49 protein-coding genes and 1 pseudogene (2 of these 50 cut by a window edge) are annotated in these 57,671 nt (G+C 58.2%); 32 read left to right on the top strand and 18 right to left on the bottom strand.

Annotation, left to right across the window (positions count from 1 at the left end; all coding sequences use genetic code 11):
* From rodZ to NWP14_RS14985, 8 genes are all read left to right on the top strand, one after another.
* Positions 1-166: the end of a cytoskeleton protein RodZ gene (gene rodZ / locus NWP14_RS15020; protein ID WP_346430901.1), read on the top strand. The gene continues 824 nt to the left of window position 1, outside the view; only the last 166 of its 990 coding nucleotides appear in the window; the start codon falls outside the window, past its left edge; the stop codon is at positions 164-166.
* Between the two features lie 26 nt (positions 167-192).
* Positions 193-1,314, top strand: a complete 1,122-nt coding sequence (gene ispG, locus NWP14_RS15015; protein WP_095100309.1) for a flavodoxin-dependent (E)-4-hydroxy-3-methylbut-2-enyl-diphosphate synthase — start codon at positions 193-195, stop codon at positions 1,312-1,314.
* 91 nt (positions 1,315-1,405) lie between these two features.
* Positions 1,406-2,680, top strand: coding sequence for a histidine--tRNA ligase (gene hisS / locus NWP14_RS15010; protein ID WP_095100312.1), 1,275 nt, complete (start codon positions 1,406-1,408; stop codon positions 2,678-2,680).
* Positions 2,681-2,714: 34 nt separating this feature from the next.
* On the top strand, positions 2,715-3,335 hold the full coding sequence (locus NWP14_RS15005; RefSeq protein WP_095100315.1) for a YfgM family protein: 621 nt from the start codon (positions 2,715-2,717) through the stop codon (positions 3,333-3,335).
* Positions 3,336-3,345: 10 nt separating this feature from the next.
* A complete protein-coding gene (gene bamB / locus NWP14_RS15000) occupies positions 3,346-4,524 on the top strand; it encodes an outer membrane protein assembly factor BamB (protein ID WP_041146707.1) in 1,179 nt (392 codons plus the stop codon).
* A 114-nt stretch (positions 4,525-4,638) separates the two neighbouring features.
* Positions 4,639-6,117, top strand: a complete 1,479-nt coding sequence (gene der, locus NWP14_RS14995) for a ribosome biogenesis GTPase Der (protein ID WP_346430904.1) — start codon at positions 4,639-4,641, stop codon at positions 6,115-6,117.
* 134 nt (positions 6,118-6,251) lie between these two features.
* The gene (locus NWP14_RS14990) at positions 6,252-7,343 is read left to right on the top strand and encodes a Gfo/Idh/MocA family oxidoreductase (protein WP_375215586.1); all 1,092 of its coding nucleotides are present in this window, start codon (positions 6,252-6,254) and stop codon (positions 7,341-7,343) included.
* A gap of 49 nt (positions 7,344-7,392) precedes the next feature.
* Positions 7,393-7,617: a zinc ribbon domain-containing protein gene (locus NWP14_RS14985; RefSeq protein WP_375215585.1), complete on the top strand. Its 225-nt coding sequence runs from the start codon at positions 7,393-7,395 to the stop codon at positions 7,615-7,617.
* Here the strand turns inward: NWP14_RS14985 and xseA are convergent, their stop codons facing one another.
* Positions 7,618-8,988 (bottom strand): exodeoxyribonuclease VII large subunit, encoded by a 1,371-nt coding sequence (xseA, locus tag NWP14_RS14980; RefSeq protein ID WP_375215584.1) that lies wholly within the window; start codon positions 8,986-8,988, stop codon positions 7,618-7,620.
* A 158-nt stretch (positions 8,989-9,146) separates the two neighbouring features.
* Here xseA and guaB point away from each other — a divergent pair, with 158 nt between their 5' ends.
* Complete coding sequence (guaB, locus tag NWP14_RS14975) at positions 9,147-10,613, top strand: IMP dehydrogenase (protein ID WP_095100328.1); 1,467 nt, start codon at positions 9,147-9,149, stop codon at positions 10,611-10,613.
* Positions 10,614-10,678: 65 nt separating this feature from the next.
* The gene (gene guaA / locus NWP14_RS14970) at positions 10,679-12,256 is read left to right on the top strand and encodes a glutamine-hydrolyzing GMP synthase (protein ID WP_095100330.1); all 1,578 of its coding nucleotides are present in this window, start codon (positions 10,679-10,681) and stop codon (positions 12,254-12,256) included.
* An 81-nt stretch (positions 12,257-12,337) separates the two neighbouring features.
* On the opposite strand, the gene NWP14_RS14965 is transcribed toward guaA, so the two are convergent.
* Positions 12,338-13,243, bottom strand: a complete 906-nt coding sequence (locus tag NWP14_RS14965) for an AraC family transcriptional regulator (protein ID WP_095100332.1) — start codon at positions 13,241-13,243, stop codon at positions 12,338-12,340.
* 97 nt (positions 13,244-13,340) lie between these two features.
* Between NWP14_RS14965 and NWP14_RS14960 the strand changes: the two genes are divergently transcribed.
* Entirely contained in the window at positions 13,341-14,120 is a 780-nt protein-coding gene (locus NWP14_RS14960; protein WP_375215583.1) for an SDR family oxidoreductase, read from the top strand.
* A 122-nt stretch (positions 14,121-14,242) separates the two neighbouring features.
* Here NWP14_RS14960 and NWP14_RS14955 read toward each other — a convergent pair whose 3' ends face one another.
* Positions 14,243-14,833: a TetR/AcrR family transcriptional regulator gene (locus NWP14_RS14955; RefSeq protein WP_375215582.1), complete on the bottom strand. Its 591-nt coding sequence runs from the start codon at positions 14,831-14,833 to the stop codon at positions 14,243-14,245.
* A 112-nt stretch (positions 14,834-14,945) separates the two neighbouring features.
* Here NWP14_RS14955 and NWP14_RS14950 point away from each other — a divergent pair, with 112 nt between their 5' ends.
* Together NWP14_RS14950 and NWP14_RS14945 are read left to right on the top strand one after the other, a co-directional pair.
* Positions 14,946-15,713 carry an SDR family oxidoreductase gene (locus tag NWP14_RS14950; RefSeq protein WP_375215581.1) on the top strand — a complete coding sequence of 256 codons (768 nt, stop codon included), beginning with the start codon at positions 14,946-14,948 and terminating at the stop codon, positions 15,711-15,713.
* A gap of 42 nt (positions 15,714-15,755) precedes the next feature.
* Complete coding sequence (locus tag NWP14_RS14945; RefSeq protein WP_346430924.1) at positions 15,756-16,511, top strand: SDR family oxidoreductase; 756 nt, start codon at positions 15,756-15,758, stop codon at positions 16,509-16,511.
* 1 nt (position 16,512) lies between these two features.
* Here NWP14_RS14945 and NWP14_RS14940 read toward each other — a convergent pair whose 3' ends face one another.
* On the bottom strand, positions 16,513-17,709 hold the full coding sequence (locus NWP14_RS14940) for an MFS transporter (protein WP_375215580.1): 1,197 nt from the start codon (positions 17,707-17,709) through the stop codon (positions 16,513-16,515).
* Positions 17,710-17,807: 98 nt separating this feature from the next.
* Here NWP14_RS14940 and NWP14_RS14935 point away from each other — a divergent pair, with 98 nt between their 5' ends.
* Positions 17,808-18,695 (top strand): LysR family transcriptional regulator, encoded by an 888-nt coding sequence (locus NWP14_RS14935; RefSeq protein WP_375215579.1) that lies wholly within the window; start codon positions 17,808-17,810, stop codon positions 18,693-18,695.
* A 45-nt stretch (positions 18,696-18,740) separates the two neighbouring features.
* Here the strand turns inward: NWP14_RS14935 and NWP14_RS14930 are convergent, their stop codons facing one another.
* On the bottom strand, positions 18,741-18,932 hold the full coding sequence (locus NWP14_RS14930) for a YfgG family protein (RefSeq protein WP_071844960.1): 192 nt from the start codon (positions 18,930-18,932) through the stop codon (positions 18,741-18,743).
* Positions 18,933-19,285: 353 nt separating this feature from the next.
* On the opposite strand from NWP14_RS14930, the gene NWP14_RS14925 reads away from it, so the two are divergent.
* On the top strand, positions 19,286-21,523 hold the full coding sequence (locus NWP14_RS14925) for an EAL domain-containing protein (protein ID WP_375215578.1): 2,238 nt from the start codon (positions 19,286-19,288) through the stop codon (positions 21,521-21,523).
* 41 nt (positions 21,524-21,564) lie between these two features.
* On the opposite strand, the gene ppx is transcribed toward NWP14_RS14925, so the two are convergent.
* The 4 genes from ppx to purM all read right to left on the bottom strand — a co-directional run bounded on the left by ppx (position 21,565) and on the right by purM (position 27,122).
* Entirely contained in the window at positions 21,565-23,097 is a 1,533-nt protein-coding gene (ppx, locus tag NWP14_RS14920) for an exopolyphosphatase (protein ID WP_375215577.1), read from the bottom strand.
* A gap of 3 nt (positions 23,098-23,100) precedes the next feature.
* Positions 23,101-25,161, bottom strand: coding sequence for a polyphosphate kinase 1 (ppk1, locus tag NWP14_RS14915; protein ID WP_095100346.1), 2,061 nt, complete (start codon positions 25,159-25,161; stop codon positions 23,101-23,103).
* Positions 25,162-25,446: 285 nt separating this feature from the next.
* The gene (purN, locus tag NWP14_RS14910) at positions 25,447-26,088 is read right to left on the bottom strand and encodes a phosphoribosylglycinamide formyltransferase (protein ID WP_095100348.1); all 642 of its coding nucleotides are present in this window, start codon (positions 26,086-26,088) and stop codon (positions 25,447-25,449) included.
* The gene (gene purM / locus NWP14_RS14905; protein ID WP_095100350.1) at positions 26,085-27,122 is read right to left on the bottom strand and encodes a phosphoribosylformylglycinamidine cyclo-ligase; all 1,038 of its coding nucleotides are present in this window, start codon (positions 27,120-27,122) and stop codon (positions 26,085-26,087) included. Before purM ends, purN begins: the two co-directional genes overlap by 4 nt.
* A gap of 264 nt (positions 27,123-27,386) precedes the next feature.
* Here purM and bglK point away from each other — a divergent pair, with 264 nt between their 5' ends.
* From bglK to NWP14_RS14880, 5 genes are all read left to right on the top strand, one after another.
* Positions 27,387-28,280 carry a beta-glucoside kinase BglK gene (gene bglK, locus NWP14_RS14900; RefSeq protein ID WP_095100352.1) on the top strand — a complete coding sequence of 298 codons (894 nt, stop codon included), beginning with the start codon at positions 27,387-27,389 and terminating at the stop codon, positions 28,278-28,280.
* A gap of 10 nt (positions 28,281-28,290) precedes the next feature.
* The gene (locus NWP14_RS14895) at positions 28,291-29,721 is read left to right on the top strand and encodes a 6-phospho-beta-glucosidase (protein ID WP_375215576.1); all 1,431 of its coding nucleotides are present in this window, start codon (positions 28,291-28,293) and stop codon (positions 29,719-29,721) included.
* Positions 29,722-29,903: 182 nt separating this feature from the next.
* Positions 29,904-30,530 (top strand): uracil phosphoribosyltransferase, encoded by a 627-nt coding sequence (gene upp / locus NWP14_RS14890; protein ID WP_095101327.1) that lies wholly within the window; start codon positions 29,904-29,906, stop codon positions 30,528-30,530.
* 96 nt (positions 30,531-30,626) lie between these two features.
* Complete coding sequence (gene uraA / locus NWP14_RS14885; protein WP_346430930.1) at positions 30,627-31,925, top strand: uracil permease; 1,299 nt, start codon at positions 30,627-30,629, stop codon at positions 31,923-31,925.
* Between the two features lie 94 nt (positions 31,926-32,019).
* Positions 32,020-32,721 carry a DnaA inactivator Hda gene (locus NWP14_RS14880; RefSeq protein ID WP_217698328.1) on the top strand — a complete coding sequence of 234 codons (702 nt, stop codon included), beginning with the start codon at positions 32,020-32,022 and terminating at the stop codon, positions 32,719-32,721.
* Positions 32,722-32,766: 45 nt separating this feature from the next.
* Here NWP14_RS14880 and arsC read toward each other — a convergent pair whose 3' ends face one another.
* Together arsC and bepA are read right to left on the bottom strand one after the other, a co-directional pair.
* Positions 32,767-33,126, bottom strand: coding sequence for an arsenate reductase (glutaredoxin) (gene arsC, locus NWP14_RS14875; RefSeq protein WP_041146684.1), 360 nt, complete (start codon positions 33,124-33,126; stop codon positions 32,767-32,769).
* Positions 33,127-33,135: 9 nt separating this feature from the next.
* Positions 33,136-34,599, bottom strand: a complete 1,464-nt coding sequence (gene bepA / locus NWP14_RS14870) for a beta-barrel assembly-enhancing protease (protein WP_095100358.1) — start codon at positions 34,597-34,599, stop codon at positions 33,136-33,138.
* A 225-nt stretch (positions 34,600-34,824) separates the two neighbouring features.
* Here bepA and NWP14_RS14865 point away from each other — a divergent pair, with 225 nt between their 5' ends.
* A complete protein-coding gene (locus NWP14_RS14865) occupies positions 34,825-35,892 on the top strand; it encodes an AI-2E family transporter (protein ID WP_375215575.1) in 1,068 nt (355 codons plus the stop codon).
* Between the two features lie 80 nt (positions 35,893-35,972).
* On the opposite strand, the gene bcp is transcribed toward NWP14_RS14865, so the two are convergent.
* Together bcp and NWP14_RS14855 are read right to left on the bottom strand one after the other, a co-directional pair.
* Positions 35,973-36,443 carry a thioredoxin-dependent thiol peroxidase gene (gene bcp / locus NWP14_RS14860; RefSeq protein ID WP_041146681.1) on the bottom strand — a complete coding sequence of 157 codons (471 nt, stop codon included), beginning with the start codon at positions 36,441-36,443 and terminating at the stop codon, positions 35,973-35,975.
* Between the two features lie 3 nt (positions 36,444-36,446).
* A complete protein-coding gene (locus tag NWP14_RS14855) occupies positions 36,447-37,016 on the bottom strand; it encodes a glycine cleavage system transcriptional repressor (protein ID WP_346432076.1) in 570 nt (189 codons plus the stop codon).
* A gap of 153 nt (positions 37,017-37,169) precedes the next feature.
* On the opposite strand from NWP14_RS14855, the gene dapA reads away from it, so the two are divergent.
* From dapA to ypfH, 6 genes are all read left to right on the top strand, one after another.
* Positions 37,170-38,048 carry a 4-hydroxy-tetrahydrodipicolinate synthase gene (dapA, locus tag NWP14_RS14850; protein WP_095100364.1) on the top strand — a complete coding sequence of 293 codons (879 nt, stop codon included), beginning with the start codon at positions 37,170-37,172 and terminating at the stop codon, positions 38,046-38,048.
* Between the two features lie 16 nt (positions 38,049-38,064).
* The gene (bamC, locus tag NWP14_RS14845; RefSeq protein WP_095100366.1) at positions 38,065-39,099 is read left to right on the top strand and encodes an outer membrane protein assembly factor BamC; all 1,035 of its coding nucleotides are present in this window, start codon (positions 38,065-38,067) and stop codon (positions 39,097-39,099) included.
* Positions 39,100-39,208: 109 nt separating this feature from the next.
* A complete protein-coding gene (purC, locus tag NWP14_RS14840) occupies positions 39,209-39,922 on the top strand; it encodes a phosphoribosylaminoimidazolesuccinocarboxamide synthase (protein ID WP_095100368.1) in 714 nt (237 codons plus the stop codon).
* 121 nt (positions 39,923-40,043) lie between these two features.
* Positions 40,044-40,916 carry a neutral zinc metallopeptidase gene (locus NWP14_RS14835; protein WP_095100370.1) on the top strand — a complete coding sequence of 291 codons (873 nt, stop codon included), beginning with the start codon at positions 40,044-40,046 and terminating at the stop codon, positions 40,914-40,916.
* Positions 40,917-40,928: 12 nt separating this feature from the next.
* Positions 40,929-42,929: a tRNA(Met) cytidine acetyltransferase TmcA gene (locus tag NWP14_RS14830; protein WP_375215574.1), complete on the top strand. Its 2,001-nt coding sequence runs from the start codon at positions 40,929-40,931 to the stop codon at positions 42,927-42,929.
* Positions 42,930-43,005: 76 nt separating this feature from the next.
* On the top strand, positions 43,006-43,704 hold the full coding sequence (ypfH, locus tag NWP14_RS14825) for an esterase (RefSeq protein WP_346430932.1): 699 nt from the start codon (positions 43,006-43,008) through the stop codon (positions 43,702-43,704).
* A 94-nt stretch (positions 43,705-43,798) separates the two neighbouring features.
* Here ypfH and NWP14_RS14820 read toward each other — a convergent pair whose 3' ends face one another.
* Genes NWP14_RS14820 through NWP14_RS14810 form a run of 3 tightly spaced genes read right to left on the bottom strand, consistent with a single transcriptional unit; the run spans position 43,799 to position 45,537 of the window.
* Positions 43,799-43,999, bottom strand: coding sequence for a YpfN family protein (locus NWP14_RS14820; protein ID WP_095100377.1), 201 nt, complete (start codon positions 43,997-43,999; stop codon positions 43,799-43,801).
* A gap of 50 nt (positions 44,000-44,049) precedes the next feature.
* Positions 44,050-45,177 carry a succinyl-diaminopimelate desuccinylase gene (dapE, locus tag NWP14_RS14815; RefSeq protein ID WP_375215573.1) on the bottom strand — a complete coding sequence of 376 codons (1,128 nt, stop codon included), beginning with the start codon at positions 45,175-45,177 and terminating at the stop codon, positions 44,050-44,052.
* A 3-nt stretch (positions 45,178-45,180) separates the two neighbouring features.
* Positions 45,181-45,537 carry an ArsC family reductase gene (locus NWP14_RS14810; RefSeq protein WP_346430933.1) on the bottom strand — a complete coding sequence of 119 codons (357 nt, stop codon included), beginning with the start codon at positions 45,535-45,537 and terminating at the stop codon, positions 45,181-45,183.
* A gap of 473 nt (positions 45,538-46,010) precedes the next feature.
* Here NWP14_RS14810 and ypfM point away from each other — a divergent pair, with 473 nt between their 5' ends.
* Positions 46,011-46,070: a protein YpfM gene (gene ypfM, locus NWP14_RS14805; protein ID WP_100181659.1), complete on the top strand. Its 60-nt coding sequence runs from the start codon at positions 46,011-46,013 to the stop codon at positions 46,068-46,070.
* A gap of 135 nt (positions 46,071-46,205) precedes the next feature.
* On the opposite strand, the gene acrD is transcribed toward ypfM, so the two are convergent.
* Positions 46,206-49,319 carry a multidrug efflux RND transporter permease AcrD gene (acrD, locus tag NWP14_RS14800; protein ID WP_375215572.1) on the bottom strand — a complete coding sequence of 1,038 codons (3,114 nt, stop codon included), beginning with the start codon at positions 49,317-49,319 and terminating at the stop codon, positions 46,206-46,208.
* 411 nt (positions 49,320-49,730) lie between these two features.
* Between acrD and aegA the strand changes: the two genes are divergently transcribed.
* The 3 genes and pseudogenes from aegA (at position 49,731) to NWP14_RS14785 (ending at position 53,481) form a co-directional block, all read left to right on the top strand.
* Positions 49,731-51,713 (top strand): formate-dependent uric acid utilization protein AegA, encoded by a 1,983-nt coding sequence (gene aegA / locus NWP14_RS14795; RefSeq protein ID WP_375215571.1) that lies wholly within the window; start codon positions 49,731-49,733, stop codon positions 51,711-51,713.
* 57 nt (positions 51,714-51,770) lie between these two features.
* Positions 51,771-52,368: pseudogene (nudK, locus tag NWP14_RS14790) on the top strand (GDP-mannose pyrophosphatase NudK).
* Positions 52,369-52,434: 66 nt separating this feature from the next.
* A complete protein-coding gene (locus NWP14_RS14785; RefSeq protein ID WP_346430935.1) occupies positions 52,435-53,481 on the top strand; it encodes a DUF1176 domain-containing protein in 1,047 nt (348 codons plus the stop codon).
* Here the strand turns inward: NWP14_RS14785 and tkt are convergent.
* Positions 53,471-55,465 carry a transketolase gene (tkt, locus tag NWP14_RS14780; RefSeq protein WP_375215570.1) on the bottom strand — a complete coding sequence of 665 codons (1,995 nt, stop codon included), beginning with the start codon at positions 55,463-55,465 and terminating at the stop codon, positions 53,471-53,473. The two genes, NWP14_RS14785 and tkt, sit on opposite strands and share 11 nt — an antisense overlap.
* A gap of 287 nt (positions 55,466-55,752) precedes the next feature.
* On the opposite strand from tkt, the gene maeB reads away from it, so the two are divergent.
* A protein-coding gene (gene maeB, locus NWP14_RS14775) for an NADP-dependent oxaloacetate-decarboxylating malate dehydrogenase (RefSeq protein ID WP_375215569.1) crosses the window boundary here: on the top strand, positions 55,753-57,671 show its 5' portion. Its footprint extends 361 nt past the window's final position; only the first 1,919 of its 2,280 coding nucleotides appear in the window; the start codon lies at positions 55,753-55,755; its stop codon lies off the right edge, out of view.

Below are 57,671 nucleotides of genomic sequence, written 5' to 3'. Positions count from 1 at the left end.
CGGTAACCTGAATTTAAGCGGCCAGGCACCTTATAAGCTGAAAATCGGTGCGCCGGCTGCGGTACAGATTCAGTATCTGGGTAAACCAGTCGATTTGAGTCGTTTTATCAGAACTAACCAGGTTGCGCGTCTGACCCTTAATGCCGAAACATCACCGGCGCAGTAACAGACGGGTAACGCGGGAGATTTTTCATGCATAACCAGGCTCCGATTCAACGTAGAAAATCGAAACGAATTTACGTTGGGAATGTGCCGATTGGCGATGGCGCCCCCATCGCCGTCCAGTCGATGACCAATACGCGCACCACTGATGTGGCCGCGACCGTAAATCAAATCAAAGCACTAGAGCGCGTTGGCGCGGACATCGTCCGCGTCTCCGTTCCGACGATGGATGCGGCGGAAGCGTTCAGGCTTATCAAACAGCAGGTCAACGTACCGCTGGTCGCCGATATTCACTTTGACTACCGTATCGCCCTGAAAGTGGCGGAGTACGGGGTGGATTGTCTGCGTATTAACCCGGGAAACATCGGCAACGAAGAGCGTATTCGCATGGTTGTTGACTGCGCCCGTGATAAAAATATTCCTATCCGTATCGGCGTTAACGCCGGTTCGCTGGAAAAAGATCTGCAGGAAAAGTACGGCGAGCCTACGCCGCAGGCGCTGCTGGAATCAGCCATGCGCCACGTCGATCATCTCGATCGTCTGAACTTCGATCAGTTCAAGGTCAGCGTAAAGGCGTCGGATGTTTTCCTGGCGGTGGAATCCTATCGCCTGCTGGCGAAACAGATCGATCAGCCCCTGCATCTTGGGATCACCGAAGCCGGCGGCGCCCGTAGCGGCGCGGTAAAATCGGCGATCGGCCTCGGCCTGCTGCTTAACGAAGGGATCGGCGATACGCTGCGCATTTCGCTGGCGGCGGATCCGCTTGAAGAGATCAAGGTTGGCTTCGATATCCTGAAGTCTCTGCGCATTCGCGCCCGCGGGATCAACTTCATCGCCTGCCCGACCTGTTCGCGTCAGGAGTTTGACGTGATCGGGACCGTCAACGCGCTGGAGCAGCGGCTGGAAGATATCATTACCCCGATGGATATTTCGATCATCGGCTGCGTGGTTAATGGCCCAGGCGAAGCGCTGGTTTCGACGCTCGGCGTCACCGGCGGCAATAAGAAGAGCGGCCTGTATGAAGACGGCGTGCGTAGAGACCGGCTGGATAACGACGATATGATCGATCAGCTGGAAGCGCGTATCCGTGCGAAAGCCTCGATGCTTGATGAAGCGCGCCGTATTGACGTCCAGCAGGTTGAAGAGAAATAATCCGGGGCAGCGTAAGACTTCCCGTGTATGATTGGACCCGCGGGCGCAACGCGCCGGGGTTCATTTTTGTATATATATAAAGAGAATAAACGTGGCAAAGAACATTCAAGCCATCCGTGGCATGAACGATTATCTGCCGGGCGAGACCGCTCTCTGGCAGCGCATTGAAGGCTCACTGAAACAGGTGCTCGGTAGCTACGGTTACAGCGAAATTCGGTTGCCGATTGTAGAGCAGACCCCGTTATTCAAACGCGCGATCGGCGAAGTGACCGACGTGGTTGAAAAAGAGATGTATACCTTTGAGGACCGCAATGGCGATAGCCTGACGCTGCGTCCGGAAGGGACTGCGGGCTGCGTACGTGCCGGCATCGAGCATGGTCTTCTGTACAATCAAGAACAGCGTCTGTGGTACGTCGGGCCGATGTTCCGTCATGAGCGTCCGCAAAAAGGCCGCTATCGCCAGTTCCATCAGATGGGGGTTGAGGTCTTTGGTCTGCAGGGGCCGGATATCGACGCCGAGCTGATTATGCTGACCGCCCGCTGGTGGCGCGAGCTGGGGATCTCTGAGCACGTTGCGCTGGAGCTGAACTCCATCGGTTCGCTGGAAGCGCGCGCCAGCTATCGCGATGCGCTGGTCGCCTATCTTGAGCAGTTTAAAGATAAGCTCGACGAAGACTGCAAACGCCGCATGTACACTAACCCGCTGCGCGTTCTGGACTCTAAGAACCCGGAAGTGCAGGCGTTGCTGAACGATGCGCCGGCGCTGGGCGACTACCTGGATGAAGAGTCCAAACAGCACTTTGCCGGGCTGTGCGCGCTGTTAGACGCCGCGGGCATCGCCTATACCGTTAACCAGCGTCTGGTGCGCGGGCTTGATTACTATAACCGCACCGTGTTTGAGTGGGTAACCACCAGCCTCGGCTCGCAGGGTACCGTCTGTGCCGGCGGCCGCTATGACGGTCTGGTCGAACAGCTGGGCGGGCGCGCAACGCCGGGAGTCGGCTTTGCGATGGGGCTGGAACGTCTTGTTTTACTGGTCCAGGCCGTTAATCCGGAATTTAAAGCCGATCCTGTTGTCGATATATACCTGGTAGCCTCCGGAACCGATACCCAGTCCGCAGCAATGCGTCTGGCTGAGCGGGTTCGCGATGAGCTGCCCGGCGTTAAGCTGATGACCAACCACGGCGGCGGCAACTTTAAGAAACAGTTTGGCCGTGCTGATAAATGGGGCGCTCGCATAGCTCTTGTGGTCGGTGAATCAGAAATTGCTGACGGAAACGTGGTAGTGAAGGATTTACGCTCAGGTGAGCAAACTACCGTAACGCAGGATAGCGTTGCCGCGCATTTGCGCACACTTCTGGGTTAATCTCCCGGGAATCATTAGTCAGGAGAAGGACTGCGTGGAAACGTATAACAACGAAAACGATCAGGTCGATGCGCTGAAGCGCTTCTTTGCCGAAAATGGCAAAGCGCTGGCCGTTGGGGTGATTTTAGGGATTGGGGCGCTGGTTGGCTGGCGCTACTGGAATTCTCATCAGCAGGATACGGCCAGAGACTCCTCTTTAGCCTATGAGAATGCTATTTCCGCGCTTAAATCGGATAAGCCCGAAGCGCTGACTTCGGCGCAAAAGTTCGCCGCTGATAGCAAAAATGCCTACGGTGCGTTTGCCTCCCTGGAGCTGGCGCAGCGCTTTGTTGATAAAAACGATCTGCAGAACGCTGAAAAGCAGCTCCAGCAGGGATTAGCCGCCGCGCCGGATGATAATCTGAAGTCGGTTATCAATATGCGTCTTGCTCGCGTGCAGCTGCAGCTGAAAAATCCTGATGCGGCGCTGAAAACCCTTGAGGGGATTAAAGGCGAAGGCTGGACCGCGATTGTTGCCGATCTCCGCGGTGAGATTCTGCTGGATAAAGGCGACAAGCAGGGCGCTCGCGCGGCGTGGGAAGCGGGCGTGAAAAGCGATGCTTCACCGGCGCTCAGCGAAATGATGCGTATGAAAATAAATAATTTGTCCATCTGAGAGGGACTCGATGCAATTGCGTAAATTACTTTTGCCAGGGCTGCTTTCCGTTACCTTATTAAGCGGTTGTTCGTTGTTTAACAGCGAAGAAGATGTGGTGAAAATGTCGCCACTGCCGACGGTGGAAAATCAGTTTACGCCGTCCACGTCCTGGAGCACCTCTGTTGGCGATGGTATCGGCGAATTTTACTCTAACCTCCATCCTGCCTTTGCCGATGGCGTCGTGTACGCGGCCGACCGTAAAGGCACCGTTAAAGCGCTGGGCGCTGACGACGGGAAAGAGGTTTGGTCGGTGAACCTGGCCGAGAAAGACGGCTGGTTCTCCCGTACGCCTGCGCTGCTCTCCGGCGGCGTCACCGTCTCCGGCGGTCACGTCTATATCGGCAGTGAAAAAGCGCAGCTGTTTGCCCTGAATACCAGCGACGGTACCGTGGCATGGCAGACCCGCGTGGCGGGTGAAGCGATTTCTCGTCCGGTCGTCAGCGACGGCATGGTGCTGGTTCACACCAGCAATGGCCAGCTGCAGGCGCTGAACGAAGCCGATGGCGCGGTGAAGTGGACCGTCAACCTGGATATGCCGGCGCTTTCTCTGCGCGGTGAATCCGCCCCGGCGACCGCTTACGGCGCAGCCATCGTTGGCGGCGATAACGGTCGCGTTAGCGCGGTACTGATGCAGCAGGGCCAGATCATCTGGCAGCAGCGCATCTCTCAGGCCACTGGCCCGACTGAAATCGACCGCCTGAACGACGTTGATACCACTCCGGTTATCGTCAACGGCGTGGTGTATACGCTGGCTTACAACGGCAACCTTACCGCGCTGGATCTGCGCAGCGGCCAGATCATGTGGAAACGCGAGCTTGGTTCGGTGAACGACTTTATCGTTGACGGCAATCGTATTTACCTGGTCGATCAGAACGATCGCCTGCTGGCGCTGACCACCGAAGGTGGCGTAACGCTGTGGACGCAAAGCGATTTACTGCATCGTCTGCTGACCGCTCCGGTGTTGTATAATGGTAATCTGGTCGTCGGCGATAGCGAAGGCTATATGCACTGGGTGAACCCGGAAGATGGGCACTTTGTCGCCCAGCAGAAGGTCGACAGCTCCGGCTTCCGTACTGACCCGATCGTGGCTGACGGTCGCCTGCTTATCCAGGCAACGGACGGTACGCTGTACTCGATTACGCGTTAAGTTGCGCAGTAGTCAGGATTGAGAAACGGCCCCTGGTATACAGGGGCCGTTTTCCTGTTTTTAAAAGCGTCTTGAAAAACGACGCTGCATAGTGATTTGTATGAGGCATTTAACATGATACCTGTGGTCGCGCTTGTCGGGCGCCCTAACGTTGGAAAATCCACGCTCTTCAACCGCTTGACCCGCACTCGTGATGCGCTGGTCGCGGATTTTCCGGGGCTGACTCGTGACCGTAAGTACGGTCGTGCTGAAGTAGAAGGACGTGAATTTATCTGTATCGATACCGGCGGTATCGATGGCACGGAAGACGGCGTTGAAACACGCATGGCTGAACAATCGCTGCTGGCGATTGAAGAAGCGGACGTGGTGCTGTTTATGGTCGACGCGCGCGCGGGCCTGATGCCTGCGGATACCGCAATCGCCAAACACCTCCGTTCTCGTGAGAAGCCGACTTTCCTGGTGGCGAACAAAACCGACGGCATCGATGCCGATCAGGCCATTGCCGACTTCTGGACGCTTGGCCTCGGTGATATTCACCCGATCGCCGCTTCGCACGGCCGCGGCGTGACCAGCCTGCTGGAGCACGTGCTGTTGCCGTGGGCGGAAGAGATCGATCCGTCGGAAGAAGTCGATGAAGACGCGGCATACTGGGCGCAGTTTGAAGCTGAGCAGAACGGCGAAGCGCCGGAAGAGCCGGAGGATGACTTTAATCCGCAGGATCTGCCGATTAAGCTGGCCATCGTTGGTCGTCCGAACGTCGGTAAGTCAACGCTGACTAACCGTATTCTCGGCGAAGATCGCGTCGTGGTTTACGACATGCCGGGCACCACCCGTGACAGCATCTACATTCCGATGCAGCGCGATGAGCGCGAATACGTGCTGATTGATACCGCGGGCGTACGTAAGCGCGGTAAAATTACCGATGTGGTGGAAAAGTTCTCGGTTATCAAAACCCTGCAGGCGATCGAAGACGCCAACGTGGTGCTGCTGGTTATCGATGCGCGGGAAGGTATTTCCGATCAGGATCTCTCCCTGCTGGGCTTTATTCTCAACAGCGGCCGCTCGCTGGTGATTGTCGTCAACAAGTGGGACGGCCTGAGCCAGGAAGTCAGAGAGCAGGTGAAAGAGACCCTGGACTTCCGTCTGGGCTTTATCGATTTCGCCCGCGTGCACTTTATCTCTGCGCTGCACGGTAGCGGCGTCGGCAACCTGTTTGAGTCGGTACGCGAAGCGTATGACAGCGCGACCCGTCGCGTGAGCACGGCGATGCTGACCCGCATTATGACCATGGCGGCGGAAGACCATCAGCCGCCGCTGGTACGCGGCCGTCGCGTGAAGCTGAAATATGCCCACGCCGGTGGTTATAACCCGCCGATCGTGGTGATCCACGGCAACCAGGTCAAAGACCTGCCGGATTCCTACAAACGCTATCTGATGAACTACTTCCGCAAATCGCTGGAAGTCATGGGGACGCCGATCCGTATCCAGTTCAAAGAGGGTGAGAACCCGTTTGCCAACAAACGCAATACCCTGACGCCGAACCAGATGCGTAAGCGTAAGCGCTTGATCAAGCACATCAAGAAAAGCAAATAAGACATAAACCCGCCGCTGGCGGGTTTTTTTATTCCCGCTGAGCGCAACATCCGTCGCGCAATCTACAAAGCGTTCCCCCATAATACTCTTATCATTTCAGCTGATTATTGTGTGCTAACGGCGGCGGGGTAACGATGCAGGCAGGGTTTATCGGACTGGGCTCGGTAGTGGAGACGGCCTGGCTGCCGACGTTGAAAAATCTGGCGATACCGCTAGCGGCGTGCTGGGGTTTTGATAGCAATCCTCAACGGATGCCTGAGGGCGTCAGCCGCTGCGACTCGCTGGCCGCGCTGCTGGCAAAGCCGCTGGACATCCTGTTTATTACCACCGCCTCATTGCAGCATCTTCCGGTTCTGGAAGCTGCGCTCGCCTCATCCTGCCCGCGAATTGTGGTGGAAAAACCGATCGTCGCCACTCTGCAACAGATTACGCGCCTGCGCTCGCTGCTGCGTGCGCCAGAAAACGCCCGTCGGGTGCTGGCGCTGGACCACTGGATGGCGCGTGACGGAGCGCTGAAGCTGGCGCTGGGCCAGCTGGATGCCCGCTGGCAGTCGGAGAGTGGGGCGCAGGGCGACCGTCCGCTGCTCTTCGCGCCGCAGGATATTGCGCGTATTGACGGTTTTCTCCAGGAGCCCAGCGGGTTTGACGAACGGGGCGACCCGGTGGCGCTGAATTTTGCGACCGGCAGGCCGGATACGCGCCAGCTGCGCCATCCCGACGGCGTGATCCTTGATATTGGAACCCATGTGCTGGCGATGCTGCGGGAAACGATCCGCTACTGCGGCGGCGACGACCGAATTCACCTTGCGGTACGGCAGGTGAAAGATCGCCTGGGCCAGGCGATTGCGCCCGGCGATACGCAAACCGCGGAAGGGGAGGCGCATCTGCAGGGGGAGCTGAGCGGAGTCCCGCTCAATATCTGGCTCAATAAGTATGCCGGCCCGGCGGGAGGGCAGAAGGGCATGCGGATAGCGCTGCGCGACGGACGGATTATCAACCTCGATCGCCGCGAGAATAGCGAAGTGGTTGAGCTCGTTGCCGGCGAGCAGGTGCTGCGCTGGCGACGGGGCGGCGCGATCTACGAGCACTGCCTGGGGGAACACATTCTCGGGGAGGGCAGCCTGTTCGCGCGCGCCCCCGATGAAGTCGCCAGACTGACCCGGCGGCGCATCGACGAAGTGGCTCTGCTGCTGCAGCTTCAACAGCAGATACGCGGGCCGCACTGAAAGAGTATCGTGGTAAGCTGAGCTGACCCAAATATCGTAAGGAATGACTATGCAACCTGATTGCCCTCTCTGCCACGCACCGCTGGAGGTGCAGGCCGGCAGCGCGCGCTGCGCGCACTGCGAAAAAGAGTTTACTCTGCAGGCCCGCTGCCCGGATTGCCACCGGCTGCTGGAGGTATTAAAAGCCTGCGGGGCGATCGACTATTTTTGCCAGCACGGGCACGGGTTGATTTCGAAGAAGCGCGTTGAGTTCGCGCTGCCTGACCAGGCGTAGCTATTTTTTCTTCGCGCGCGCTTTTTTGACGGGAGTGATAGTTTTCACTTCGCTTTCGACCCAGCCGTCATTTAAGCGGGTAGTCAGCAGATCGCCCGCCTTCACCTGTTTTGTTTGCTTCAGGACGCTTCCGTCGCTGGCGGAGGTGACGCTATAGCCGCGGGCGAGGGTCGCCAGCGGGCTGACGGCTTCCAGATGGGTCACCGTATTGCCGAAACGCTCGCGCTGTTCGCTTAAGCGCGCGCGGATGCTCTCGGCGAGACGATACTCCAGCTGCTGGATATGCGACTGGCTGCGATGAATACGCGGCTGCGGATTGTGCGCGTTCAGGCGCTGTAGGGCGCGCTGCTGGCGCTGATCGGCGCGCTTCATTTGCGTATCAAGGGCCAGACGCATCCGCTGGCGCAGCCGCTCAAGCGCCGTCTGCTGACGCACTAAGCGCAGCTGCGGATGCTGCTGCTGCAGGCGGTGGAAAAGCTGGGTAAACCGGCGATGGCGGTTAGCGAGGAAATAGTCCATCGCCATTTCCAGACGCTGCTGCCCGGACTGCAGCTGGCGCAGCAGCTCCTGCTGGTTGCGGCTGACGATCTCGGCCGCCGCAGAGGGCGTAGGTGCCCGCAGGTCGGCGACAAAATCGGCAATCGTCACGTCGGTTTCATGGCCGACGGCGCTAACGACCGGAATGCGGCTGGCAAAAATCGCCCGCACCACCCGCTCATCGTTAAAGCTCCACAGATCTTCCAGCGAACCGCCGCCGCGGCCGACGATCAGCACGTCGCACTCCTGGCGCTGGTTGGCTAACGCTATGGCGCGTACGATTTGCCCCGGCGCGTCGTCACCCTGAACCGCCGTCGGATAAATGATCACCGGCAGAGAGGGATCGCGGCGTTTGAGGACCTGCAAAATATCGTGCAGCGCGGCGCCGGTTTTAGAGGTAATCACCCCCACGCAGTGGGCCGGGGAGGGGAGCGCCTGCTTGTGCTGCTGGTCGAACAGACCTTCTGCCGCAAGCTGCGCTTTCAGCTGTTCGTACTTCTGCTGCAGCAGCCCTTCACCGGCGGGCTGCATGCTTTCGACGATGATCTGATAGTCGCCGCGCGGCTCATACAGCGTGATATTGGCGCGCACAAGCACCTGCTGCCCGTGCTGCGGGCGGAAGGTAACGCGGCGGTTGCTGTTGCGGAACATCGCACAGCGCACCTGGGCGTTATCGTCTTTTAAGGTGAAGTACCAGTGGCCGGAAGAGGGCTGGCTGAAATTAGAGATCTCGCCGCTGATCCAGACCTGGCCCATTTCCTGTTCCAGCAGCAGGCGAACCGTCTGGTTTAGGCGGCTGACCGTAAAAATTGCGGGGGATTGAGATGGCAACATGTGAGCAAGATCAAACTTTAAATCAGCAGGTTAATCAGTCGATAGTAACCTGCTGGGAGGCGATCGCAAGTATTATTTGCAAAAAAGGGTAGATGCAATCGGTTACGCTCTGTATAATGCCACGGCAATATTTATCCACCCTGGTCGAGATATTGCCCATGCTACGTATCGCTAAAGAAGCTCTGACGTTTGACGACGTTCTCCTCGTTCCCGCTCATTCTACCGTTCTGCCGAATACCGCCGATCTCAGCACTCAGCTGACGAAAACAATTCGTCTGAATATTCCAATGCTCTCTGCGGCCATGGATACCGTGACGGAAGCGCGTCTGGCAATTGCCCTCGCACAGGAAGGCGGCATCGGCTTTATTCATAAAAACATGTCCATTGAGCGCCAGGCGGAAGAAGTTCGCCGCGTGAAGAAGCATGAATCCGGCGTGGTTTCTGACCCGCAGACCGTACTGCCAACCACCACTCTTCGCGAAGTGAAAGAGCTGACCGCGCGCAACGGTTTTGCCGGTTATCCGGTTGTCACCGAAGATAACGAACTGGTCGGGATTATCACCGGTCGTGACGTGCGTTTCGTCACCGACATGAACCAGGCCGTTAGCGTTTATATGACGCCGAAAGAGCGCCTGGTTACCGTGCGTGAAGGCGAAAGCCGCGAAGTCGTGTTTGCTAAAATGCACGAGAAGCGCGTTGAGAAAGCGCTGGTTGTGGATGAGAGCTTCCACCTGATCGGTATGATTACCGTTAAAGATTTCCAGAAAGCGGAACGTAAACCGAACGCCTGTAAAGATGAGCACGGTCGTCTGCGCGTAGGCGCGGCGGTTGGCGCCGGTGCCGGTAACGAAGAGCGCGTTGATGCGCTGGTTGCCGCAGGCGTTGATGTTCTGTTGATCGACTCCTCCCACGGCCATTCTGAAGGCGTTCTGCAGCGTATTCGCGAAACGCGGGCAAAATATCCGAACCTGCAAATCATCGGCGGCAACGTGGCGACCGGCGCCGGCGCGCGTGCGCTGGCTGAAGCTGGCGTGAGCGCGGTGAAGGTCGGGATCGGTCCTGGCTCTATCTGTACCACGCGTATCGTCACCGGCGTAGGTGTTCCGCAGATTACCGCCGTTTCCGACGCGGTCGAAGCGCTGGAAGGCACCGGTATCCCGGTTATCGCCGATGGTGGCATCCGCTTCTCCGGCGATATCGCGAAGGCGATTGCCGCGGGCGCTGCTGCGGTAATGGTGGGCTCGATGCTGGCGGGTACCGAAGAGTCCCCGGGCGAGATTGAGCTTTACCAGGGCCGTTCATACAAATCCTATCGCGGTATGGGCTCCCTGGGCGCGATGTCCAAAGGTTCCTCCGACCGCTACTTCCAGAGCGATAACGCGGCTGACAAACTGGTACCGGAAGGTATCGAAGGCCGCGTAGCCTATAAAGGCCGCCTGAAAGAGATCATTCACCAGCAGATGGGCGGCCTGCGTTCCTGTATGGGTCTGACCGGCTGTGGTACCATCGATACCCTGCGTACCAAAGCGGAATTCGTGCGTATCAGCGGTGCAGGCATCCAGGAAAGCCACGTTCACGACGTGACGATCACCAAGGAATCCCCGAACTACCGCATGGGCTCCTGATTTTCATCGCCCGGCCATGCGCCGGGCGATTTTATTTAATTGCTACTGCTCTGGAATAAACGTCAATGACGGACAACATTCATAAACATCGCATTCTTATCCTCGACTTCGGTTCTCAGTACACTCAGCTGGTTGCGCGTCGCGTACGTGAATTAGGCGTTTACTGCGAACTGTGGGCCTGGGACGTGACTGAAGCTCAGATCCGTGAATTCAACCCAAGCGGCATCATTCTCTCCGGCGGCCCGGAAAGCACCACTGAAAATAACAGCCCGCGCGCGCCGGAATACGTTTTCGAAGCCGGCGTGCCGGTCTTTGGCGTGTGCTACGGCATGCAGACCATGGCAATGCAGCTCGGTGGCCACGTTGAGGCTTCCAGCGAGCGTGAGTTCGGCTACGCGCAGGTTGAAGTACAAACCGACAGCGCGCTGATCCGCGGCATTGAAGATTCCCTGAGCGCCGACGGCAAAGCGCTGCTCGACGTCTGGATGAGCCACGGCGATAAAGTTACCGCCATCCCGTCTGACTTCGTGACCGTTGCCAGCACCGAGACCTGCCCGTTCGCCATTATGGCTAACGAAGAAAAACGCTTCTACGGCGTGCAGTTCCACCCGGAAGTGACCCACACCCGCCAGGGCCTGCGTATGCTGGAGCGCTTCGTGCGCGATATCTGCCAGTGTGAAGCGCTGTGGACGCCGGCTAAGATTATTGATGATGCCATTGAGCGTATTCGTCAGCAGGTTGGCGACGACAAAGTGATCCTCGGCCTGTCCGGTGGCGTCGACTCTTCCGTTACCGCCATGCTGCTGCATCGGGCGATCGGCAAAAACCTGACCTGCGTGTTCGTTGATAACGGCCTGCTGCGCCTGAACGAAGCCGAGCAGGTGATGGATATGTTTGGCGACCGCTTTGGCCTGAACATTGTTCACGTTGCCGCGGAAGATCGTTTCCTCGGCGCGCTGGCCGGTGAGAACGACCCGGAAGCGAAACGTAAAATTATCGGCCGCGTATTCGTTGAGTTATTCGATGAAGAAGCGCTGAAGCTGGAAGACGTTAAGTGGCTGGCGCAGGGGACTATCTACCCTGATGTGATCGAATCGGCGGCTTCTGCTACCGGTAAAGCGCACGTTATCAAATCTCACCACAACGTCGGCGGCCTGCCGAAAGAGATGAAGATGGGCCTCGTTGAACCGCTGAAAGAGCTGTTCAAAGACGAAGTGCGTAAAATCGGCCTCGAGCTGGGCCTGCCGTACGACATGCTGTACCGTCACCCCTTCCCGGGTCCGGGCCTCGGCGTACGCGTGCTGGGCGAAGTGAAGAAAGAGTACTGCGACCTGCTGCGTCGCGCGGACGCAATCTTCATCGAAGAGCTGCATAAAGCCGACCTGTATAACAAGGTCAGCCAGGCGTTTACCGTGTTCCTGCCGGTTCGTTCCGTCGGCGTGATGGGCGATGGCCGCAAATACGACTGGGTTGTTTCCCTGCGTGCGGTAGAAACCATCGACTTTATGACCGCTCACTGGGCGCACCTGCCGTACGACTTCCTCGGCCGCGTGTCCAACCGCATCATCAACGAAGTGAACGGTATCTCCCGCGTGGTGTATGACATCAGCGGTAAGCCGCCGGCAACGATCGAGTGGGAATGATTTAGCCTCCGGCGCACCGGCGCCGAAGCCTATGCCATCCCTTTTAAGCCCGCGTAACTGCGGGCTTTTTTCATTTTTGGCTTAGCCCGCGGTTTGCGCGCGCGCGTAGCGGGCCGGGGGGATGCCGACATATCTGGCAAAGGCCACGCTGAAGCTGCTTGCCGACCCGTAACCTACTCGCACCGCTACCTGCTCGATTCCGGTCTCCCGATCCCGCAGGAGCTGCTTTGCCAGCGCCATGCGCCATGCCAGCAGATATTCCATCGGCGGCAGGCCGACGATGCGGCTGAATCTGGCAAAGAAGGCCGAGCGGGACAGGGCGGCTTTGGTGGCCAGTTCAGCAACTGTCCAGGGGTGATCGGGTTGGGTATGCATACAACGAAGCGCGGCCGCGAGACGCTCGTCGCCCAGGCCGCGTCCCAGACCGGGGGCGGACGTGGTCTCCGTCCCGGATCGCAATACCTCGATCAACAGTACCTCGAGAAGCCGCTCCAGCACGAGCTCTTTTGCCGCCCGCCGTTCACGGGTTTCCTCATCGATCAGCTGTATCAGCGTGGTGAGTCGGGGGCGATCGCGTACCACAACCACTTCCGGTAGCAGCGAGACCAGCAGCGCTGCATCCGACGCGGCGAAGCTGCAATGGCCGATGAGCATGCGCAGATCGGCAGGCCCCTCCTGGCGTCCAACGCGAAAATGCCCCTCGTTGATCCGTACGGGCAAGGTGAAGGGCATATCGTCCGGCGCATTGAGGCTGTCGTTGACCAGATCCTGCATGGCCGGGGCGAGGATAAAGTCGCCCGTATGGAGGACGAATCGTTGATGCCCGTCGAAGGTTACGCGGCAGCTGCCCTCAAGGATCACGCAATATAAGGGCTCGCCTGTCGCCTCACGATGAATTCGCCACGAGCCGGCACACTCCACCAGTTTGGAAAAACGGGCGGCAGGCTGTAGCAGCGTAACGATCTGGGCAAGAGGATCTGGAGTCATGATCGAGACTATCTCTAAAGTAATGGCGACTGTAAGCTATATTACGTCCAACTTTTGGCCACTACTATAAGAGCGTTAACCTTTAGTGGAGATGCTTATGCCTACGATATTGATTACCGGTTGTTCATCCGGCTTCGGTCTGGAAACCGCGAAGCTGTTTGTTGAAAAAGGTTGGGATGTGATTGCCACAATGAGGACGCCTCGCGAGGGGGTGTTGCCGGTTTCCGATCGGCTGCGCCTGCTTGCGCTCGATGTTACCGATCCGACAAGTATCGCGCAGGCGCTGGCAGCTGCGGGCCCAATCGACGTTCTGGTTAACAACGCCGGTTTCGGGGCGCCAGCGCCGGTTGAGCTTACGGCGCCGGAAACCGTCCACGCCCTGTTTCAGACCAATACGCTCGGAACCCTGGCGATGGTGCAGGCGGTCGTGCCGCAAATGCGCCAGCGCCGGGCCGGCGTGGTCATCAATGTCACCTCTACGGTCACGCTCAAACCATTGCCGATCGTCGGGATTTATCGGGCAAGCAAGGCGGCCGTAAACGCCTTCACCGAATCGCTGGCGGTGGAAATGGCGCCCTTCGGCGTCCGCGTGCATATCGTTTTGCCCGGCCGTTCGCCGGAAACCCGCTTCGGTGATAACGCCCGCCCGCACGTGCGCGGCATGGAGGAGCCGGACTATGCCCCGATGCTGCAGCAATTTATAAAAAGCGTACAGGAAGACCCGGGACCGGTGACCCATCCCTCCGATGTGGCAGAAGCGGTCTGGCGGGCGGCGACCGACCCCTCTGCGCCGTTACGTATTCCCGCAGGCGCCGATGCCGAGCTGTGGATGGCCGAGGCCGGCCGCCAGGCGGAATCGCGCGCTTTTCAACCATGAGGGCGGTGCCGCTTTCCTGCCGCGCTGACCCTCAGGCGAAAAGCATTCCGCTCCGGCTACGACGGATAATTTCGGCGAAATATCGATAAGCCCGCATGCTGACTATTCCGGCGGCGAGGAGGTTACCGGGATGCGGAGGGCCACGTCGCCAGCGCGTGCTCGACCAGGGCGTCAAGCATCTGCCTGCTGGCCCCGGCTTTGGCCTGCACGGCCATCCCTTGAGATAGCGTCATGACGAAGGAAGCCAGGGTGGCGCAGTCCGCCGATGGCGGTAAATCGCCTTCCCGGCGCGCCCGCTCCAGGCGTTCGTTCAGCGCCTGCTGGGTTGCGCTGCGGCGGCGAATGAGCTCGCGGCGAATGGGCTCCGCTTCATCGGAGCAGGCCAGCGCGCCGTTGATGCCCAGGCAGCCCGGATGGGCGGCGCTTGCCGTCTGGACGCTGGCAGACTCTTGCAGGATCCGCGCAACGACCTCGCGGGACGTCGGTTCGTTTAGCGCCTCGCGCATAAAGCCCATGTACGTGGCGTCGTAAAGATCGAGAGCTCTGAGGAAGATTTTTTCCTTGTTGCCGAATGCCGAATAGAGGCCGGGGCGGGCTACGCCGGTGGCTTGCGTGAGATCTTCAAGGGAGGCCCCTTCGTATCCTTTCTGCCAGAAAACAGAGAGCGCCGCCTCCAGCGCCTCATTTTCGTTGAACTGTCTGTGACGTCCCATTTTCATTCCCCCAATTTCAATACCGGTCAGTATAAATCTCTTGACACCTCATCGGCAAATACAATACCGTTCGATATCATATCGATCAGTATTGTATTTGAGGAGTGCCATTATGATGAATTCCAATGCTCCGCTCCACGATAAGGTCGCGCTGGTGAACGGCGGGGCGCGCGGACTCGGCCTGGAGATCTCCCGGCAGCTTGCTGCGCTCGGCGCCCACGTTATTATTGGCGCCCGCGATGAGCGCAAAGCCCGACAGGTGGTGAACGAGCTGCGTGGCCAGGGCGGCAAAGTATCGGCGCTCAGGCTCGACGTTACCCGCGAAGCGGATCGACAGGCGGCCTGCGCGGAGATCGACAGGGCTTATGGCAGGCTCGATATTCTGATTAACAACGCCGGTATTCTGCTGGACAGTCCCGACGGCGGCACGCCGGCGACCCGCCCGCCGAGCGAGGCGCCAGCGGACGCGGTGCGTGACACATTTGAGGCGAACTTCTTCGCTCCCGTTTTCCTGACGCAGGCTCTGCTGCCGCTGCTGAGACGCTCGACGGCGGGACGCGTCGTCAACGTATCGAGCATCCGTGGGTCGCTTGCCCATTTATCCGATCCGCATTCGCCGGTCTATCCGATTCGCGCGCTGGGGTACGACACGTCCAAAGCCGCGCTCAACGCCTTCACCATCCTGATTGCGGAAGAGCTGCGCGGGACACCAATCAAAATTAACGCCGTTCATCCCGGCTGGCTGCAAACCAGCATGGGCGGCGAACGCGCGGACATGAGCGTCGCAAGCGGCGCTCGTACCGTCATCCGCTATGCCTGCATCGGGGAAGAGGGGCCAACGGGCGGCTTTTTCTTCCAGGACCAGCGGCTGCCGTGGTGAGGCGGAATTTCCCTTTCAACCCAACCTACTGAGGAATTTGCAATGAATAAAAAACTCGCAGGAAAAGTCGCGCTCATCACCGGCGGTTCGCGCGGTCTCGGCGCGGCGATCGCTGACGTTCTGGCCGATCAGGGGGCGGATATCGCCATCACCTACGTTGCTTCCGCCGACAAGGCGCATGCCGTCGTGGAAAAACTCATCGCGAAAGGCGTACGCGCCGTTGCTATCAGGGCCGATCAGGGGGAGCCGTCCGCCGCGGAACCGTTGGTGCGCGAAGTCGTGGAGAAGCTTGGTCAACTCGATATTCTCGTCAATAACGCGGCCGTCGCGTGGCAGGGGAAAACGATCGATGCCCCCGATATTGACAACGCGGCGATGGATCGACAGTGGGTTATTAATACGATGGGCGTCATCGCGAACATCCGTGCGGCGGTGCGGGTTCTGCCGGACGGCGGGCGGATTATTTCGGTCGGCTCCGGCCTTGGCACGCGCATAGGTTTCCCCGGCACCACCGATTATGCCGCCAGTAAAGCGGCGATCGTGGGCTACAGCAAGGGCGCGGCGCGCGATCTGGGGGCGCGTAATATCACCGTCAACGTGGTGCAGGCGGGCATCATGGACACCGACATGGCGGCCGGCGCGCGGGATAACCTGCCGCCGGTGGTGATGGCATCTCACGCTATTCAGCGCTACGCGACCGTTGAGGAGGTCGCCGCGACGATTGCTTTCCTGGCCGGGCCGGATGCCGGTTTCATCACCGGCTCGGTGATTGACGTCAACGGTGGCTTCACGGCCTGATTCAGACGCGCTCGCTAACCGTCTCCGGCGGGAACTGACGCTGGTGCAGCGCAATCGCCAGCGCCAGCGCGGCCACGACCAGCGCGAGCAGCGCAGAAACCGCTAAGCTCCCCTCAATGCCCAGCCGATGGTTAAGCCAGGCGTAGGCAAACGGCGATGCGGCCGCCAGCAGCTGGGCGGGGATCAGCAAAATCCCGGTGCGCCGGGCGTAATCCTGCGCGGCAAACAGCTGCAGCGGCAGCGTGGCTTTGAATACCGTGGTTAAGCCATTAATGGCGCCATATCCCAGCACAAACCCGGCGGCGGCCCACGCTAAACAGGGGCCGCTCAGGCCGAGCGCAAAGCACAGCGGCATCAGAAATGTCGTGAGCAGCGTCAGCCTGAGCGGCGTTAATGCGGAACCGGAAGCCACCTCCAGAAAACGAGCGCCGGTTTGCCCGATTCCCCACAGCATCCCTGTCGCCACGGGCAGGCCGTAGCTGGCGATAAATTCCGGCAGGTGAGTTGAGGTTCCGTTAGAGACAAAGGTCACCAGCGCGATCAGCGCCGCATACAGCAGGCCAGCGCGTCGATCGTGACCTGATGTCGGTCGGCGCGCTTTACGCTGTGGCGTCAGCGGGAGCCGGGTATTCGGCATTGTCCACAGCAGCAGCGCGCTGAGCACGCCGAACAGCGCGTAGACCTGCAGCGCGTGTCGCCAGCCGATCGTCGTCAGCAGGGAGGCGCCAAGCGGCCAGAAAACGGCGGAGGCTAACCCGCCCGCCAGCGTCACCCGCGAGAGAGTCACTCTTGAGCGCTGTCCGTAAAGGTTGACCAGCGCGGCGAACAGCGCGTCATACAGCGCCAGGCGCATACCGACGCCGGTCAGCAGCCAGGCGCTAAACCAGACTGGCAGAGTATGCGCATTCGCCATAGTTAAACATCCGCCGGCGATTATCAGCGTGCCGGAGACCACCACGCGCTGGCCGCCGATGCGGGTCAGCAGGCGGGCAACAAAGGGCGAGACCATCGCCATCATCAGCATCGCAAGGGTCAGGCCGAGATAGATTTGCGCCGCAGACCAGCCGGTATCCTGCGCGATGGCCCGGGCAAAGGTGCCGGGCATATAAAATGAAATGCCCCAGTTGATAAGTTGGTTGCATCCGGCAGCAAAGGTGAGCAGGGCGGGAGCGGAGTGCGATTTTTCGGTAACTTTCATGGTCTTCTGTTCAGTTATAAGGTTGTCGGCAGCATAACCCGCAGGCTATTGTGCAGGCAGACCCGTCCGTTTATGGCCCTTATAAGAGAAACTTTGCGATGATGACGCTGAATTTGGGAAACCTGGCGACCTTCCGGCTGGTGGTGCAGAGAGGGAGCTTTTCCGCCGCCGCCGACGTGCTGGGGCTGTCGCAACCCGCCGTCAGTCTGCAGGTGCGCCAGCTGGAGCAGTTCCTCCAGACCCGGCTGCTTGAGCGTACCGGGCGAGGCGTGAAGGCGACGGCGGCCGGCCTGACGCTGCTGGCCCACGGCGAGCATATCGAGCAGGCGGTCAGCGCGGCGCTGCAGTCCGTCGGCGAGTTTAGTCATGAGATCAGCGGCGCGATTGCTCTCGGCACCGGGGCGACGGCCTGTATTCATCTTTTACCGCCGATACTGCAGCAGCTGCGCGAAAGCCACCCGCTGTTGACGGTGGGCGTGACCACCGGAAATACGCTCGATATCGTGCGGGCGGTGGAAGAAAACCGGCTCGACCTTGGGCTGGTGACGCTGCCGGCAAACGGGCGTTGCCTGGCGGTGACCCCGGTTCTCGATGAGGAGTTTGTGTTTATTTTTGCCAGCGAGGGCCAGGCGCTGCCGCCGCGGCTGACGCCTGACGTTCTGCAAGCCCTGCCGCTGATAGCCTTTGAGGCGGGAAGCGGTACCCGGGCGCTGATTGACGGCTGGTTTGATGCCGCAGGCCTGGCGATTGCGCCGGTGATGCAGCTCGGGAGCATCGAGGCGATCAAGCGCATGGTACGCGCGGGGCTGGGCTACAGCATTGTGCCGCGAATGGCGGTGGAGCACACGGAGGATCGTCGCGGGCTAAGCGTTCACTCGCTGACGCCGTACCTGCAGCGCCGGCTGGGCGTGGTGATGCGTCAGGATAAAATCCTTAGTAAAGGGATCGCCGAAATGCTGCGCCTGCTGCGGCACCCTGGAGACTGATCGGGCATCGGATACGGATACGGCGAGCGCCTTGTTACAGCCAGGCTATTCTCGGGTCGGCGTGACAACCGGGGCGGTGGATTGCTGCGACTCTTTTTTGTCCTGATGATGGTACCAGGCGCCGATAGAGGAGTAGACGAAACGTCCAAAGAAAAAGATAAAGCTGATAAGCAGTACGATACGGGTCATGCGACGGTTAAATCGATGTCGTTTACGCATACTGGGTGCCTGACTCACAAAAGGTTCCTTGAAGTATACCCATAACATGGGCGATAGGCGTATTAAGGCACAGGAAAGGTGCGGGGTCAATTGAAGAGGATGTAAAAATGCCTCCGCCGAAGTATTACTTAATGTTATATAACATAATCGTTGCATTTACATGGTTTCTTTTTCCAGCGGCCTGCGGCAAAAAAATAAGCATTATTAATATTAGCTAAATGATTTTTTGATTTATATCAACTGTCTGTTTTCGTTGGTAACTAGAATCTCCAGCCAGTTCCGCGTCGTTATTCCTTACGCGGTTGAGATGGTTGGGTTGGATGCCTGCCTGAATATACCCTGCTGGAGTTTGGGTTATCCGTAGAGCATCTATGAGCATAATTAATCTGTATAGACAATATCGGGACAAATGGTGGGCGCTGCCGCTGGTGTTACCCACTCTTTTACTCCCCCTGACGCGATGGACAAACTCCTACGCTGAACTAAACGGTAATGAAGTTTCCCTTTACTATTTACCGCTGGCGCTGGTATTAAGCCTGATGCTGTTTTTTGGCTGGGACGCGCTGCCGGGCATTATCATCGGGCTGTGGTGCACGGTGGCCCGCGATATGGCTCCGGAAGAGGCGATTGGCGTTATCTTCCACTTTCTGATCCCGGTGGTGCTGTGCTGGGGCGGGTACCGCATTTTTGTTCCGCGCAGGCAGCAGATCTCTCACGGTAACGTCGGCCTGATGCCGCAGAGGCTGTTCTGGCAAATGCTGCTGCCGTCGGCAATATTCCTCGTGCTCTCCCAGTTTGCCGAGTACCTTGGCCTTCATCCTCGCGCCACGGGCCTGATTGGCATCGACCCCTTTAGTTTACGATCGCTAATCACTTTTCAGGCGCTGATGGTCGGGTGTTTAACCGGCGTACCGCTATGCTATTTCCTGCTGCGCATTATTCGTAATCCATTACATATACGCGGATTTATTTCGCAAATTCGCCTGCAAATGGACCCTAAAATAAAGCTGCTTGAGTTTTTTTTATGGGCAATAACGTTGTTAATGTTATTGGTACTATTATTAATACCCTTGAGTAGTACCAGTACGATATTTAGCACAAATTATACATTATCATTACTTATGCCGGTGATGCTGTGGGGCGCAATGCGCTTTGGCTATCGCTTTATCGCTCTGGTCTGGACGCCGGTATTAATTCTTATTATCCACTTTCATTATCGCTATTTGCCGTTCTCGATTGGCTACAATAATCAGCTGGCTATCACCTCGTCCAGCTACCTGGTGTTCTCGTTTATTATCGCCTATATGGCCATGCTGGCGACGCAGCAGCGCCTGATCCACGCGCGGGTACGGCGAATGGCATTTCTCGACCCGGTGGTACATATGCCTAATTTACGCGCGCTAAGCCGGGCCCTCGAAAACTCATCGAGGTCGGTGCTGTGCTTTTTGCGCATCCCGGAGCTGGAGCTGCTGGGGCGGCACTATGGGGTGATGCTGCGTATTCAGTACAAGCAAAATCTGGCAGAACATCTTAGCGCCTTGCTTCAGCCGAATGAGGCCGTTCATCATCTCTCGGGGCACGACCTGGTTATCCGCATGAACTGCGACGATCATCAGGCGCGAATTGAGACGCTGGATAAGCACCTGAAGCAGTTTCGCTTTGTCTGGGACGGGATGCCGCTGCAGCCCGCGGTGGGCCTGAGCTACTGCAGCGTACGATCTCCGGTGAAGCATCTGTATTTGCTATTAGGTGAGCTGAATACCATTGCCGATATGTCGCTAACCAGCGGCCACCCGGAAAATATGCAGCGGCGGGGCGCAACCCACGTCCAGCATGGGCTAAAAGATAAAGTGGCGATGATGAACCTGATCCTGCAGGCGCTGGAGCTGGACCGCTTCCGCCTGATGGCGCAGCCGATAGTCGGGATCCGCGGCGATAGCTACCATGAAGTGCTGTTGAGAATGGTGGGAGAGAATGGCGAAATCATCAGTCCGGACAGCTTCCTCCCGGTAGCCCACGAGTTTGGCCTCGCTTCGCGGATCGATCTTTGGGTGCTGGAAAATACGCTCTCCTTTATGAACCAGCATCGGCACGTCCTCCCGGGAATGCGGCTGGCGGTGAATTTGTCGCCGGTGTCGGTAAGCCGCAGCCAGTTCCCTGAAGAGGTGGAGCAGCGGCTGGCGCGCTACGGGGTTGAGCCCTGGCAGCTGATATTCGAGCTGACCGAAAATCACTCGTTAACCAACCCGCAGCAGGCGCGACAAACGCTGGCACATTTACAGGCGCTGGGATGCCGCGTGGCGATCGATGATTTTGGCACCGGCTATGCCAGCTACGCGCGCCTGAAAAGCCTGAACGTCGACCTGCTGAAAATCGACGGCAGCTTTATTCGTAATCTGGTCACCAGCAGCCTCGATTATCAGGTGGTGGCATCGATTTGCCATCTGGCGCGGATGAAGAATATGCAGGTCGTGGCGGAGTATGTCGAAACGGCGGAGATTCGTCAGGCGGTGATATCGCTGGGTATCGACTATATGCAGGGGTATGAGATTGGCGAGCCCGTGCCGCTGGAGACGCTGGCTAACGTGGCCGCACCGGCGACGGCTTGACTGCTGAAAAGTGGCCGGACGCGGAGCGCCCGGCCAGCCTGCTAGCTATCAGGCTCTTCTTCGGCAATTTTCAGCAGCCAGTCAGGCACGCCTTCCCAGTACTGCTGCTCTTTTTCCAGATCGAGCAGCACCAGCGCATTTTGGCTAAACCAGTCGTGCGGAAACACCAGCGTCCAGTGGTTGGCTTCGGTCTTCAGCGTCAGCGTCGGCGGCGTTGTCGTCGCCTGGCGCTGGTTGTTCAGCAGAATGCCGAGGCGCAAGAGCTGAATTAACGGCAGGAACTGCTTTTTCTTAAACAGCGTAAAGCGCGGCAAATCATCGAGCTTGATAGCCTTGCGGTGATAGCGCACCAGCGTGGCCATCAGCATCTGCTGCTCCTGATTGAAGCCGGGCAAATCGCTGTTCTGCAGGATATACGCCGAGTGGCGATGCATACCGCTGTGGTTAATATTCAGCCCCACTTCGTGCAGCATCACCGCCCATTTTAGCAGCGCCGACAGGTTCGGGTTGTCGAGCTTGGGGTTCTGATCCTGCCACTGCTCAAAGATGTGGGTGGTGGTTTCCAGCACCCGACGCGCCTGTTCGCGGTCGATATTGTACTGGTTTGCCAGGCTTTGCGCGGTGCGGCTGCGGATATCCTGATGGCGGAAGCGCCCCTCCATCTCGTACAGCACGCCTTCGCGCAGCGCCCCGTCCGACAGGCGCAGCTCTTTGATGGCCAGCGCATCGAACACGCCGCACAGAATAGCCAGCCCCGGCGCAAATACCGCCTTGCGCTCTTCAGAGAGGCCCGGCAGGCTCAGCGAGTCGAAGTTTTTATATTTCAGCAGCTCAGCGACCAGCATTTCAAGGCGTTCAGGCGTGATAAAGCCGTCCTTCTCGCCCATAGCGATCAGCACTTCCTGAGCGGCCTTAATGGTCCCGGAAGCGCCCAGCGCCACGGTCCAGCCCTGGATGCGGAACTGCCATGCCAGCGTTTCCAGCTTTTGCACCGCCGACAGGCGCGCGCGCTGGAAATTCTCTTTGTTGATGATGCTGCCCGGGAAGTAAATCTGCGAGAAGCTGACGCAGCCCATTCTGCGGCTTTCGACCAGACGCGGTTCGAAATCCTCGCCGATGACCAGCTCGGTTGAACCGCCGCCGATATCAATGACCAGCTTGCGGCCGCGCTCGGGCTGAGTATGTTCGACGCCCATAAAAATCAGGCGCGCCTCTTCATTACCGGAGATTATCTCAATCGGATAGGGGATAACCTGCTCCGCGCGCTTGAGAAACTCAGCCGCGTTTGTCGCCTGGCGTAGCGTATGCGTCCCGACGATGCAGACGCTGGCGGGCGCAAAGCCCTGCAGGCGTTCGGCAAACAGCGACAGGCAGCTAAGCCCGCGCGCAATCGCCTCTTCGCTGAGCACGGAGTTTTCATCCAGACCATCGGCCAGATGAACCCGCTGTTTAAGGCGACCGATGATCTGCATTGCCCCGTCGACGACACGGGCGATCACCATATGAAAACTGTTTGAACCAAGGTCGACCGCAGCAAACTCCTGGGGCCGAGGGGCTTTTTCGTTTATAGGCATAGGTTAATCGGGCTGTTCGAGTGATTTGAGATAGTCATAGATCGCCATCTGAGCGCGAACTTTACGGCGGTTGCCGCGCGGCACGTAGCTATTACTCAGTTCTTTATCAAGATAGCGTGCTTTCACCGTGTCGTTGAACAAGATGTCAAAAATATCCAGCACCCGCTGTTTCAGACGCGGGTCCAGCAGCGGCGCGGCGACTTCGATGCGGTAGTCAATATTGCGCGTCATCCAGTCAGCGGAAGAGAGCCAGACCTGCTTATCACCGCCGTTTTCAAAGACATAGACGCGGTCGTGCTCAAGGAAGCGGTCAACGATGCTGGTGACGCGAATATTGTCGCTAATCCCCTCAAGCCCTGGGATCAGGGAGCACATCCCGCGGATTAGCAGGTTAACGGGAACGCCGGAGCTTGAGGCCGCATAGAGGCGGTCAACCAGGCCCTTATCGACCAGGTTGTTCAGCTTAAGGGTGATCCCGGAGGGCTGGCCGTTCTGGGCGTTAGCAATTTCCCGATCGATCATCTCATACAGCAGGCGACGCGAGTTCTGCGGCGAAACCAGCAGATAGTCAAAGCTAACCGGACGATATGGGTTTTCGATAAAGTTGAACACGCGACGAACTTCATTGGTAATACGCGCATCCGCGGTGATCAGGGAGTAGTCGGTATACAGACGCGCGGTTTTTTCGTTGAAGTTACCGGTACCGATATGGGCGTAGCGGACAACCTCGTCGCCCTCTTTACGTGAAATCAGGAACAGCTTGGCGTGGATCTTCAGCCCCGGGGCGGAGAAGATAACGTGCACGCCGGCTTCAGTCAGGCGTTTCGCCCAATGAATGTTGGCCTCTTCGTCAAAGCGCGCCTGCAGCTCGACCACCACGGTGACTTTTTTACCGTTATGGGCGGCGTGAATCATGGAATCGATAATCCGCGAGTCTTTGGCGACGCGGTAAATATTGATTTTGATCGCCAGCACGCTGGGGTCGAAGGAGGCCTGACGCAGCAGTTCCAGCACGTGCTCAAAGGTGTGGTACGGGTAGTAGAGCAGCACGTCGCGTTCGCGAATAGCGTCGAACCCGTTGCGGAACTTATCAAACCAGGTGTGGCGCAGACGCGGCAGCGGTTTATTGACCAGGTTAGCTTTGCCGACGTTCGGGAAGCCGATAAAGTCTTTAAAGTTGTGGTAGCGGCCGCCCGGCAGCATTGAGTCATAGCGCGAAATCGAGAACATTGCCCGCAGCATTTCGACCATCGCGTCCGGCATATCGCGCTGGTAAACGAAGCGTACCGGTTCGGCGGTGAGACGCTGCTTCAGGCTGGAGGACATCAGCTCCATCAGGCTCGATTCCATCTCGTGCACCAGATCGTACTCGGCGTCGCGGGTCATCTTCATCGAATAGGCGTTCAGCGTATCGTAATCGAAGAAGCCTTTAAAAATATCATCCAGGCAGTAGCGCAGAATGTTATCAAGCAGGATCATCGGCTTACGGCGACGCGGGGCTTCCGGCGGCAGGTTAACAAAGCGCGGAACCTTATCTGACGGAATTTCCAGCAGGGCGTAGTTAACGGTTTCGCCGCGAATGATTTCCACCGCCAGATAGGTGTAATCATCTTTCAAAAACTGGATCAGGTCCGTTTCGCGGTTAATCAAAATAGGGGTAATGTGCTGGCGCAGGTACTGTTTAAAGTAGTTGCGCAGCCAGGACTGCTGATTGACCGACAGCTGGCGTTCGTTGATCAGGAAGATCTGATTACGCGCCATCTCCAGCAGCAGCTCGTTATACAGGCTGTCAAACTCCTGGTCGGCCTTCAGGACCCGGGCCTGAATTTTACCTAACAGGTGGCGAGAATGGGCGGTACTGCCTTGCTCTTCACTGATGATGATGCGGCGCTTGAGTTCAGCGAAGCGCACTTTATAAAATTCATCGAGGTTGTTGGAGTAAATTCCCAAAAAGCGCATGCGCTCAATCAGTGGGTTGCTTTTATCCGCCGCTTCCTGAAGTACGCGTTCGTTAAAGGACAACCAGCTGAGTTCTTTCTCGATGTATAGCTTTTCCTGGCCCATTACAACTCACACTCCGGTTGATTGATGTTGCATTTTCATTATGGCGAGCTTTGCCATTGAATGTCCAACTATGTCAAAGAAGTATGACAGTTTTCTTTCAACGCGCTGCGAAGAAAAGGCGGTCGCTTTCCTTTGCTCATTCTGTGTGCAAAATGCGGTAATTCAGCCGATCGCTGTCGCGCGTCAGGCGCCAAAACGCGTCTGCGGCTGAAGGTCCTGGCGCAGATAAACAATGGCAGCAGGGACAAAAAAAACGCCTCTGACGGATGCGAGAGGCGTTATCGATTACTCTTCTGCCGCGTATCCTTGCGGCGGCAGAGGCGCATCGTCAAGCCAGGCCTGACCCCTCTCCATGCGCAGACGACCGTCGACAAACCAGCTGACGACGAGCGGGTAAATGGCGTGTTCCTGAGCCTGCACGCGGGCGGTAACGTCATCTTCGCTATCGCCGGCGAAAACCGGAACTTTGGCCTGCAGAATGACCGGCCCGCCGTCCAGCTCATCGGTGACGAAATGCACCGAGGTTCCGTGCTCCTCATCGCCGTTTTCCAGCACCTGGCGATGGGTATACAGCCCGGGATATTTAGGCAGCAGGGAGGGGTGGATATTCAGCAGACGCCCCTGATAGTGGGCGACAAACGCCGGGCTCAGAATCCGCATGTAGCCCGCCAGTACCACCAGATCCGGCGCGTAGGCGTCGATCTCGTGCATCAGCTCGCGATCGAACGCTTCGCGGTTGGCGAACTGGCTGGCGGTGAGCGCGTGGGTCGGGATACCGGCCTCACGCGCGCGTTCAAGGCCGAAGGCATCGGCCTTGTTGCTGAATACCGCTCGCAGGGTGCCGCCGATCTGTTTCCGCGCGCAGGCGTCAATAATTGCCTGCAGATTACTGCCGCTACCGGAAATCAGCACCACGATATTTTTCATTCAATGACCACACGCTGTTCGGAATCAGAGGCTTTGATATAGCCTATTTTCCACGCGTTTTCACCTTTTTCGTTCAGCAGAGCGATGGCGTTATCGGCGGCTTCTGGCGGCAGCGCGATAACCATCCCGACGCCGCAGTTGAAGGTCCGATACATTTCGTGGCTGCTGACGTTGCCGGCAGTTTGCAGCCATTTGAAGACTTCCGGCCACTGCCAGGAGGACTCGTCGATCACCGCCTGGGTGTTATCTGGCAGAACGCGCGGGATATTTTCCCAGAAGCCGCCGCCGGTCAGGTGCGCAATGGCGTGAACTTCGACGTTAGCGATCAGATCCAGCACCGATTTGACGTAGATGCGGGTCGGCGCCAGCAGATGGTCGGCCAATGACGCACCGTTCAGGTCGGTGGTTTGCGGGTCGACGCCGCTGACTTCAATAATTTTACGCACCAGCGAGTAGCCGTTGGAGTGCGGGCCGCTGGAGGCCAGAGCGACCAGCACGTCGCCGTCGGCAACTTTGCTGCCGTCGATAATTTCTGATTTTTCTACAACCCCGACGCAAAAGCCCGCGACGTCATAATCATCGCCGTGGTACATGCCGGGCATTTCTGCCGTTTCGCCGCCAACCAGCGCGCAGCCTGACTGCAGACAGCCTTCGGCGATCCCGCTGATGACGCTGGCTGCCGTGTCGACGTCCAGTTTGCCGGTGGCATAGTAGTCGAGGAAGAAGAGCGGCTCGGCGCCCTGAACCACCAGGTCGTTTACGCACATGGCAACCAGGTCGATACCGATAGTGTCGTGACGCTTGAGGTCCATTGCCAGACGCAGCTTGGTGCCGACGCCGTCAGTGCCGGAGACCAGTACCGGCTCGCGGTATTTCTGCGGCAATGCGCACAGTGCGCCGAATCCGCCCAGTCCACCCATCACTTCCGGGCGGCGGGTTTTCTTCACCACACCCTTAATACGGTCGACGAGAGCGTTGCCTGCATCAATATCTACGCCGGCATCTTTATAGCTGAGAGAGGTTTTATCGGTCACTGCGAAGTCTCCACACATTTGCGGTAGCAAGAAAAATCGGCGCAATTCTAACAGGGATAGCAAACGTTTGCGAGCCTGCTTTGCAGTCGGCATTAATCGGCGGCGAGATGGACAAATTTGATACTGTTCACGAAAATGAAACCGGGTACATTCTTGTGCTTGCCTCTGTGCGCCAGAATGACCATCATGCCACTGAAACCGGTTTCTCTTTTTGTTTAAGCGAGCCGAACGACGGTACTGAGGGGATTCAGGAGGGGGGTAAGGATGGTAATTGCCGCATTTGATATTGGTGGCACGGCGCTAAAAATGGGCATTATAGCCAGCACCGGCGAGCTGCTGGAGAAGGGCAAGCAGCCGATTCGCGACAGCGACGGCGAGCAAATTTTGCAGGCCATGCTGGCGTGGATTGCCGCGCACCCGGAGTGTGAAGGGGTGGCGATCAGCGCGCCCGGCTACGTTAATCCGCACACCGGCTATATCGAAATGGGCGGCGCTATCCGCAGATTCGATAATTTTGCTATCAAAACCTGGCTTGAACAACGTACCCGACTTCCCGTCGCCATTGAAAACGACGCTAACTGCGTCCTGCTGGCCGAGCGCTGGCAGGGCAAAGCCGCCAATATAAGTGATTTTCTGGTTCTGACGATTGGCACCGGAATCGGCGGGGCTATCTTCTGTAATGACCGGCTGGTGCACGGCGCGAGCTTTCGCGCCGGCGAATTTGGCTATATGCAGACCCAGCGCCCGGGCACCCGCGACGTTCGTCGCTACTCAATGAATGAGAACTGTACCCTGCGCGTCTTGCGCCAGCGCTACGCCGCGCATTTCGGCAAAACGCTGGAAGAGGTGACCGGGGAAGAGATATTCGATCGTTACGACAGGGGCGATGCGACCTGTCATCGGCTGGTGGCCGAATTCTTTAACGGCCTTGGCACCGGCCTTTATAACCTCGTCAACGTGTTCGATCCGCAGACTATCCTCATCGGCGGCGGCATCGTGGAACGCCCGGGCTTTTTGCCGCTGCTGCGTGAACATCTGGCCTGGTTCGGCATTGCAGACTATATCGACACCGTCAGCCACGGCAACGACGCCGGGCTGATTGGCGCCGTTTACCATTTCAATCAGCAATTCCGGTCGCCGACTGGCGATCGCTCATAAGGAAGAGAACATGTCTGGATTTAAAGAAGGTTTTCTGTGGGGCGGCGCGGTCGCGGCGCATCAGCTGGAAGGGGGCTGGCAGGAGGGCGGCAAAGGCGCGAGCGTTGCCGACGTGATGACCGCTGGCGCCCACGGCGTGGCGCGTGAAATTACCGACGGCGTGCTGGCGGGTAAAAATTACCCGAACCATGAGGCGATTGATTTTTATCATCGCTATAAAGATGACATTCAGCTGTTTGCGGAAATGGGCTTCAAATGCTTTCGTACCTCTATTGCCTGGACGCGTATTTTCCCGCTGGGCGACGAGCTGGAGCCGAACGAAGCCGGGCTGCAGTTCTATGACGATCTGTTCGATGAGTGCCTGAAGCACGGAATTGAGCCGGTGATTACGCTCTCCCACTTTGAGATGCCTTACCACCTCGTTAGCGAATACGGCGGCTGGCGCAACCGTAAGCTGATTGATTTCTTCGTACGCTTTGCGCAGGTGGTATTTAATCGCTATCAGCATAAAGTGAAGTACTGGATGACCTTTAATGAGATCAATAACCAGGCAAACTTCCACGAAGACTTTGCGCCGTTCACCAACTCGGGGCTGAAGTTCCTGCCGGGTGAGGATCGCGAGCCGGTGATGTATCAGGCTGCGCACTATGAGCTGGTCGCCAGCGCGCTGGCGGTGAAAGTCGCGCGGGAGATTAACCCGGCGCTGCAGGTCGGCTGCATGATTGCGATGTGCCCGATTTATCCGCTCTCCTGCGCGCCTGATGACATGATGATGGCGATGAACGCCATGCACCGCCGCTACTGGTTCACCGATGTTCACGTGCGCGGTAAGTACCCTCAGCATCTGCTTAACTACTTTGCGCGCCGCGGTTTTGCGCTGGATATCACCGACGAAGATCGCGTGGCGTTGAGCGAAGGCTGCGTCGACTATATTGGCTTCAGCTACTATATGTCGTTCGCCACCAAGGCCACCGAGGATAATCCGCTGCTGGATTATGATGAGACGAAGAGCCTTGTCTCCAACCCTTACGTGCAAAAATCGGACTGGGGTTGGCAGATTGACCCGGTTGGGCTGCGCTACTCGCTGAACTGGTTCTGGGATCATTACCAGCTGCCGCTGTTTATTGTCGAAAACGGCTTTGGCGCAATCGACGTGCGCGAAGCTGACGGTACGGTAGACGACCAGTACCGCATCGACTATCTCTCCGCCCATATCGCGGAAATGAAAAAAGCGGTCGTTGAGGACGGCGTTGACCTGATGGGCTACACCCCGTGGGGCTGTATCGATCTGGTCTCCGCCGGAACCGGCGAGATGAAAAAGCGTTACGGTTTTATCTACGTCGATAAAGATAACGAAGGCAACGGGACCCTGGCCCGCAGCCGCAAGAAATCTTTTGCCTGGTATCAGCAGGTTATCGGCAGCAACGGCGAAACGCTTTAAACCGGCCTGAAGCCCCGTGAAACCCCGCCTGCGCGGGGTTTTTTTATTTTGATTTATACTGGCTCAGGCAGCGCAAAGCATTTTGGTTGATCCCGGTCAAACATATCGGCTATGGCGCAAATGGGAAAAAGCGGTATAATCCCGCGATTTTTTTTGTGGCTGCCCCTCAGAGGAGAAAGAGAATGAAGATTGTGGAAGTGAAACACCCACTCGTCAAACACAAGCTGGGCCTGATGCGTGAGCACGACATCAGCACCAAACGCTTCCGTGAACTCGCCTCAGAGGTTGGTAGCTTACTAACTTATGAAGCCACCGCCGACCTGGAGACCGAAAGGGTCACCATCGAAGGCTGGAATGGCCCGGTCGAAGTTGAGCAGATCAAAGGTAAGAAAATCACCGTCGTACCTATTCTGCGCGCCGGCCTCGGCATGATGGAAGGCGTTCTGGAACACGTTCCGAGCGCGCGCATCAGCGTCGTTGGGATCTACCGTAATGAAGAAACCCTTGAGCCGGTGCCTTACTTCCAGAAGCTGGTATCCAATATCGACGAACGTATGGCGCTGGTGGTTGACCCGATGCTGGCAACCGGCGGTTCGATGATCGCCACTATCGACCTGCTGAAAAAAGCGGGCTGCTCCAGCATCAAGGTGCTGGTTCTGGTTGCCGCTCCGGAAGGGATTGCCGCGCTGGAGAAAGCGCACCCGGACGTCGAGATGTACACCGCGTCCATTGACCAGGGCCTCAACGAGCACGGATATATTATTCCCGGCCTCGGCGATGCCGGCGATAAGATTTTTGGTACCAAGTAATTGAAGCATTAATAAGAAGCCGACTTTAAGAGTCGGCTTTTTTTTGAATCAAACACGCCAACAACAACTAATAAACGACACTCAGAGGAAAACACTATGACGCGCCGCGCAATCGGGGTGAGTGAAAGACCGCCGCTTTTACAGACAATCCCGCTAAGTTTGCAACATCTGTTCGCCATGTTTGGCGCTACGGTGTTGGTGCCAGTCCTGTTTCACATCAACCCGGCTACCGTTCTGCTGTTTAACGGTATCGGCACGCTGCTGTACCTGTTTATCTGTAAGGGCAAAATTCCGGCCTATCTGGGATCGAGCTTTGCGTTTATCTCCCCGGTTCTGCTGCTGCTCCCGCTGGGTTACGAGGTTGCGCTGGGCGGCTTTATTATGTGCGGCGTGCTGTTCTGCATCGTCTCCTTTATTGTTAAAAGGGCCGGCACCGGCTGGCTGGACGTGATGTTCCCGCCGGCGGCTATGGGGGCCATTGTCGCGGTTATCGGCCTGGAGCTGGCCGGCGTCGCGGCGAATATGGCCGGCCTGCTGCCGGTAGAGGGACAGTCTCCTGATAGCAAAACCATTATCATCTCAATGGTGACGCTGGGGGTGACGGTGTTTGGCTCGGTGCTGTTCCGCGGCTTCATGGCCATCATCCCGATTCTTATCGGCGTGCTGGTGGGCTACGCGCTCTCCTTTGTGATGGGCGTTGTCGACACCACTCCCATCGCCGAGGCGCACTGGTTTGCGCTGCCGACCTTCTACACGCCGCGCTTTGAGTGGTTTGCGATTTTCACCATCCTGCCCGCCGCGCTGGTGGTGATTGCCGAGCACGTGGGGCATCTGGTGGTGACGGCGAATATTGTTAAAAAGGATCTGATCCGCGATCCCGGCCTGCACCGCTCGATGTTTGCCAACGGCCTGTCGACGATGATCTCCGGCTTCTTCGGCTCGACGCCCAACACGACCTACGGTGAAAACATTGGCGTGATGGCGATTACCCGCGTCTACAGTACCTGGGTTATCGGCGGGGCGGCGATTATCGCCATTCTGCTCTCCTGCGTCGGCAAGCTGGCGGCAGCCATTCAGATCATCCCGCTGCCGGTAATGGGCGGCGTATCGCTGCTGCTGTACGGGGTGATCGGCGCCTCGGGTATCCGCGTGCTGATCGAATCCAAGGTCGATTACAACAAGGCGCAGAATTTGATTCTGACCTCGGTGATTTTGATCATTGGCGTCAGCGGCGCGAAGGTGCACATCGGCGCGGCGGAGCTGAAAGGCATGGCGCTGGCGACTATCGTTGGCGTCGCCCTGAGCCTGATCTTCAAATTAATTAGCGTCCTGCGTCCGGAAGAGGTGGTTCTGGACGCGGCTGATGCGGTTGATGAAGCCGAGGCAAAACGCTGATCCTCCAACCGGGCGGCGATCCCGCCCGGTTCTCTCACGGCAGACTTCGTGATAAACTCTCCGCGTTTTTCTGTCAGTCTATGATGAGGTCCATCTGAACGCACCGGCACAGCTCTCCTTGCCACTGTACCTTCCTGACGATGAAACTTTTGCGAGTTTTTGGCCGGGTGGTAATCCTTCTCTTCTTGCTGCCTTACAGAACGTTCTGCGGCAGGAGCATAGCGGGTACATCTACATCTGGTCGCGTGAAGGCGCGGGGCGCAGTCACCTGCTACATGCCGCCTGTGCGGAGCTTTCCCAGCGCGGCGATGCGGTGGGCTACGTTCCGCTGGATAAGCGTACGTGGTTTGTTCCGGAAGTGCTGGAGGGGATGGAGCAGCTTTCGCTGGTTTGTATCGATAATATCGAATGCGCGGCTGGCGATGAGCCGTGGGAGATGGCAATCTTCAATCTTTACAACCGCATCCTGGAATCGGGCAAAACCCGCCTGCTGATCACCGGCGATAGCCCTCCGCGTCAGCTCAATCTTGGCCTGGCGGATTTGGCATCGCGCCTCGACTGGGGACAAATCTATAAGCTGCAGCCGTTATCCGATGAAGACAAGCTGCAGGCGCTGCAGCTGCGCGCGCGGCTGCGCGGTTTTGAAATGCCGGAAGACGTCTGCCGGTTCCTGCTCAAGCGCCTGGATCGCGAAATGCGCTCGCTGTTTATGACGCTCGATCAGCTCGATCGCGCTTCTATTACCGCCCAACGCAAGCTGACCATTCCCTTCGTTAAAGAGATCCTCAAGCTCTAGCGAGCCGCGCGGGTTCCGCGCCATCATGACGATGGCGCATCTTGCTTAATTCACGATATCCAGCACCTGCTCCGGCGGTCGGCCGATCCGCGCCTCGCCGTGGCTGACGACGATAGGGCGTTCAATCAGCTTCGGATTGTCGACCATCGCCTGAATCAGCGCATCCTCGCTGAGCTGAGGGTCGGCAAGTTCTAATGACTTATACAGATCTTCCTTCTGGCGCATCAGCTCACGGGCGCTCACCATACCCAGCATTTTCAGCAGCTGGCGCAGCGTCGCCGCATCCGGCGGCGTCTCCAGATAGAGCACCACTTCAGGGTCGATACCGTTAGCCTTCAGCAGGCTCAGGGTGTCGCGGCTCTTGGAGCAGCGTGGGTTATGGTAAATTTTTACCGCGTCAGACATGAGGTCTCCTTACATTTTTTGATATGGGCGGAATCGTTCCTGCAGCTGGCGCAGCTGATCGATGCGCGCATCGTAGCGAGCCTGCTGCAGGCTGCCCAACTTCACCTGTGAACTGGCGCTGCTGAGCAGCGAAATAGCCTGCGTAAGCTGGCCGACCAGCGCCACTCCTTCCGCACGGGCCGCCAGCTCCTGATCGCGATTGCCGAGGGCCGCTTCCGCCTGCGCCAGCAGGTCCCAGCCGTTGCCATCGTCTTTATTATTAAAGGTGTAACGGTTAAGGATATTCGCCGCGTCGGCCGGCTGTCCGCCCTGCAGGTAGGCGTTAGCGAGGTTCAGCTGCAGTACCGGGTTGGTGCGGATCTCGCGGGCGTTTTTCAGTCGGTTAATCGCATCGGCCGTTTTCTTCTGGCCAAGGTCAATATCGGTTGCCAGATCGAGATACCAGGCATTTTGCGGATCGGCGCTCAGCAGAGGTTGCAGGGTTTTACGTGCAAGATCGTAGTTATTGCTGCCCATCGCCAGCAGGGCGTGGCCGTACTGCGCGGCGTGCTGCTCGCGGATATTGCCTTTCGCCCAGGCATCGAGCAGGTCGCTGCCGAGCTTATTGTCCCCGGAGTTATACATCCCCAGCGTTCTGGCCTTGGCCATATAAAAATCGGCCGATGATTGCACTACCACCGGACGCATCTGATTCGCGCGGTTGCGGGCGTCGGACAGGCGGCTTTCCGGTAACGGGTGGGTGAGCAGCATTTCCGGCGGGCGGGTGGAGTAGCGCGACTGATCGAGCAGCTTGCTCATAAACGCCGGCATCGCCTGCGGATCGAATCCGGAGCGCTGCAGCACCTGAATCCCGATGCGGTCAGCCTCTTCTTCATTCTGGCGGGTAAAGCTGATCAGCCCCTGCTGGGTGCCGGCCAGCGTGCCGGTGAGGGCCGCCATACCGGCCTGCGGGCTGGCCATCGCCAGCAGAATCGAGCCCAGCGCGCCAACCCAGGTCAGCGGGGCGTTGCGCCTTTGGTCTTCCATCGCGCGCGCGAGATGGCGCTGCGTGACGTGTGAAATTTCGTGCGCCATGACTGACGCCAGCTCGCTCTCCGTATCCGAGTAGCGGAACAGGGCCGAGTGCAGCACAACGTTGCCGCCAAAGAAGGCGAAGGCGTTAATCTGGTCGTTATTGATCAGGTAGAAGTGGAAGGGGGTTCGCACCGAGTTGGCGTGCGAAACCAGGCGCATACCTAATCCGTTAATGTATTGCACCAGCAGCGGGTCGTTAATCAACGGAGCGCTGCCGCGCAGCTGGCGGACGTAGTAATCCCCCATCTGCATCTCCTGACCGATGGAAAGCGTGCTTCCTGCAGAGGTACCCATATCAGGCAGGGTATCTGCGGAGTCAGCAAAAGCAGGTAAAATCGAACCCAGCGTCAGCGACGCTATCACGGTTGCCACCAGCGTTTTCTTTAACTGCCTGAACATAACCTCTGTCCTGTTTATGTGGATGTGCCAGTTTGACCGGTAGGGCGGTGGAATGTTCCATTTCCGCTTGTCCTGCGAGTTTAGCTGTCGTTGACGCCGTTGAAAATATGATATTGCTGCGGGAAGTCATGTTTGTGGTTTTGCTAATAAAAAGCGAAGTCTTTTTTGTGACGTTTAGATACAATTCCTCGGGTTGTTGCAGTTTTGCGCTTCAGGGAAGGGTTTATGCTTGAGATGTTAATACAGTGGTACCGCCGCCGGTTCAGCGATCCGGAGGCGATAGCGCTGCTGGTTATTTTGCTGGCTGGATTCGGCATTATGTTCTTTTTCAGCGGTATGCTGGCGCCGTTACTGGTGGCTATCGTGCTGGCCTATCTGCTGGAGTGGCCGACCGTCAGGCTCGAGCGCGTGGGGCTATCGCGTACCTGGGCGACGTCGTTCGTTCTGATACTGTTTGTCGGTATTTTGCTGCTGATGGCCTTCGTGGTGATGCCCGTCGCCTGGCAGCAGGGGATCTATCTGATTCGCGATATGCCGGGCATGCTGAATAAGCTCTCCGATTTTGCCGCCACCGTGCCGCGCCGCTATCCGGCGCTGATGGACGCCGGGATTATCGACGCGATGGCGGACAATATGCGTAACCGCATGCTGACCGTCGGCGATTCGGTGGTGAAGTACTCCCTGGCCTCGCTGGTCGGTTTATTGACCCTGGCGGTCTATCTGGTGCTGGTACCGCTGATGGTTTTCTTCCTGCTGAAAGACAAAGAGCAGATGCTGAACGCCGTACGCCGCGTGCTGCCGCGTAACCGCGGGCTGGCAGGGCAGGTGTGGAAGGAGATGAATCAGCAAATCACCAACTACATTCGCGGTAAGGTGCTGGAGATGATCGTCGTCGGCGTGGCGACGTGGATCGGCTTTATCCTCTTTGGGCTCAACTATTCGCTGCTGCTGGCGGTGCTGGTCGGGTTCTCGGTGCTGATCCCCTACATCGGCGCCTTCGTGGTCACCATCCCGGTGGTGGGCGTGGCGCTGTTTCAGTTCGGCGCGGGCACCGAGTTCTGGAGCCTGTTTGCGGTATACCTGATTATTCAAGGGCTGGACGGCAACCTGCTGGTGCCGGTGCTGTTCTCCGAAGCGGTTAACCTGCATCCGCTGGTGATTATTCTGTCGGTGGTTATCTTTGGCGGGCTGTGGGGATTCTGGGGCGTATTCTTTGCCATCCCGCTGGCGACCTTAATCAAGGCGGTGGTGCACGCCTGGCCGGACGGACTGGTGGTAGAAGACGATAAATAGCGCGACGGCTTGACGAACGGAAGTGCTAAAACGGACGCCGGGTCAGTGAAATGCCCCGGCGTCCCGCGTTCAATAAAACGTTAACCGTTTTCTTTCAGCCAGTTCAGCACCACGTCGTGGTGATTGCTGGTTTTGAAGTTATCAAACACGTGTTCAACTTTGCCATCTGTATCAATCAGGAAACTAATACGGTGAATACCGTCGTAGGTTTTCCCCATAAACGATTTTTCGCCCCAGATACCAAACTGCTCGCAGACCTGATGGTTTTCATCAGACAGCAGCGTGAAGTTCAGCAGCTCTTTTTCGGCGAAACGGGAGAGTTTTTCTGGTTTATCCGTACTGATGCCCAGTACCTCAACGCCCGCTTTCTTTAAGTCATCCATATTATCGCGCAGGCCGCAGGCCTGAACGGTACAGCCCGGGGTCATGGCTTTCGGGTAAAAATAAACCAGAACACGCTGTCCCTGGAAGTCGGTCAAATTTACTTCCTCGCCGTCCTGGTCTGGTAAGCTAAATTTCGGTGCAATATCACCGGCTTTCAGTGGATTCATTACTCAAACTCCATCCTGTTCATCATGCTGTGAATAATTAACGATGTTAATACTGCCTTGTGCGTTCAGTTCTGTACATAGGGCTTTGAACGCTTGTTCGATATTTGATGCATTTTGCGTAGCGGGACTGTGCGCCGATATCTGGATGAAGAGTTGGGCTGAATCGTCATTGCCGCCGATCTGGGTACGAGAAACCAGTTCGGCGATATTCATATTCCACGCGTCAAACAGGGCGGTGAAGCGCTCGATAATATGCGGCGAGTCCGGTACCTCAACCTGGACCCAGACGGTGTTTGGCATGGCCTGAGGCGGCCGAGCGGTTGTCCGTTTCATCACGATCAGCAGATCCAGCTCGGCACCTTTCAGCGGTAGGGTCGATTCAATCAGGTTAATCGCATTCCACGTACCAGAAAGCAGCATGATAAACGTAAATTCGTCACCGAGCATGGCCAGCCGGCTGTCTTCGATATTACAGCCGCAGCTGCTGACGTGGCGGGTGATCGTATTCACGATGCCGGGACGGTCAGCGCCCAAAGCGGTAATAACCAGATAGTGTTGTAATGAGGCGGTCAAACCTGTTCTTCCTTTAAAAAGGTGAGGTAACATTAGGAAAGCATAAAAAAAACCGGCATACAACATCCCTGAAGGCATCGGGTCTCTTGCTTTTATTACGGCACCAAACGTAACATTGAGAATCTTGTCGCACTTCTGCTCTGAGGATGGCCCATGTTCACGGGAAGTATTGTAGCGCTTGTCACGCCGATGGATGAAAACGGTAACGTCTGCCGGACAAGCCTGAAAAAACTGATTGATTACCATGTCGCCAGCGGAACCTCGGCGATCGTTTCGGTAGGGACTACCGGTGAGTCCGCGACGTTGAGCCATGAAGAGCATGGCGACGTTGTGATGATGACGCTTGAGCTGGCCGACGGGCGTATCCCGGTTATCGCGGGGACCGGTGCAAATGCAACCGCAGAGGCGATCAGCCTGACCCAGCGTTTCAACGACAGCGGAGTAGTTGGCTGCCTGACGGTAACCCCTTATTACAACCGCCCGACCCAGGAAGGCCTGTTCCAACACTTTAAAGCCATCGCAGAACACACCGACCTGCCGCAAATCCTGTATAATGTGCCGTCCCGTACCGGCTGCGATATGCTGCCGGAAACCGTCGGCCGCCTGGCGGAAGTAAAAAATATTATCGGTATTAAGGAAGCGACGGGGAACTTAAGTCGCGTTCATCAGATCAAAGAGCTGGTTTCAGACGACTTTATTCTGCTGAGCGGCGATGACGCGACCGGAATGGACTTTATGCAGCTGGGTGGTCATGGCGTGATTTCCGTCACCGCAAACGCTGCGGCGCGTGAAATGGCGGACATGTGCCGACTGGCTCTGGCGGGTCAATTTGCCGAAGCGCGGGCGATTAACCAGCGTCTGATGCCATTGCATACAAAATTATTTGTCGAACCCAACCCTATCCCCGTGAAATGGGCATGTAAGGCGTTGGGTCTTGTGGCGACCGATACGCTGCGCCTGCCGATGACGCCGATTACCGAAGAAGGTAAGAAGGCGGTAACCGCAGCGCTGAAGCATGCCGGTCTGCTGTAAAGTTTAGGGAGATTTGATGGCTTACTCAGTACAGAAGTCGCGCCTGGCGAAGGTTGCGGGTGTTTCATTGGTCCTGCTTCTCGCGGCCTGTAGTTCGGATTCGCGCTACAAGCGTCAGGTTAGCGGCGACGAGGTTTACCTGCAAGCTACGCCGCTCAGCGAGCTTCACGCGCCTGCGGGGATGATCCTGCCGGTTCAGGTTGGCGATTATAATATTCCGGTTGCGACCAGCGCCGGCGCGGTGGGTAAAGCTCTGGACATTCGTCCACCGGCCCAGCCTTTGGCCCTGGTAAACGGCGCACGCACTCAGTTTAATGGCGACACTTCGACGCTGATGGTGGAAAACAGCCGCAGCGGTTCGCTGTGGGCGCAGGTCACCAGCATCCTGCAGTCAAAAAACTACGTCATCACCAAACGTGACGATGCCAGCCAGACGCTGAACACCGACTGGGTGGAGTGGAGTCGCCTCGATGAAGACCAGCAGTACCGTGGTCGCTATCAAATCTCAGTTAAACCGCAGGGCTATCAGCAGGCGGTGGTGGTGAAGCTGGTTAACCTCGAGCAGGCCGGGAAACCGGTATCCGATCCGGCATCGCTGCAGCGCTACAGCACCTCTATGCTGAACGTCATTTCCGAAGGTCTGGACATGAACGCCACCAGCGCGCAGAACGCGGCGCAGAAAAACGCCGGCGCGACCTTCGACGTGCAGAGCGCTGCCGATGATACCGGTCTGCCGATGCTGGTTGTCCGCGCACCGTTTAACCTCGTGTGGCAACGTCTGCCGGGCGCGCTGGAAAAAGCGGGCATGAAGGTGACCGACAGCACGCGCTCTCAGGGCAGCATGGCGCTGACCTACAAGCCGCTGTCTGACAGCAGCTGGCAGGAGCTGGGTGCCCACGATCCGCAGCTGGTTTCAGGTGACTACAAACTGCAGGTCGGCGATCTTGATAACCGCAGCAGCCTGCAGTTCATCGACCCGAAAGGTCATACGCTGACCCAGTCGCAGAATGATGCGCTGGTTGCCGTATTCCAGGCCGCATTCGGTAAGTAATAAACAGGGCTGGAGCAATCCGGCCCTTTTTTCTGTATAGTGACGCAAACGTGTGCGTCGGCAGAAAAACGCAATTTTTATCGTCTATATCTTCACTGGAGTGACAAAGATGAACAAGCAAGCTGAGTTGTATCGTGGTAAAGCGAAAACCGTTTACAGCACCGAGAACCCGGACCTGCTGATACTCGAGTTCCGTAACGATACTTCAGCAGGGGATGGCGCGCGCATTGAACAGTTCGATCGTAAGGGGATGGTGAATAACAAGTTTAACCATTTCATTATGAGCAAGCTGGAAGAAGCCGGCATCCCGACCCAGATGGAAGCGCTACTTTCTGACACCGAGTGCCTGGTGAAAAAGCTGGAGATGGTTCCGGTTGAGTGCGTAGTCCGCAACCGTGCGGCCGGCTCTCTGGTTAAGCGTCTGGGCATCGAAGAAGGTATTGAGCTGAACCCGCCGCTGTTTGACCTGTTCCTGAAAAATGACGCGATGCACGACCCGATGGTCAACGAGTCCTACTGCGAAACGTTCGGCTGGGTGAATAAAAAGAACCTGGCCCGCATGCAGGAGCTGACCTTCAAAGCTAACGATGTGCTGAAAAAGCTGTTTGACGACGCGGGCCTGATCCTCGTCGACTTCAAGCTGGAGTTTGGCCTGTTTAAAGGCGAAGTGGTGCTGGGCGATGAGTTCTCGCCGGATGGCAGCCGCCTGTGGGATAAAAATACCCTCGATAAAATGGACAAAGACCGCTTCCGCCAGAGCCTCGGCGGCCTGATTGAAGCCTACGAAGAAGTGGCCCATCGCCTTGGCGTTAAGCTCGACTAATCCTCCCTTCGCCAGAAGGTAGCTCTACCTTCTGGCGCTCTTCTTGTTGTTTCCAGTGGTAATCCTGCGCCGAACCGCCTACGATCTCTCATATTCGACAACTTGATGGATTGAGGTGCCTATGCGCTGGCAAGGACGTCGCGAAAGCGACAATGTAGAAGATCGACGTAATGATTCCGGCTCGCCCCTGGGCGGAGGCGGCGGTGGCTTCCGTCTTCCCAGCGGGAAGGGCGGTATCGTCCTGCTGATTATCGTGCTGGTTGCGGGCTATTACGGCGTGGATTTGACCGGCATGCTGACCGGAGAGCCCGTTTCACAGCAGCAAACCACCACCCAACGCTCTGTCAGCCCGCAGGAAGAGCAGGCCGCGAAGTTTACCAAGGTGATTCTTGCGGATACCGAAGATACCTGGGGCGCTATCTTCCAAAAGATGGGCCGTCAGTACCCGCAGCCGAAGCTGGTGCTCTATCGCGGCGCGACGCGGACCGGCTGCGGTACCGGCCAGTCCGTTATGGGGCCGTTCTACTGCCCGGCTGATAGCACGGTCTACATCGATCTCTCGTTCTACGATGAGATGAAAAACAAGCTCGGCGCGGACGGCGATTTTGCTCAGGCCTACGTGATTGCTCACGAGGTCGGGCATCACGTGCAGAAGCTGCTGGGCATTGAATCCAAAGTGCGTCAGCTGCAGCAGCACGCGTCGCAGGCTGAAGTTAACCGCCTGTCGGTGAAAATGGAGCTGCAGGCCGACTGCTTTGCCGGCGTCTGGGGTCACAGCATGCAAAATCAGGACGTTATGGAAACCGGCGATCTGCAGGAAGCGCTGAATGCCGCAGAGGCCATTGGTGACGACCGTCTGCAGCAGCAAAGCCAGGGGCGCATCGTCCCGGACAGCTTTACCCACGGTACTTCGCAGCAGCGCTATACCTGGTTTAAGCGCGGTTTTGACAGCGGAGACCCGGCGCAGTGCAATACGTTTGGTAATGCGCTCTGATCGCCGCTGTAAATGGATGAATTACTTAACCTGACGGCCCGGATGGCGCAGCAGGGCATTCGTCGCCTGCTGGTGCTCAGCGGCGACGAAGCGTGGTGCCTGCAGCAGGCGCTGGCGCTGCGTGAACGGCTGGCCGGGGACGGTCTGTGGATCTCCCCCCAGCCGATGCCGGCGCCCTCGGGTTCTCCCGGCGCCCTGAAGTCTCTGCTCGGACGCGAATACCAGCACGCTTTCTTTGACGCCCGCAGCGGCTTCGACGTGGCGGCGTTTGCCGCTCTGTGCGGCACGCTGCGCGCCGGAAGCTGGCTGGTGCTGCTGACCCCTCCTTTTGCACGCTGGCCGACGCAGCCGGACGCGGACTCGCTGCGCTGGAGCGATGCGCCGGACCCCATCCCAACCCCCAACTTTGTGCAGCGCTTTTGCCTGCTGACCGCAGCGGCTAAAGAGGCGCTGGTCTGGCGGCAGGGCGAGGCGAGGCGCCTGCCGGATGCCGCGCCTCGCCCTCTGTGGCATCCAGCCGACGGCCGGCCCCTGGCCGAACAGGCGGCCGTCCTTGCCGACCTGGCCGCTCTCCCTCCCGGCATTGCCGCGGTAACCGCCGAGCGCGGGCGGGGGAAATCGGCGCTGGCGGGAATGCTGATTCGACAGCTGGGAGGCGATGCGATCGTGACCGCCCCCGCGCGCGGCGCCACGGACGTTATCGCGGCGTTTGCCGGGGAGCATTTCCGTTTTATGGCCCCCGACGCGCTGCTGGCGTCCGAGGTTAACGCCTCGTGGCTGATCGTTGACGAAGCGGCCGCCATTCCCGGGCCGCTGCTGCGCCGGCTGGTGGCGCGCTTCCCGCGTACTCTGCTGACCACGACCGTACAGGGGTATGAAGGAACCGGCCGCGGTTTTTTGCTTAAGTTTTGTTCTGGCTTCACGCAGCTGCGCCAGTTTAGCCTCTCTGCGCCCGTGCGCTGGGCGCCCGGCTGCCCGCTGGAGGCGCTGGTGAGCGAACTGCTGCTATTTGGTGATGAGTCCTTTATGCATCCACCGCAGGGCCAGGCGGTGCTGGAAACGGTACATCAGGCCAGCTGGCGGCTGCGGCCGTCCCTGCCGGAGGCGATGTATCAGCTCCTTTCCGGCGCGCACTATCGTACGTCGCCGCTGGATTTACGCCGGATGATGGACGCTCCCGGGCAGCGGTTTATCTGCGCGCGTGCCGGGAGCCACGTTGCCGGAGCGCTGTGGCTGGTAGAGGAGGGCGCTCTTGCCCCCGCTCTCAGTCAGGCGGTGTGGGCGGGATACCGCCGCCCGCGCGGTAATCTGGTGGCCCAGTCGCTGGCGGCGCACGGCGGCACTCCGCTGGCCGCTACGCTGGTGGCGCGACGGATCGGCCGCATTGCCGTACATCCGTCGCGCCAGCGCGAAGGGTTAGGCCAGGCGCTGGTGGCGAAGGCCGTGGCCGAGGCGGATGGTCTTGACTACCTCTCGGTGAGCTTTGGCTATACCGCTGAGCTCTGGCGCTTCTGGCAGCGCTGCGGCTTTACGCTGGTGCGTCTCGGTACGCACCGTGAAGCGAGCAGCGGCTGCTATACGGCGATGGCGCTGTATCCGTTAACGCCTGCGGGCCACCGCTTACGCCAGCAGGAGCTGGCGCGGCTGCGGCGCGACGAGTACTGGCTGCGCGCATGGCGGGAAGAGGCGCTGCCGCTGCCGGTTGTCGAGGCTGCTATGCTGACGGAAGAGGACTGGCTCGAGGCCGCCGGGTTTGCTTTTGCCCACCGCCCGCTGCTGGCGACGATTGGCTGCCTGAACCGCCTGCTGCTGCGGGTCGATCTGCCGCTTCCGGCTCTGCGCGCCCGCCTGCGGCGACAGGATGAGGCCGAACTCTGCGCTTCTCTGCAGCTGGCCGGACGCAAAGCGCTGCTGGCAAGGTTACGCGAGGAGGCGGGGCAGGCGCTGTTCAGCCTGGATGCGGCCCGCGCCGATGAGCTGCGTCAGCGGGTTGAGCAACTGCAATTTTTTTAACTAACTCATTCAGTTAAATGTCATGGTCATATTTTATCTGCGGCGTAAACTGCCCGCGTAGACAAAGGAGAAAGCCATGAAACACGATCATTTTATTGTTCAAAGCCCTGTGACACCTGCTCAGCAGCTGCTGTTGCTGTTTCATGGCGTCGGTGATAATCCGGTTGCAATGGGGCAAATCGGCAGCCTGTTCGCGCCGCAGTTCCCGGATGCGTTAATCGTCAGTATCGGCGGCGCCGAGCCGTGCGGCCCGGCACCCGGCCGTCAGTGGTTCTCCGTGCAGGGGGTGACCGAGGACAACCGGCAGGCGCGTATTGACGCCATCATGCCGACCTTTATTGAGACGGTGCGCTACTGGCAGAAGCAAAGCGGCGTGCCTGCGCAGGCAACGGCGCTGATTGGCTTCTCGCAGGGGGCGATTATGTCGCTGGAAAGCATCAAGGCCGAACCGGGACTGGCTTCGCGGGTGATCGCCTTTAACGGGCGCTACGCCACGCTGCCGCAGTCGGCGACAACGGCGACCACCGTGCACCTGATCCACGGCGGCGAGGATCGGGTTATCGATCTGGCGTGGGCCGTCGCGGCGCAGGAGGCGCTGGTGCAGGCCGGTGGCGACGTGACGCTGGATATCGTTGAGGATTTGGGACACGCGATTGACGATCGCAGCATGCAGTTTGCGCTCGAGCGTCTGCGCTATACCGTACCGAAGCACTATTTCGACGAAGCGTTAAGCGGCAGCACGCCGAAAGATGACGATATTATCGAGCTGCTGTGATTGGGCGATAGCTGGCCCGGATAAGGCGTATGACGCCGTTATCCGGGAGATCCCCCGGCGAGGTGACGTTCACCGGGGAGACCGCGCGTCGAACCTACTTCTTCGACGAGTCGTTCTTCGGCCAGTCGTCGTCATCATCCCACTTATCGTTGCAATCACGATGGGGGGGAAGGTCCGGCTTGTTGGCGAGAAATTTTTTGTGGTCGACGCGATTAAGGTCCTTAATCACGTTAATCATGACGCCCACTAAAAAAACTAACACCAGAACCCACCAGTATTTACTTAGCCATTCCATGCTGCTTCCTCTTTTATACCCGTCATCGTTCAGGGTATCTGTCGATGTTGTCAGGCGACCAGCTGTTCCATGATCCGTTGATACATCCGCGCCAGCAGCTGCAGGTCGGCGGCGTTCACGCACTCGTTAATTTTGTGGATCGTGGCATTCACCGGCCCCAGCTCAACCACCTGTGCTCCCATGCGAGCGATAAACCGCCCGTCGGAGGTACCGCCGTTGGTCAACAGCTGCGGCTTGATCTCATTATAGTGCTCAATGGCATTCACCACCGCTTCAACCAGCTTACCGCGGCCGGTCAGGAACGGCTGGCCGGAGAGCCACCAGTCGAGGGTGTAGCGCAGCTGGTATTTTTCCAGCAGCTCTACAACCCGGGTTTTGATCATCTCGTCGGTCAGCTCGGTGCTGAAGCGGAAGTTGAACTGAACGAACATGTCGCCCGGAATCACGTTATTGCTGCCGGTTCCCGCCTTGACGTTGGCAATCTGCATGCTGGTCGGCGGGAAGAACTCGTTGCCTTTGTCCCATTCGATTCCCACCAGCTCGGTGAGCATCGGCGCGGCGCGGTGCACCGGATTATCCGCCAGATGGGGATAGGCGACGTGGCCCTGCACGCCGTGGATGGTTAAATTGCAGGTTAGCGAGCCGCGGCGGCCGTTCTTCACCACGTCCCCGACCACTTCGGTGCTGGAGGGTTCGCCCACCAGGCAGTAATCGAGGCGCTCTTTGCGGGCCATCAGGGCTTCGACGACTTTCACCGTGCCGTTGTGGGCGCTGGCTTCTTCATCTGAGGTGATCAAAAAGGCCAGCCGACCTTTATGGTTCGGATACTGGGCGACAAAACGCTCGGCGGCGACCACCATCGCGGCCAGCGAGCCTTTCATGTCCGCCGCACCGCGGCCAAACAGCATGCCGTCGCGAATAGTCGGTTCAAACGGTGGGTTAATCCACCGGTCAGCGTCGCCCGCCGGGACAACATCGGTATGACCGGCGAAGGCCAGGGTTTCGCCGCGTCCGCGCCAGGCCCAGAAATTTTGGGTATCGCCGAAATCCATCGGTTCAACGGTAAAACCAATCGCACGCAGACGTTCAATCATTAACGCCTGGCATCCCGCATCATCGGGGCTGAGGGAAGGGCGGCGAATAAGCTGCTGAGCCAGCTCAATGACCGGGCAAGACATAGACTATACCTCGTTAACAAGCTTCTTATAAGTGAGTTCACTGAAGCCCAGCAGCATAGGCTGACCGGGCGCGCAGAGCAATGGGCGTTTGATGATCGCCGGCATTTCGAGCATCAGCCCGGCGGCGGCATCGGCGTTATCGATGCGGGAGCGGACCGATTCATCCAGCTTACGCCACGTAGTGCCGCGGGTGTTGAGCAGGGCTTCCCAACCCAGTTCAGCAATAAACGTATCTAATAATTCACGCTCCAGCCCATCGACGCGATAATCATGGAAGCGGTATTCAACCTGGTTAGCCTCCAGCCAGCGGCGGGCCTTTTTAACGGTGTCGCAGTTTTTTATCCCGTACATGGTCAGCATAATGAAACCTTTTTCATTGAATTAAGCGCGGAACGCAGATTTTTCCGAATATACTCACGCCGTACCCGGCGGCCTGTCCGTTAGCATCCTGAAACTTGAGTTATTTCGGGTATATATAAGCCGATAGGGAATAATACGTGAATCGCTTTAATAAATGTAATTTTTTGCCGGCAATATATAACCATGCTTATAGGTTGGTTAAATATTCATCTCTTGCGCAGGATTGTGACGACGCTCGCGCGCTGAAATTCTGGCCTCTTCCGCCGTAGACGGTCAATGCCTGAGGACGAGTCTGATATTGCAAAATATTGCTATGTATCACATTAAATTTACACTGGCAGGGTCATAGTAGCTGCAAATCAGCGATAGCTATCCTGACAGTGGCCATCAAGCAATCAAAGCGATAGTGGCAAACAACTTCCCATAACCGATGAATTTACATAAAATCACCCATAATAATAAGAGAGGCTATTATGATTGAACATGAACTAGGGAACTGGAAAGATTTTATCGAAGGCATGCTTCGTAAATAAATTCCGCAATGTGAGCAGGGTATTCCAACTGCTAAAATAACGATGCAGTGGATCTGAACACATAAAAAAGGCGACGCTTCTGGTCGCCTTTTTTGTTATTCCAGCGCGACGATACGGCCTCGCGCCGGCCGCAGGTTATTGCGGGCGTTCTTTTAGCGGGAAGCGGCGCCGCACCAGCACAAAGAACAGCGGCACGAAGAAGATGGCGAGAACGGTGGCGGAGATCATGCCGCCCATCACCCCGGTGCCGACCGCATGTTGACTACCTGAACCTGCGCCGGTGCTGGTCGCCATCGGCAGCACGCCGAAAATAAAGGCCAGCGAGGTCATCAGAATCGGCCGCAGGCGCTGACGACAGGCTGAGAGCGTCGCAGCCAGTAAGTCTTCTCCTTTCTCATTGAGCTCATTGGCAAACTCGACGATCAGAATGGCGTTCTTCGCCGACAGGCCGATAACCGTCAGCAGCCCTACCTGGAAGTAAACATCGTTCTCAAGACCGCGCATCCAGGTTGCCAGCAGGGCGCCGATGACCCCCAGCGGCACCACCAGCATCACGGAGAACGGTACCGACCAGCTCTCATACAGCGCCGCCAGGCACAGGAAGACCACCAGCAGCGAGATGGCGTACAGCGCCGGGGCCTGGGCACCGGATAAGCGCTCCTGATACGACATCGCCGTCCACTCGAGGCCGAAGCCGTTCGGCAGCTGCTGCGCCAGCTCTTCCATAATCGTCATCGCCGTACCGGTACTGACGCCCGGCGCGGCTTCGCCGACGATTTCGACCGCCGAGTAGCCGTTATAGCGCTCCAGCCGCGGCGAGCCGGTTTCCCAGCGCGAGCTGGCAAACGCCGAGAAGGGCACCATCGTGCCGCTGCTGTTGCGCACGTACCACAGATTAATATCGTTCGGCAGCATGCGATATTTTGCCTCCGCCTGGACGTAGACTTTTTTCACGCGGCCGCGGTCCATAAAGTCGTTCACGTAGCTCGAACCCCAGGCGGTTTGCAGCGTATCGTTGATGTCATCAATCGATATGCCCAGCGCCTGCGCTTTGCGCTGATCGATATCAATCTGCAGCTGAGGGCTATCGTCAAGGCCGTTGTGGCGCACGCGGGTCAGCTGAGAATTGTTGGCGGCCAGCTCCAGCAGGGAGTCGCGGGCGGCCATCAGCGCATCGTGTCCGTTGCCGGCGTGGTCTTCGAGCTCCATATCGAAGCCGGCAGAGCTGCCCAGCCCGCTGATGGCCGGCGGGCTGCTGGCAAAGACGCGCGCCTCTTTAATTTTGTTAAACGCTTTAGTCGCCCGTTCGATAATGGCGAAGGCAGAACCGCTGGTGGGGTCCCTGTGGTCCCAATCCTTCAGGCGCACGAACATTCGCGCCACGTTCTGGCCGTTTCCGCCCGGGCCGGAGCCGATGGTGGCGAACACCGATTCGACGTTGGCCTTCTCGTTATTGAGGAAGTAGTCTTCGGCTTTTTGCACCACCTTCAGCGTCTGCTGCTGCGTAGCGCCGGCGGGAAGCTGCACCGAGGTGGTGAACATCCCGCGATCTTCCTGCGGCAGGAACGAGGTCGGTAGGTGCATAAACAGAAACACCATCCCGCCCAGCAGCAGGACGTAGATCATTATCCAGCGCAGCGAACGGTGCAGAATTTTACCGACCGAAGATTCGTAGCGGCTGGCGTTACGATCAAACATGCGGTTAAACCAGCCAAAGAAGCCTTTCTGCCCGTTCAGTTCGCCTTTATGAATTGGTTTGAGCAGGGTGGCGCACAGCGCCGGGGTGAGGATCATCGCCACCAGCACCGACAGCACCATCGCGGAAACAATGGTGATTGAGAACTGGCGGTAAATGGCGCCGGTGGTGCCGCCGAAGAAGGCCATCGGTATGAACACCGCCGACAGCACCATAGCGATGCCCACCAGCGCGCCCTGGATCTGCCCCATCGATTTGCGGGTCGCTTCCCGGGGCGAGAGCCCCTCCTCGCTCATGATACGTTCGACGTTCTCCACCACCACGATGGCGTCATCCACCAGCAGGCCGATCGCCAGCACCATAGCAAACATCGTCAGGGTGTTGATGCTGTAGCCGCAGGTATAGAGCACCGCGAAGGTGCCCATTAAAACGACCGGGACGGCAATGGTTGGGATCAGCGTGGCGCGGAAGTTTTGCAGGAACAGGTACATCACCAGGAACACCAGCGCGATCGCTTCAATCAGCGTTTTCACCACGTCGGTAATCGATGCCTTAACGAACGAGGTGGTCTCGTAGGCGATTTTGTACTCCAGGCCATGCGGGAAATACTGCGAAAGCTCGTCCAGGCGGGTAATTACCCGTTCGGCTGTTGCCATTTCGTTGGCGCCGGAGGCGAGCTTAATGCCCAGCCCCGATGCCGCCTGGCGGTTATAGCGGCTGAGGTAATCGTATTTTTCGGCCCCCATCTCAACGCTGGCAACGTCACCGAGCGTTACTTCCGAGCCATCCTGATTAACGCGCAGCGTAATATCGCGGAACTGCTCCGGCGTCTGCAGTAGCGACTGGGCGTTGATGGTGGCGTTAAGCGCCTGCTTATCAACCGACGGCGTGCCGCCCAGCTGGCCTACGGCAATCTGGGCATTCTGCGATTCGATGGCGTCGGTGACGTCTTTCGCCGTCATCTGGTAGCTGTTGAGCTTCGCCGGATCGAGCCAGATACGCATTGAGTACTGGGAGCCATAGGCATCGATATCGCCGACGCCGTTGACGCGGCTTAGGGGATCCTGGACGTTACTGGCGACGTAGTCGGCAATATCCTGCTTATCCATGCTGCCGTCGGTGGAGACGAAAGCGAGGGTCAGAATGTTGGTATCGCCGGTTTTACGCACCGTGACGCCCTGATTTTGCACCGCCTGCGGCAGTTTACGCATCGCCGACTGCAGCTGGTTTTGCACCTGCTGCACCGCTTCATCGGGGTCGGTTCCGGCGGTAAAGCTCAGGGTGACCGTCGCCTGGCCGGTGGCGCTGCTCTGCGATGACATGTACATCAGGTTATCGAGGCCGGTCATATTCTGCTCGATAACCTGGGTGACGGTATTCTCCAGCGTTTGCGCGGAGGCGCCGGGGTAGTTGGCGGTGATCCGCACGTTCGGCGGCGCCAGCTCGGGATATTGCTCAACGGGAAGCGATAAAATCGCGAGCGTTCCGGTCAGGCACAAAAGAATTGCCAGTACCCACGCAAAAATGGGGCGATCGATAAAGAAATTCGCCATCAGGATTAGGACCTCATTTTGTACATTTTTTGTTATTGCACAGCCTGTGACACTCTAGCGGTAAGCCTGCAGGCAATCGTGGAGAAATTAAGGAGATAGTGTAATTTATCGTGTGCCTTTTACGGCACGGTAAAGAAGTGTTCTGCCCCTTTACCCAAGGCCTGCTCATGGCGCTACCCTTTCGCAATTGATGCCGGAAGTAAACACGTTTTATCGCTTTTGCGCCCTGATTGATTATCGCCTGAATAAGTAAAACGTTATTTCATTTAAGTCAAAAAATTTGATCCAAAACGGATTATCGCCAGATAAGCGCTATCCTGGGCAAATGAACATTGTTTCCGTCCCACCTTGTCGGGTAATTAATAGCTATGCTAACCGCATGGTTATTTACCGGGAAGACGGAAGGATGCCATGAACCACTTTATTTTGAGCGATAGTCACAAATGCATCGGATGCCAGGCCTGCGAAGTGGCCTGCGTCATGGCGCATAACGATGAGCAGCACGTCCTGACCGCACGCCGCTTTTTGCCACGAATTGTCGTCATCAAAGGCGAGAAAAAATGTAACGCCATAACGTGTCACCATTGTGAAGGCGCGCCCTGCGCCCGCAGCTGTCCGAACGGTGCGATAAGCCAGGTTGACGGTAGCGTACAGGTGCGCCAGGAAAAATGTATCGGCTGTAAATCCTGCATGGTGGCCTGCCCGTTTGGGGTCATGCAAATCGTGCTTACGCCGCTACCGGCAGGAATAGTGAAGGCGACCGCGCACAAGTGCGATCTGTGCCGCGATCGCGAAGCGGGGCCGGCCTGCGTGCAAAACTGTCCGGCGCAGGCGCTGCAGCTGGCAGGGGAAGAGACGCTGCTCAGCCTGGCGAAACGACGACGCCTGCGGGCCGCCAGCCTGGACGCCCGGCCGTGGCATCGCCATTCCGCAGACCTCAGGCTGTCTGAACCTGGCGATAAGGTCGAGCAGATGGCGGCGACGCCGCCGCGCGCGGAAGCCGACAAGCTCGCGGCAGCGCAGCGTAAAACGCATTTCTCTGAAATCTATCTACCGCTTCGCGCAGCCCAGGCGCAGCAGGAGGCGCGGCGCTGCCTGAAGTGCGGCGAGCACAGCATCTGCGAATGGACCTGCCCGCTGCACAACCACATCCCGCAGTGGATTGAACGGGTCAAGGCCGGCGATCTGACCGCCGCCGTTGAGCTTTCCCACCAGACCAACTGCCTGCCGGAAATCACCGGCCGCGTCTGCCCGCAGGATCGCCTGTGCGAGGGAGCCTGCACGCTGCGTGATGAACATGGCGCGGTCACTATCGGCAACATCGAACGCTATATTTCGGACCAGGCGCTGGCTGGCGGCTGGCGGCCGGATCTTTCGCAGGTCGTTGCCAGCGGGAAAAAGGTGGCGATTGTCGGCGCCGGCCCTGCCGGGCTCGCCTGCGCAGATCTGCTGGTGCGCAACGGCGTGCAGCCGGTGGTGTTTGACCGTCACCCGGAAATCGGCGGCCTGCTCACCTTCGGTATTCCCGCCTTTAAGCTGGATAAATCGCTGCTCTCCCGACGGCGGGAGATCTTTAGCGCAATGGGCGTGCGCTTTGAGCTGAACTGCGAGGTGGGCAAAGATCTTCCCCTCGACGCGCTGCTGGACGACTACGACGCGGTGTTTATCGGCGCCGGGACCTATCGCTCGATGAAAGCGGGTTTGCCGAATGAGGAGGCCCCCGGGGTGTACGACGCGCTGCCGTTTCTGATTGCCAATACTAAACAGGTGATGGGGCTGAGCGAGCTGGCGGCGGAGCCCTATATCGATACCCACGGACTGAATGTGGTGGTGCTGGGCGGCGGCGATACGGCGATGGACTGCGTGCGCACCGCGTTGCGTCACGGCGCGAAGCAGGTTACCTGCGCCTACCGCCGGGACGAAGCCAATATGCCGGGGTCGAAAAAAGAGGTCAAAAATGCCCGGGAAGAGGGGGCGGTATTTGAATTCAACGTTCAGCCGGTGACCCTGGAGCTGGATGCCAACGGGCGGGTCAACGGGGTGCGCTTCCTGCGAACCCGACTCGGCGAACCGGACGCGCAGGGGCGCCGCACTCCGTCGCCGATTGCGGGCAGCGAATTCGTTATGCCGGCGGATGCGGTGATTATGGCCTTTGGTTTTCACCCGCACGGGATGCCGTGGCTGGAGTCCGCCGGCGTGCAGCTGGACAGCCGCGGGCGGATCCGCGCTCACGTTGAAAGCCGCTACCGCTATCAGACCAGCCATCCGCAGATTTTTGCCGGCGGGGATGCGGTTCGCGGAGCCGACCTGGTGGTGACGGCGATGGCGGAGGGCCGCCATGCGGCGCAGGGGATCATCGATTTCCTCGGCCTAAAATCGATTCCTCCCTGCTAACGACAAAGCGGACTCCGCAGCGTAGTATGACAGCGTCATTCTCTGCTGCGGGGTCGTATGTCACTCAATATCAACGTCATTAAAGATAAAATCCTCTCCGAAAACTGGTTCGTTTTGCGCAATATGACCTACGAGCTGACGCGCGGCGACGGCAGCGTGGTTCGCCATAAGCGCGAGGTTTACGATCGCGGCAACGGCGCAACGGTTCTGCTCTACAACCGGCGTAAGCAAAGCGTGGTGCTGGTGCGCCAGTTCCGCGTCGCCACCTGGGTGAACGGTAACGAAGACGGGATGCTCATTGAGACCTGCGCCGGGCTGCTGGATAACGACGAGCCGGAAGCCTGCATTCGCAAAGAGGCGATCGAGGAGACCGGCTACGAGGTGGGAGAGGTTCGCAAGCTGTTCGAACTGTATATGTCTCCCGGCGGCGTCACCGAGCTTATCCATTTCTTTATCGCCGAATACAGCGATGCTCAGCGTAAAAACGGCGGCGGCGGGGTGGATGATGAAGAGATTGAGGTGCTGGAGCTGCCTTTCAGCGAGGCGCTTGCGATGGTGGCTGGCGGCGAGATTCGCGATGGGAAAGCGGTTATCCTGCTGCAATATTTGCACGCTTCGGGGCTGATGGCCGGGGATATCTGATAAATCCGATTGAGTAAAGGCGTATCGCTGGGGAAGATAGCGGCTGTTTTTCGCGCTATCTTCCGGGGTTGTACCACGCATGTTTTATCGGCTTATCTTGGTTCTGCTTTTCGGCCTGTTACCCACGTCGCTGGCGTGGGCGGCACCGGTGCAGCAGACTTTCAGCGACTGGCTGGTGACCTGTAATAATCAAAACTTCTGCGTAACCCGCAACGTCGGGCTGCACTATGGCCTGGTGATGACCCTCAGCCGCAGCGCCGGGGCGGCAACCGATGCCAGCCTGCGCATTGAGCTGGGCGGGGTCGGCAATCCGGTGGCGGCGCTGGCGCCGATCGGCCCTCGTCTTCTGCTTGATGGTAAACCGCTGGCGCTGGTGGATACGCGCTGGCAGGTTGCCGATAAGCTGCTCAAAACCGGCGATAGCGCCGCCATCGACGCTTTTCTCCAGCAGGTGCAGGAAGGGCAGGCGATAAGCCTGGTGGACGGCCTGCAGACCATTTCCTTGCAGGGCCTGAAGGCGGCGCTGCTGTTTATCGACAGCCGTCAGAAGCGGGTAGGCAGCGAAACGGCCTGGATTGGCAAAGGCGAAGAGCCGCCGCTCAGCGTCCCTCCGGCGCCAGCGCTGCGTACGGTGGCGAAAGTCGACGTATCGCAATCGCCGCTGAGCCGCGATGAGCTGAATGACCTGATGGACTATGGCAACGAGCGCATGAGCAACAGCTCATGCTCGCTGGACCCCTCCCTGCGTGAGGTGCGGGTCACCGCGCTAACCGATGAGAAGGTGCTGCTGATGTTCAGCTGTGAAGCGGGGGCTTACAACACCGTATGGCTGGCGTGGCTGGTTTCGCGCCAGCAGCCGTACGTCGCTCGTCCGCTGAGCCTGACGCTGCCTTTCCAGCCGCCCGGCGGCGCAGGGCGCGAAATTGAGCTGATGAATGCCAGCATCGACGAGCAGCGCCACGAGCTGGTAACCCTTGAGAAGGGGCGCGGCCCGGGGGATTGCGGCACCCAGACCCGCTGGCGGTATGACGGCCAGCGGTTTAGCCTGGTACGCTTTGCTCAGCAGCCGCAGTGCGATAACTGGCAGAGGCCAGACGCCTGGCCTACGCTGTGGATCACCCGTTAAGCAGCCCTTCAGCCGTGCTGACGATATTCTCGACGGTAAAGCCAAAGAACGGGAACAGTTTATCCGCCGGCGCCGATTCGCCGTAGCTTCTCATGCCCACAATGGCGCCCTTGAGGCCGACGTATTTATACCAGTAGTCGGCAATCCCGGCCTCAACGGCAATGCGGGCGCTGACGTCAGACGGCAGTACGGATTCCCGGTATGCCGCATCCTGGGCATCGAACACGTCGGTTGACGGCAGCGAAACCACCCGCACATTGACGCCTTTCGCAAGCAGCTTTTCCGCCGCCAGCGCGGTAATTTCTATCTCAGAGCCGGTGGCGATCAGGATCAGATCCGGCTTACCGCCGGCATCTTTCAGCACGTAACCCCCGCGCGCAATATCGTCCACCTGCTGCGGCGTGCGCGCCATCTGCGCCAGATTTTGTCGCGACAGGATCAGCGCGGTCGGGCCGCTCTGCCGCTCGATGGCCGCCCGCCAGGCGACCGCGGTTTCCACCTGGTCGCAGGGGCGCCAGGTGCTGAAGTTAGGCGTCAGCCGCAGGCTGGCCAGCTGCTCAACCGCCTGGTGCGTTGGGCCATCTTCCCCCAGACCAATGGAATCATGGGTGTAAACCATGATCTGCCTGGCCTTCATCAGCGCGGCCATGCGCGCCGCGTTGCGCGCGTATTCCACGAACATCAGGAAGGTCGAGGTGTAGGGGATGAATCCGCCGTGCAGGGCAATCCCGTTAGCGATGGCGGTCATACCAAACTCGCGCACCCCGTAGTGGATATAGTTGCCGGCCGGATCGTCTTTAATTGAGGTCGAGCCCGACCAGATGGTCAGGTTGCTGGGCGCCAGATCCGCCGAGCCGCCGAGCAGCTCCGGCAGCGCGGGCCCGTAGGCGTTAAGCGCATTCTGTGAGGCCTTGCGGCTGGCGATTTTCTCCGGGCTGGCCTGCAGCTTCGCGATGTAGCCGCGGACGATCTCGCTCCAGCTTTCAGGCAGATCGCCGCTCATCCGGCGCGTAAGTTCGTCCGCCAGCTCGGGGTACGCCTGTCGATAGGCGGCGAATTTGTCGTTCCACGCGTGTTCGGCTTTTTCACCGCGCGGCCTGGCATCCCACTTGTCATAAATCTCTTTGGGGATCTCGAACGGGGGATATTTCCAGCCCAGCTTCTCGCGGGCTAAGGCCACCTCTTTTTCCCCGAGCGCCGCGCCGTGCGACTCTTCGGAGCCGGCTTTATTGGGCGAGCCGAAGCCGATGACGGTACGGCAGATAATCAGCGACGGCTTATCCTTGACGCTTTGCGCCTCACGAATCGCCTGCTCAACCGCCTGCGGGTCGTGGCCGTCGATATCGCCGATCACGTGCCAGTGATAGGCCCTGAAGCGCTCGGCGGTATCGTCGGTGAACCAGCCCTCAGTTTTACCGTCGATAGAAATGCCGTTATGGTCATAGAAACCGATAAGCTTACCCAGCCCCAGGGTCCCCGCCAGCGAGCTGGCCTCATGAGAAATCCCCTCCATCAGGCAGCCATCGCCCATAAAAACATAGGTATGGTGATCGACTATCTCATGTCCCGGGCGGTTGAACTGCGCCGCCAGAGTACGTTCCGCAATCGCCATCCCGACCGCGTTCGCCAGGCCCTGGCCGAGCGGGCCGGTGGTGGTCTCGACGCCTGGAGTGTAGCCATGCTCCGGGTGGCCGGGCGTTTTAGAGTGCAGCTGGCGGAAGTTTTTTAACTCTTCCATCGGCAGGTCGTAGCCGGTCAGATGCAGCAGGCTATAGAGCAGCATTGAGGCGTGACCGTTGGACAGCACAAAGCGGTCGCGATCGTACCAGTGCGGATTCTCCGGGTTGTGCTGGAGGAAGTCATTCCACAGGACTTCGGCGATATCCGCCATGCCCATCGGGGCGCCGGGATGGCCGGAACTGGCTTTCTGTACTGCGTCCATGCTGAGGGCGCGAATCGCGTTGGCAAGTTCTCTTCGGGACATAATGTACTCCTGAAACAATATGTTGCATGAGTTTTTTGTGATGAATGGTAGCGGAAGCTATAGGGTGGATAACTAAAAAGCATAGCAGACAGGGCTATCATTGCCTGCGAAACTAGGTTACAAAAATGTTATAAATCGATAACAAATATACCTTTGTGATGGCGAGAGTTTGGCGGTGTTCAAAGTTTGAAAAACCGTCAGGCGAGATACTAAGCTCACCTTGGGTGGACATCAGGAAAGTCATTGCCCGTCACCCCCTACGATCGATACGTGAAAGGAACAATAAAATGGATGAGCAGTTGAAACAAAGCGCCCTCGACTTCCATGAATTTCCCGTCCCTGGAAAAATTCAGGTCGTGCCGACCAAACCCCTCGCGACGCAGCGCGACCTCGCGCTGGCCTACTCGCCGGGCGTAGCAGCGCCTTGCCTGGAGATCGAAAAAGACCCGCTGGCCGCCTATAAATACACCGCGCGCGGCAACCTGGTTGCGGTCGTCTCCAACGGTACCGCGGTGCTCGGACTGGGCAATATCGGCGCTCTCGCCGGTAAGCCGGTGATGGAAGGCAAGGGCGTTTTATTTAAGAAGTTCGCCGGCATTGACGTGTTTGATATTGAAGTTGATGAGCTGGACCCGGATAAGTTTATCAACGTGGTGGCCGCGCTGGAGCCGACCTTTGGCGGCATCAACCTGGAGGATATTAAGGCGCCCGAGTGTTTCTACATCGAGCAGAAGCTGCGCGAGCGCATGAATATCCCGGTATTCCATGACGATCAGCACGGTACGGCCATTATCAGCACCGCCGCCATTCTCAACGGCCTGCGGGTGGTCGGGAAAAATCTCTCCGACGTGCGGATGGTGGTTTCCGGGGCGGGCGCCGCGGCTATCGCCTGTATGAACCTGCTGGTGGTGCTGGGCATGCAGAAACACAATATTGTGGTCTGCGATTCCAAAGGGGTGATCTATAAAGGCCGTGAGCCAAATATGGCGGAGACCAAAGCGGCTTACGCGGTGGACGACGACGGCAAGCGTACCCTCGATGACGTGATCGACGGGGCGGATATTTTCCTCGGCTGCTCCGGCCCGAAAGTCCTGACCGCGGAGATGGTGAAAAAGATGGCCCGCGCGCCGCTGATCCTCGCGCTGGCTAACCCGGAACCGGAAATTCTGCCGCCGCTGGCGAAGCAGGTCCGCGAAGACGCGATTATCTGTACCGGCCGTTCTGACTATCCGAACCAGGTAAACAACGTGCTGTGCTTCCCGTTTATCTTCCGCGGCGCGCTGGACGTCGGCGCCACGGCGATTAACGAAGAGATGAAGCTGGCGGCGGTGCACGCGATTGCTGAACTGGCGCACGCTGAGCAGAGCGAAGTGGTGGCTTCCGCCTACGGCGATCAGGATCTGAGCTTCGGGCCGGAATATATCATCCCGAAACCGTTCGATCCGCGGCTGATCGTTAAGATCGCGCCGGCGGTGGCGAAAGCGGCGATGGACTCCGGCGTGGCGACGCGCCCGATTGCCGACTTCGATGCCTACATCGAGAAACTCAGCGAGTTCGTTTACAAAACCAACCTGTTTATGAAGCCGATTTTCTCTCAGGCGCGCAAAGAGCCGAAGCGCGTGGTGCTGGCTGAAGGGGAGGAGACGCGCGTTCTGCACGCCACTCAGGAGCTGGTCTCTCTGGGGCTGGCGAAGCCGATTCTGGTGGGGCGCCCGAGCGTTATCGAAATGCGCATTCAGAAGCTGGGCCTGCAGATTAAAGCCGGCGTTGATTTTGAGATCGTCAATAATGAATCCGATCCGCGCTTCAAAGAGTACTGGAACGAATATTACCAGCTGATGAAACGCAGCGGCATCACCCAGGAGCAGGCGCAGCGGGCGGTCATCAGCAATACCACGGTGATTGGCGCGATCATGGTCCATCGCGGCGAGGCGGATGCGATGATCTGCGGCACCATCGGTGACTACCATGAGCACTACGCCGTGATTCAGCCGCTGTTTGGCTATCGCGACGGCGTGAACACGGCGGGGGCGATGAACGCGCTGCTGCTGCCGAGCGGTAACACCTTCATTGCCGATACGTACGTTAACCACGATCCGACGCCGGAGCAGCTGGCCGAGATCGCCCTGATGGCGGCGGAGAGCGTGCGCCGCTTCGGTATCGAGCCGCGCGTCGCGCTGCTGTCGCACTCTAACTTCGGTTCCGC

The sequence above is a fragment of the Klebsiella sp. C349492 genome (genome assembly GCF_042055345.1).
In the GTDB taxonomy this organism is placed as follows: domain Bacteria; phylum Pseudomonadota; class Gammaproteobacteria; order Enterobacterales; family Enterobacteriaceae; genus Klebsiella; species Klebsiella scottii.
This window is presented reverse-complemented; position numbering and strand designations above follow the sequence as displayed.

Excerpts from the sequence above, each read along its gene's own strand:
- ispG (WP_095100309.1), top strand. The coding sequence starts at position 193 with ATGCATAACCAGGCTCCGATTCAACGTAGAAAATCGAAACGAATTTAC.
- bamB (WP_041146707.1), top strand. The coding sequence starts at position 3,346 with ATGCAATTGCGTAAATTACTTTTGCCAGGGCTGCTTTCCGTTACCTTA.
- der (WP_346430904.1), top strand. The coding sequence starts at position 4,639 with ATGATACCTGTGGTCGCGCTTGTCGGGCGCCCTAACGTTGGAAAATCC.
- NWP14_RS14990 (WP_375215586.1), top strand. The coding sequence starts at position 6,252 with ATGCAGGCAGGGTTTATCGGACTGGGCTCGGTAGTGGAGACGGCCTGG.
- NWP14_RS14985 (WP_375215585.1), top strand. The coding sequence starts at position 7,393 with ATGCAACCTGATTGCCCTCTCTGCCACGCACCGCTGGAGGTGCAGGCC.
- xseA (WP_375215584.1), bottom strand. The coding sequence starts at position 8,988 with ATGTTGCCATCTCAATCCCCCGCAATTTTTACGGTCAGCCGCCTAAAC.
- guaB (WP_095100328.1), top strand. The coding sequence starts at position 9,147 with ATGCTACGTATCGCTAAAGAAGCTCTGACGTTTGACGACGTTCTCCTC.
- guaA (WP_095100330.1), top strand. The coding sequence starts at position 10,679 with ATGACGGACAACATTCATAAACATCGCATTCTTATCCTCGACTTCGGT.
- NWP14_RS14965 (WP_095100332.1), bottom strand. The coding sequence starts at position 13,243 with ATGACTCCAGATCCTCTTGCCCAGATCGTTACGCTGCTACAGCCTGCC.
- NWP14_RS14960 (WP_375215583.1), top strand. The coding sequence starts at position 13,341 with ATGCCTACGATATTGATTACCGGTTGTTCATCCGGCTTCGGTCTGGAA.
- NWP14_RS14955 (WP_375215582.1), bottom strand. The coding sequence starts at position 14,833 with ATGGGACGTCACAGACAGTTCAACGAAAATGAGGCGCTGGAGGCGGCG.
- NWP14_RS14950 (WP_375215581.1), top strand. The coding sequence starts at position 14,946 with ATGATGAATTCCAATGCTCCGCTCCACGATAAGGTCGCGCTGGTGAAC.
- NWP14_RS14945 (WP_346430924.1), top strand. The coding sequence starts at position 15,756 with ATGAATAAAAAACTCGCAGGAAAAGTCGCGCTCATCACCGGCGGTTCG.
- NWP14_RS14940 (WP_375215580.1), bottom strand. The coding sequence starts at position 17,709 with ATGAAAGTTACCGAAAAATCGCACTCCGCTCCCGCCCTGCTCACCTTT.
- NWP14_RS14935 (WP_375215579.1), top strand. The coding sequence starts at position 17,808 with ATGATGACGCTGAATTTGGGAAACCTGGCGACCTTCCGGCTGGTGGTG.
- NWP14_RS14925 (WP_375215578.1), top strand. The coding sequence starts at position 19,286 with ATGAGCATAATTAATCTGTATAGACAATATCGGGACAAATGGTGGGCG.
- ppx (WP_375215577.1), bottom strand. The coding sequence starts at position 23,097 with ATGCCTATAAACGAAAAAGCCCCTCGGCCCCAGGAGTTTGCTGCGGTC.
- ppk1 (WP_095100346.1), bottom strand. The coding sequence starts at position 25,161 with ATGGGCCAGGAAAAGCTATACATCGAGAAAGAACTCAGCTGGTTGTCC.
- purN (WP_095100348.1), bottom strand. The coding sequence starts at position 26,088 with ATGAAAAATATCGTGGTGCTGATTTCCGGTAGCGGCAGTAATCTGCAG.
- bglK (WP_095100352.1), top strand. The coding sequence starts at position 27,387 with ATGGTAATTGCCGCATTTGATATTGGTGGCACGGCGCTAAAAATGGGC.
- NWP14_RS14895 (WP_375215576.1), top strand. The coding sequence starts at position 28,291 with ATGTCTGGATTTAAAGAAGGTTTTCTGTGGGGCGGCGCGGTCGCGGCG.
- upp (WP_095101327.1), top strand. The coding sequence starts at position 29,904 with ATGAAGATTGTGGAAGTGAAACACCCACTCGTCAAACACAAGCTGGGC.
- uraA (WP_346430930.1), top strand. The coding sequence starts at position 30,627 with ATGACGCGCCGCGCAATCGGGGTGAGTGAAAGACCGCCGCTTTTACAG.
- arsC (WP_041146684.1), bottom strand. The coding sequence starts at position 33,126 with ATGTCTGACGCGGTAAAAATTTACCATAACCCACGCTGCTCCAAGAGC.
- bepA (WP_095100358.1), bottom strand. The coding sequence starts at position 34,599 with ATGTTCAGGCAGTTAAAGAAAACGCTGGTGGCAACCGTGATAGCGTCG.
- NWP14_RS14865 (WP_375215575.1), top strand. The coding sequence starts at position 34,825 with ATGCTTGAGATGTTAATACAGTGGTACCGCCGCCGGTTCAGCGATCCG.
- bcp (WP_041146681.1), bottom strand. The coding sequence starts at position 36,443 with ATGAATCCACTGAAAGCCGGTGATATTGCACCGAAATTTAGCTTACCA.
- dapA (WP_095100364.1), top strand. The coding sequence starts at position 37,170 with ATGTTCACGGGAAGTATTGTAGCGCTTGTCACGCCGATGGATGAAAAC.
- bamC (WP_095100366.1), top strand. The coding sequence starts at position 38,065 with ATGGCTTACTCAGTACAGAAGTCGCGCCTGGCGAAGGTTGCGGGTGTT.
- purC (WP_095100368.1), top strand. The coding sequence starts at position 39,209 with ATGAACAAGCAAGCTGAGTTGTATCGTGGTAAAGCGAAAACCGTTTAC.
- NWP14_RS14835 (WP_095100370.1), top strand. The coding sequence starts at position 40,044 with ATGCGCTGGCAAGGACGTCGCGAAAGCGACAATGTAGAAGATCGACGT.
- NWP14_RS14830 (WP_375215574.1), top strand. The coding sequence starts at position 40,929 with ATGGATGAATTACTTAACCTGACGGCCCGGATGGCGCAGCAGGGCATT.
- ypfH (WP_346430932.1), top strand. The coding sequence starts at position 43,006 with ATGAAACACGATCATTTTATTGTTCAAAGCCCTGTGACACCTGCTCAG.
- NWP14_RS14820 (WP_095100377.1), bottom strand. The coding sequence starts at position 43,999 with ATGGAATGGCTAAGTAAATACTGGTGGGTTCTGGTGTTAGTTTTTTTA.
- dapE (WP_375215573.1), bottom strand. The coding sequence starts at position 45,177 with ATGTCTTGCCCGGTCATTGAGCTGGCTCAGCAGCTTATTCGCCGCCCT.
- NWP14_RS14810 (WP_346430933.1), bottom strand. The coding sequence starts at position 45,537 with ATGCTGACCATGTACGGGATAAAAAACTGCGACACCGTTAAAAAGGCC.
- acrD (WP_375215572.1), bottom strand. The coding sequence starts at position 49,319 with ATGGCGAATTTCTTTATCGATCGCCCCATTTTTGCGTGGGTACTGGCA.
- aegA (WP_375215571.1), top strand. The coding sequence starts at position 49,731 with ATGAACCACTTTATTTTGAGCGATAGTCACAAATGCATCGGATGCCAG.
- NWP14_RS14785 (WP_346430935.1), top strand. The coding sequence starts at position 52,435 with ATGTTTTATCGGCTTATCTTGGTTCTGCTTTTCGGCCTGTTACCCACG.
- tkt (WP_375215570.1), bottom strand. The coding sequence starts at position 55,465 with ATGTCCCGAAGAGAACTTGCCAACGCGATTCGCGCCCTCAGCATGGAC.